Below are 57,479 nucleotides of genomic sequence, written 5' to 3'. Positions count from 1 at the left end.
CTGGCCTGGGTGCTGCTGGTGATTATCGGCCTGTTCACGGCGCTTGCCTTCGCGACCTCGAAATATTGGGTGCATTATGAAAATGAACGCGACTGAGGCCGCGCTGGCCGAGACGGAACTGGAGGCCGAGCGCGATGAGGCCGCACGGGTCGCGCATGAATACCGGCTGGCGAAGAACAGGCGGGAGCGGCGGGCGCGGCTGTTCAAGCACATCTTCCTGATCGTGTTTTCCTTCATCATGCTCTATCCGCTGCTGTGGCTGCTGGCGTCCTCGCTGAAGCCGGAAAACGAGATTTTCGGCAGTCTGGGCCTGTGGCCTTCAAGCTTCCAGTGGAGCAATTACACTGAAGGCTGGGAAGCGCTGCCGGTTTCCTTCACGGTCTTCTACCGGAACTCGACCATCGTCACGGTCTTGTGCGTGATCGGCAATCTGTTTTCCTGTTCGTTTGCGGCCTATGCCTTCGCGCGGCTGGAATTTACCGGAAAACGGCTGTTTTTCGGGCTGATGATGATGACGCTGATGATCCCCTATCACGTCGTCCTGATCCCGCAATATGTGATGTTTCTGAAGCTTGGCTGGGTGGATACCTATCTGCCGCTGATCGTGCCGCGCTTTCTCGCCTCCGACGGGTTCTTCATTTTCCTGATGGTACAGTTCTTCCGCCAGATCCCGCGGGAGCTTGACGAGGCGGCCCAGATCGACGGCTGTTCGAGCTTCAAGATCTACTGGGCGGTGATCCTGCCGCTGTCACTGCCGGCGCTGGCGACCTCGGCCATCTTTTCTATGATCTGGGTCTGGGAGGATTTTCTGGCGCCGTTGATCTACCTGAACGACATCAAGAACTACACCGTGCCGCTGGCGCTCAGGCTGTTCATCGACACGGAGGGCGAATCCGCCTTCGGGCAGATGTTCGCCATGTCGGTGCTCTCGCTGGTGCCGGTGGTGATCTTCTTCGTCGCCTTCCAGAAACTTATCGTTCGCGGCATCGCGACATCGGGCATGAAATAAGCAGGAGCTGAAAGATGGCTGAACTCAAACTCAGAAAAGTCGGCAAATCCTACGGTTCGCTGTCGGTGATGCACGACCTCAATCTGGAAATCCACGATGGCGAGTTTCTCGTGCTCGTCGGTCCGTCCGGCTGCGGAAAATCGACACTCTTGCGCATGATTGCCGGTCTGGAAGAAATCACTGACGGGACCATCGCCATAAACGGCAAAGTGGTGAACGATCTGCCGGCCTCCAAACGCGAGCTTTCCATGGTGTTCCAGTCCTATGCGCTCTATCCGCATATGACAGTTCGGAAAAACCTCGCCTTCGGCCTGCAGAACCTCAAAATGAGCCGGAACGAAATCGACCGGCGGGTGGATGAAGCAGCGCGCATTCTGCAGATCGAGCCGCTGCTGGCCCGCAAACCCCGCCAGCTTTCCGGCGGCCAGAAACAGCGTGTCGCCATCGGCCGTTCGATCGTGCGCGAGCCGCAGCTTTTCCTGTTCGATGAACCGTTGTCGAACCTCGATGCCGAACTGCGCGTGCAGATGCGAGTGGAGCTGGCAAGCCTCTATGAACGCCTGAAGACCACGATGATCTATGTGACCCACGATCAGGTGGAGGCGATGACGCTGGCCACCCGCATCGTCGTGCTGCGCGCCGGGCAGATCGAACAGATCGGGACGCCGGAGGAGCTTTATACCCGGCCCGCAAACCTTTTCGTCGCCGGCTTTATCGGCTCGCCGAAGATCAACATGTTCGAGGCGACGGTCACCGGATCGGGGGCGGGGCGCAAGCTTGATCTCGGTGACTTCGGAACCCATCCGCTGCCGCCGGGCCTGCCTGAAAGCCATGAACGCCTGACGGTCTGTGTGCGTCCGGAGGCCATCAAGCCGGATGCCGGCTCGATCCAGACAGAGGGACGGGTCCGGCTGGTCGAGTATCTCGGCAGCGAGACCATCGTTCATGTGGACCTTCCTTCCGGCAAACCACTGATTTTCCAGACCCATCAGATGGAAAAGCACAGGGTCGGGGAAACCGTGCGTATTGGTTTCGAACCGGCTGACCAGCACCTTTTCGATGCCGAAGGGCAGCGTGTCGAACTGGGGGAAGCAGTCCCGGCGTGACCGTCGCGATCGAGCAGTACGGTCGAGGGGCGTGATTGGTGGGGACTGAGGACGTGGTAGGCGGTGACTGAGCGTTAGGCTCGTTGTCTCTTTAGGGCGGGGGCCGGTTGTCGGCTGATGCGGGCAGGTGGAGCATTTGAATGAAAAACGACAAACCGAAAACGGAGAATGTGGCTGCCGTCCTCAAGGTCTTTGCGGTTCTGGAAACGCTGGCGGAAAACCGCAGCGCGGCGCTCGCCGAGATCGCGCAGAGCGCCATGACATCGAAAAGCACCACACACCGGCTCCTGCACACAATGATGGAGCTTGGCTATGTGGCGCAGGATGAGAAAAGCGAGCGCTATGAGCTGACGCCGCGCCTGTTCAGCCTCGCCGCGCAGACGATGAAGAGCCAGGCGGATGTTCTGCGTGTTGCCGACAAGGCCATGGGACGGCTGTCGCGCGCCACCGGCGAATCGATCAATCTCGGCATTTTCGACGGGCGCGAACAGCGCGTGGTCTATATTCATCAATATGATTCAAGCTACAGCCTGTCGATGAATTCGACGCTGGGGACGCGTAATCCGCTGCACTCCACCGCGCTGGGCAAGGCGCTTCTGGCCTTTCGCGATGACGAGGAAATCGAGGGGCGGCTTGCCGTTATGGACATGGAGGTCTCCGCACCCAATACCGTGACCGACAAGGCGGTTTTGCGCCAGCAGCTCCAGGCGGTGCGGGAGAATGGTTACGCAGAGGAAATCGAGGAAAGCGAGGCCGGTGTGCGCTGCATCGCCGCGCCGGTGCTCAACCATGTCGGAAAGTCGATTGCGGCGATCAGCATCGCCTTTCCGCTGTTTCGGTTCGACGAGGCCCGCAAGGAAGATTATGTCGCGCTTCTGAAATCGGCAACGCGCAATGTCTCGCAGGCGCTCGGTTATGCCGATTAGGGAGAGTGCCGGAAATATGCGCTGAGACAGTACATCGCTGTCGCCTGTTCGCGGCCCGGGTCGCCGTGTCTTCAGGCGGCGGCTCAGATTATTGACAACCCCCGCAAGCAATCACGGTTTTGCCTCCCTCCCCGCCGTCATTCCGGCCTTGAGCCGGTATCCAGTCAGCTCAAGTCCTTGCGCGCAAAGACTCTTTTTGAAAGCGCATAACAAGCGGCCCTGGATACCGGCTCAAGGCCAGTATGACGGAAAAACTTGGGAAGAGCTTGGTCAGCCGTCTGGGCCGCCGTGTCTTCAGGCGGCGGCTTTATCGCTCGTCGCCGAAATATTGCTGGCTGAGTTCGGTCAGATAGCCATTTTCCTTCAGCGCAAGCAGCCGCACGGTGACGGGATAGATCAGCGTGTCCTGTCCGTAGGGAAGGGCAAAACCGAACTTGTCGGGCGCGAATAGCCGGCCGACGACATCGAGACCGAGGCTCGGATTCTGCGCCTTGAAGTATTCGAGAACCGGCGCATCGGCGACCAGCGCGTCGACTTCGGCATTGCGCAGCCCTTCGACCGCGGTTTCTATGCCGCTATAGGTGACGAAATCGTAGCCCTCGCGTCGCACGAGATTTTCGGCGGAGGAGCCGCGGAACACACCGACGGTGTGGCCGGGAAGATCGTCCGGCCCGGTGACGCTGCCGGTGATGGCAATGCTGGTCATGACACTGGTGACCGAGGATGTGACATAGGCGACGACTGCAATGCCGATCACCAGCCAGAAGGCGGCGAACACCCGTCCGATCCAGCCGAACAGTTTGGACCGGCTTGGAAGCGAACCTTTGGTCACCACCAGCATCACGGCATAGAAACTTTCGGACACGCCGTCGCGCCAGCGGCGGGGGAAGTTCTTGTCGAAATGGCGGTCGAAGAAGGTGAGGCCGATTGTGCCCAGCACGATAAACACCAGCAGCCAGCCATAGTATCGCAGGTATCCGGCCTCGGCGAGCCCGTTCCAGATATTGACCAGCGACGACGACGACCGGTCGTCAATCATGATCCTGAGGCCGGAATCGAACCAGGGTTGGGTGAAATCGACAACTTCGGCGCGGTCTTCGGTAATCGAGATGGCGCCGACCGCGATATCCAGTTCTTCGGCTTCAACGGCGGCGAGAAGGTCGGCAATGGTTTCGTATTCGGTATAGCTGGCGGTCACGTTGAGACCGGCCTCGATCTCTTTCCAGAGTTCGGTTGCCATGCCGGTGAAATCGCCGTCGGCGTTGCGCATGACGAAGGGTGGTGTGACGCGGTAGCCGACCCGGATTTCCTGTGGCGGCTCGCTTTCCTGTTCCTGTGCCCATGCCGTCGTTTCGCCCGGCATAGACACCATTGCCGTCAGGAAAAAGCCGATCAGAAGGCTGAAGACTGCCCGGAAAAACCGCGCCGTGACTGCACTTGTCATTGGTTTCGATCCTTTCCTGTGTCGCGGTATCGGCGGCGATTGCCTAGCCGTTAAAGTTCAGAACAAGAAATGCGATGAAAAGCAGAAAATGCACGGCGCCCTGTAGCAGATTGGTGCGGCCGCTGGAAAAAGTCACGATACTGACGGCGAGAATGAGCACCAGCAGCAGCATATCGGTTGGGTCGAGGCCGAGCTCGAGGTCGAGCCCGAGCAGGCTGGCGATCACGAGCATGATCGGCACGGTAAGGCCGATCGTGGCAAGAACCGAACCGAGAAAGATGTTCACCGACGACTGCAGCTTTTGGTCAAGGGCGGCACGCACGCCGCCGATGCCTTCAGGGGTGGTCACCAGGATTGCCATCAAAATGCCGCCGATCGTGGTGGGGGCACCGAGTGTTTCGATCACATAATCGACCGGTCTGGCAAACTGCTCGACCAGAAACACCACGGGAACGATGTAACAGAACAGCAGGATGACATGGAGAACAAGCGGTGTATCCGGCGCAGCATGATGTTCTTCGGCCTGTGCTTCCTCCTCCAGCGGCTGCGAAAAATAGCCGCGATGCCGGCCGGTCTGGATCAGCAGGAATGTGAGATAGAGCCCGCCTGCCATCGCGCCGACCATTGTTTTCTGCAGTCCGGTCAGGGTCGGGCCCTGCGTCGACAGGGTCACGTCCGGCAGGATCAGGCTGAACACGGCCAGCGGAATGATCACGCTCAGATAGGCGTTGGCGCCCTGGAGGTTGAAGGTCAGTTCGCGATGGCGAAATGCGCCGAGCAGCAGGGAGATGCCGACCATGCCGCCCATGATGATCATGACCACGGAAAACAGCGTATCGCGCACAAGGGCGGGGTTGTTGTCGCCGTGGAGCATCACGGCGGTAATGCTCATCACTTCGATGCCGGTGATGGAGAGTGTCAGGACCAATGTGCCGAATGGCTCTCCCAGGCGCTCCGACAGCGCCTCGGCATGGCGGACGACACCGATGGCTGTCGCCAGGATGACGAAGAAAAGCCAGGCCATCGTCAGCACCAGCAGCACCGGTTGATCAAGACGCGCAAAGAGCTTGTCTTCGAACAGCAGCACCAGCAGGCATGTCAGCAGTGTGAGACCGTAAAACCGTTCACGCCGGACCAGCGTGCGAAAGGACGGAAAGGCAATCGGGTCTCGAGCGGATTCCGGCTTAGGCAAATGCAAATCTCCTCTTGTGGGCCAGCACAGAGAAGATCAGCATGCGCCTGCCCCCTCATTCGATTGCCATGATATCGCCGTTATTTCAACTCCGTCATGCCGTTGGTCTGCATTGCGGCAGGCAAGGGGGCAGGGATTGTCACAGATCATTGGACCGTTAGGCCCTAACAGGCTGCTGACAAAGCTGCCCCTCACTCCGGGGCATCCTTGGGCTTGACCCGAGGATCCAGGGCCGCACGATGTATGCTTGCTTTAAACCCTTTCTTATCAAAAGGGTTGAGCGGAGTGGATGCTCGGATCACGTCCGAGCATGACACCTGTGGGGACGGCTGACGGCGGCAACAATGTGCACGTCTTCGGGTTTGTCCACAAACTGATTGGGCCGTTAGGCCTAGTATTCCTTCTCGTAGAAAATCCCGCCGCTGGTCTCGCCACGCGAACCCGCCGATCCCTTGACGATGAAGTTGCGGCCGATATCGATATTGACGCTGGCCTTGGTGCCGCTGTCCCGGCTCTGCTCGATTTCAACATAGGTGTTGCTGTTCAGGTATTTGCCGACGCTGACGGCGGTGTTTCCGTCGGAATCCGTCGATACATCGAGATTGTCGATGCCGAGCACATCCCGGATCGATCCGAACAGCGACTGATCGGTGCCGCCGGTCAGCTGGATCACGGCATCGGCAAGCTGGGCAATCTGCAGCGCCGACAGCCCTGAAGACGACTGGTTGAACAGAAGCTGCGCCAGGATCTCGTCATTCGGCAGGGCGGGAACGGAACTGAGGCTGACCTGCGGGTCGGTTGCCACCCCTTGAAGCGCGATGGTGATGGCGGTCGAACCGGCCGAGGTTTGTGCCTGCAGGTCGATCAGCGGCACCAGTGCGCCGCCGAAGGTGATCCGTCCACGGTCAAAATCGAAACGGCGGTTGAGGATGGAAAGACGACCGCGGATCAGATCGAAGCCGCCGGTAATGATCGGGTTTGCGGTCGTGCCGGAAACGCTGATCGAGCCGCCCAGCTCGGCATCGACGCCGCGGCCCCTGACGAAAATCGCGTTGGGGGCGGAGATGGTGATGTCGAGGTTGAAGGACGAGCGCGCATCGGTCGTCTGCTGCGGCGAAAGCTCTTGCGCCTGCCGTCTCACAGCCTCGGAGGCGTATTCATGCACGATGTCGATTTCCGAAATCGATGCCGGCAGCCGGTCGGGAATGACGATGGCGGTCCTGCCGAGATTGAGCCGTCCGGAAACCGTCGGCTGTCCGAGCAGCGGTCCTTCAAGCGTAACAGTGCCGTTGACCGTGGTCGTCAGCAGCCGTCCGTCATTGATCACGGCATCGTTGGCATCCAGCCGCAGGGAGGCCTGAAGGTCGCCGGCAAGCGAAATACTGCCGCTTGTGGTCATCGTGCCGCCGGCGGCAAGCCGTCCGGTGATGTTATCGACGACCATGCGATCACCGGAAAGCGAGATCCGGCCGCGTATATCATTGACCCGCAGATTGCGCCTGAGGTCGGTCACGGAGGTGATGTTGACGTCCATGCCGCCGGAATAGGACGGCGCTTTTACGCTTCCGCCGATGCTCATGTTCACGTCGGCATTGCCCGAGACCGCAAATCCGGCATTGGCCGCGGCAACGGAGGCAAGCGCAAGCGGCAGGCGACCGGTGACGGTGATATCGAGCGGCATGTTGGCGCCCAGACCGACGGAGCCGTTGGCCCTGGCCGTCAGCCCCTGCGCATTGGTCACCGTCGTGTCGGTGGTGACCCGGTTGTTTTCGTAGCGGCCGCTGGTCGACAGGCTGAAGGGCTGGCCGCCGATTGCGCTGGCTTGCGCCAGATTGGCATTGTTCCAGCTCAGGTCGTAGCTGGCCGCCGGGTTCGACAGGGCGCCGCTTGCCGTGATCGTGCCGGAAACCGTGCCCTGCAGGCCGAGATTCGGCACGAACGCGTTGGCAATCGACGCGCCGACATTGGCGATGTTGACGGTCATGTCCATGCTTTCGCCAACGCTGCCGCGCGCGCTGACCGTGCCGCCGCCAATGCCGATCCGGAGGTTTTTGATATCGGCGGTGCCGTCCGCGATCGTGATCCGCCCCGGTTCGGCAAGCTTGAGCGCAAGCGACATCGGCGACCCCTCAAGCCTGAGGATTTCGATATCCATCGTTTCTGCACGCGTGACGCGGATTTCGGTGCTGACGGGCTGTCCGTCATAATCGGCGGAAAGGTCGAAAGTGGTCTTAGCCCCCTCATTGCTGGCTGAAAGGACGATATTGGAGACCTGCTGTCCGCTGGCGGAAACCGAACCGACCGTGATCTTGCCGTTGGCCTTCAGTTCCGAAAGGTCGGCGACGGTCATGTCGGCATCGATGTTTTCCGCCGTGATCGTGGAAAAGGAAAGCCTGTTCCCCGCAGCGTCGAGCGAAAGACCGAGCGCGTTGCCGGCATTGTCGAGCGCGATCCGGCCCGAAATGCCGCCCGATGCGTCCTGTCCGGCAAGACCGGCCAGAAGTTTCAGGTCGGGAAAGTTGAAATTGATGCCGCCGGCGGGCAGAAAGCTTTCATTGAGCGTCAGATCGCCGGAAAGCGTATTGCCGCCGACCGCGCCTTCAAGCCCGGAAATGTTGATCCTGCCATCCGTGGATGTGACATCGGCGGCAAGTGTCAGCGGAGCATCGGCATAGGTGCCTTTCACCGAAACGGAGCCGCTGGGGGCCGCCGGATCGGCCTTGCCCTTCAGCGAAAGCGAGAAATCCTTCAGTGCCTCGCCGGAAATCACCAGATTGTCGGCCGTTGCGGTGGCCTCGATATCAGGTGCGGACAGGGCGCCGGTCGCCGAGGCTGAAATTTCCGCGGCTCCGCCGACCTGCGGAGCAAATGTGCCGAGTTCGGTCAGTGCCGCCTTCAGCGAGGCATCGATTGCGCCGTCTGACAGCGAAACGTCGCCCGTGGCGTCAACGAGGCTGTTCTTGATGTGGAGATCGGAAAGCGTGTAGCTGGCATCGGCAAGATCGGCTGAAAAACCGGTCTCGATTTCCGTCATGCCTTCGATCATTCCGGCGGCCGGTGCGGGCAGGGCATCGGCCAGAACGAAAAGCCGGGCATTGCCGGAGGCATTCTGTGCGTCCATGTCGTAGGCCACGGATGCGGTGCCGCCGATGCTGCCGCTTTCAAGCTCGGCGGATGCGATTTCAATGTGTGAGCCGGAAAGGGAAACCGGGGCCGAGAGCGATATCGGCGCCTTGACGAGCTGGTTCAGGTTCTCGTTTTCGAAGGACAGGGTTTCGACCGTCAGCGCGGTATCGAGCATGCCGCTGCGGTTTGCAAGGTTGAGCCCCGTGCCGCTGGCGACAAGGGCAAGCCCGCCAACGCTGATATCCGGCATCGAAAGCCTGTCAAGCGTGACGGATGTCTGCAGATCGGCATTTTCGGCGGCCCCCGTCAGCGCGATGGACGCATTCGAGATGGCAAGGTCCAGCATGTTCTCGCCCATCGGCCAGGAAAACGGCACGGGGCCGTCAGTGCCGTTCAGCGTGGCCTTCAGGTCGTTATTGCCCGCCGGGTCATAGGCGCCGGATGCCGCAAGGGTGAAGCTGCCGGTGGTGATATTGCCCTTCGAAATGGCGATACGGCCGGAAGGCGACAACGACACCGCGATGTCGAGGTTCGTGGTGCCTTCGACAAGGCTGGCAAAGGCCTCGGGCGTCAACGGCGCAAACTGTCCGGTGCCGGAAACGGTGATCAGCCGTTCATTGGCGCTGTCGAGCTGGTGGTGAATATCGATTTCGCCAAGCGGCGCTCCGGAGAGTTCAGCCGTAACCTTGCCCTGCCAGTCCGACAGCGGTCCATCGCCGCCGAGCGCGATGTTGAGCGCGGGCGCGCCGGGCAGCTGCATCAAAGTGGCGATAACTCCGCCCTGCGGCTCGTTGACCTCGGCATCCAGATCGAGGCGGTTGTCCGCCGGGGCATATTCGACATCGGCCTTGACATAGGTGCTGGGGCGGGCGCGATGCCTGGCATCGAGCGATGCTGAAATCGTATCGGTTGCCGCGGTGAGCTTTCCGGCCGCCGAAAGCGGATAGTCTTCGCCAAGCACCGGTGCGGCAATGTCGATCTGCGGAAAGTCGAAGCTGGCGATCTTGATGCCGATCGGCAGCGAGAAACCGCCGCCTGCATCACTGCTTTTCTCCGCCTTCTCTTCACCGGCAGCGGGGAGGCGGTCCAGTGCGACATTCTGGGCGGAAAGGGTTTCGGCGACAAAATTGCCGCGGAGAAGGGCAAGCGGAGACCAGTCCAGCACGACATCGTCGACCGAGACATAAGGGCCGTCGATATCGGAGACCGTGACCGATTCAACCGTGAAATGACCGGTGAGCGGCGCACTGACCCGGCCCACATGAACCGCGAAATCGGGCGAGGCAATCCGCTGGGTGACCTGCTGCACGGCGAAATTGGCGCCAAAGCCGGTGAAGCCGACGAAAATGATGACAGCGAGCGCGATGAGTACGACGCCGGCGACAAGTCCCGCGATCACCTTGATCAATATGCGAAGCAGTGCGGCCATTTTCTTCCTGTGCTTTACGGTGCCCCGATACAGGCTCCTTGCCTGATCGGGCCAGTTATATGCCATGGAACGTGTGAATACAGCGTCAATCCGGGCGTGGCGAACGTCATTTTCGGGGATGTCCCCGGTCCGCCGGTCAGAAACTCTGTCCGATCCCGGCATATATACCGAATTTGTCGCCGTCCGGATAGCGATCAAGCGGCAGGGCGACATCGAGCCGGATCGGACCGAAGCCGGTCAGATAACGCACCCCGATGCCGGCGCCGGCACGGATATTGCTGAAATCCGGGAAATTGTCGGCCGAAACATCGGCAGCGTCGATGAAGGGCACGATCTGGATGTTTTCGGTGACGCCGATGCGGGCTTCAAGCGACGCCTCGACATAGGACCGGCCGCCGGTTTCCTCGCCATCCGCATTGCGCGGCGAGATGGATTTATAGGCATAACCGCGCACGCTTCCGCCGCCGCCGGAATAAAAGCGCTGGTTGGCGGGAATGTCTTTCAGGCTTCCGCCGCCGACGATTGTTCCGGCGCCCACCCGTGCGGCAAGCGTGAAGCGGTCATCTGCGCCCGCCGAAAAATAGGTCGAGCCGACGGCATCGAAGGATGAATAGACCGTGCTGTTGAGAAAGTCATAGGCCGGTTCGGCGGTTGTGACGAGATAGATGCCCTCGGTCGGATTGAGCGCATCGTCGCGGGTATCGCGATCAAAGCCGACGGGCAGCGAGAACGTCAGGTAGTCATCGGTGCCGAACGCATCTTCGATATGGGAATATTCCGTCGTCGCGCCGAGCGTGATCGTATTGAATTCATTCTGCTCGTAGCTGTAGGAGACGCTGCCGGCAAGGGTCTTGGCGGTGTAGGGATCCGGGTTTTCGGTTCCCGCCACGAGGCTTGCCGTGAACATGCCCGAGGGGTGGAACAGGCCGGGCTTGGTAAAGGTGATGCCGCCCGCATAGTCGAGCGAGCCAAGGTCACCGGTGGCGCCGATGCGGGAAACGCCGGCTTCAAGGCGAAGCCCTTCCGCCTTGCCGAACAGGTTTCTGTGGCCCCAATAGCCTTCCAGTCCGAGGCCGTCGATCGACGATACGGTTCCGCCAAAGCCGAAATAACGGAACTTGCCGTCCTTCACCGCAATGGTCGCGGGGAGCTGGCCGTTTTCATCCAGCGTATCGGCCGTGTTGATCACCACGGAATTGAAGGTCTTCAGCGTGCGCAGGCGGTTGGCGGCATCGGAAAGCGTTTCCGGTGAATACGGCTCGCCGGCCTTCAGCCGGGAATAGGTTCGGATGAAATCGGGATCCACCGCATCCGATCCGGTAATCGCGATCGGGCCGAGATTGGCTTTCGGGCCGGCCTCGGCATCGATGATCACATCGATGGTATTGTTCCTATGGTTGGCGATCACCTCGCGCCGGGTAATCGTCGCGAACGGGTGACCGTCATCTTTCAGGTCGGAGACGATTTGCCGGGCAGCGGTCAGCACAGTTGTCGAATAGGCGGGGCTACCGGCAACGAGACCGAGTTTTGTGGCATTGAAGCCCGGCGGCGCATCCACGATATCAATCTTTGCGAAGGTGAATTGCGGTCCGGCCTCGATATTGACCGTCACGGGCACCGGATTTACCCGGTCGAAATTCGGCAGGCCGACGATATCCTCAATCGACTGACCTTCGATACTGATATTCACCAGGCCGCCGTAACGGGCCTTTTCGTAAAGCGAACCGACGAGAATCTGCAGGTCGTCGCGGGCTTTGACCAGAAGGCCGAGATCGCCATCGACCGGTTTCTTCTCATCCGAGACGAGCTGGGAGCGGTTGCGCAGGAATTTTTCCAGCTCGCTATCGCCGCCCGTAACGCTGAAAGACACATTATAGCGAACCGGGTCCTCGACATTGTCGATCTCTTCTTCGCGTTCGCCCCACAAATGGACGCCGAACAGGGAAAAGGCCTGCGCTTCGCCGGCACCGGTGGACAGCGCCGCGAACAGGGCCGCAGATAACAGAATCCCGGCCTTGAGAGACGCAAGCGTGCTGTATTGTCGCCGGTTGAAACGGGTTACCATAATGTACTCAAACCAAGTCGCTGATCCGTAAATTGAATAGACGCGACAATATATTAGCACGGAAGCGATCTATGCATTCCGTGAAAATCCAAAACCCGGCAACAGCGTTAACCGAACCTTTCGGAAGCGCTGAATTGTCGGGTTTTTGTTGCAGCCATTGCCGTGTTGTTCCTGTCGAACGCCATGGGCACAGCCAACAGACAGCCGCCGCCGGAGACCGACGGCGGCATCATTGTTTTAGCGCCGCGGGCAATCGTCGACATATTCGCGGCCGTAGCGGTCGCGGTAATAACATTTGCCAGGCTGGTTTTCGACGGCCCGGCCGACGAGTGCGCCGGCACCGGCGCCGATTGCGCCACCGAGAAGCGCGCCGCCGAGGCCGCCGTCGTCAATGGCCGTGCCGATCAGTGCGCCGCTGCCTGCGCCGATTGCAGCGCCTTCCTGTGTGGGTGTGCAGGCCGTGGCCGCAAGCGAAGAAATACCGATCAGAAGTCCTGCGAATAGTTTTTTCATGATTCCCTCATCACCGATTTGGTCGCGGTACGACCGGACGCTCCCCGGGGTCCCGTGCCTGCCGCCGCTTTTCTTGCCACGGCCGATTTTCGGCCGCTTCTACAAATACATATCCGAATAGCGCTGACGCGGGAAGTGAAAAAGCACCCAAAGCATCAGCCGGTCAATTCGACTATGGCAGACAACGATATGCTGTCAGTCAATTATTTCTCGTCCTGCAGGCGTGTTTCAAGGGGCAGTTTTCAGGGTCCGTGGATAATCTCTGTGAATTGATACCGATCAAGTTTTACCATGGGCGGTTGCGTGTAGAAGCAGTTTGGAATAATTCAAACATGGGCCTTTTGCCGCATGTGCCCGTTTTTTGAGGCTTTGCGGCTTGACGTTGTGCAAACTTCGTCAAATCCTGAAGGAAAACAAAACGGCCTTGCGGTGGAGCACTTGAGTGATGGATTTCGAAGCATTTTTCAAAAGCGAACTTGCGGGACTGCATGATGAGGGCCGTTACCGTGTCTTCGCAGAGCTGAAGCGGCATCGCGGTGAATTCCCCCGTGCCTCGCGGTTCAGGGACGGCACGGCATCCCCCGTCACGGTCTGGTGTTCCAACGACTATCTCGGCATGGGGCAGTGTCCCACCGTGATCGCCGCCATGCAGGAGGCGATCGAGGCTTGCGGGGCAGGGGCCGGCGGCACCCGCAATATTTCCGGCACCAATTATTATCACGTTCAGCTTGAGGAAGAACTGGCCGATCTGCATGCCAAGGAAGCGGCCCTGATCTTCACATCGGGCTATGTGTCCAACTGGGCAACGCTTGGCACGCTCGGCCAGAAAATTCCGGGCCTGATCATCTTTTCCGATGCGCTGAACCATGCTTCGATGATCGAGGGAATTCGCCACGGCAAGAGCGCGCGGGTGATTTTCAAGCACAATGATCTCAACGATCTCGAAGCCAAGCTGAAGGCGGCCGATCCCGACGCACCGAAGCTGATCGCCTTCGAATCGGTCTATTCGATGGACGGCGATATCGCGCCGATCAAGGAAATCTGTGATCTTGCCGACAAATACGGCGCAATGACCTATCTCGACGAGGTTCATGCCGTCGGCATGTACGGTCCGCGCGGCGGCGGCGTTGCCGAACGCGACGGGCTGATGGATCGTCTGACCATCATCGAGGGCACGCTCGGCAAGGCCTTCGGCGTCATGGGCGGCTATATCGCCGGCTCCAAGGCCGTTGTCGATTTCGTTCGTTCCTTTGCCTCCGGCTTTATCTTCACCACCGCGCTGCCGCCGTCGCTGGCTGCCGGTGCCGTTGCCTCCATCCGCCATCTGAAGGTCAGCCAGATCGAACGTGAGCGCCACCGCGAGCGGGTTGCCACGCTGCGCCGCAAGCTCGATGCGCAGGGCATTCCGCATATGGACAATTCGAGCCATATCGTGCCGGTCATGGTCGGGGATGCATCGAAGTGCAAATGGATTTCGGACATTTTGCTCGATGATTTCGGCATCTACGTCCAGCCGATCAATTATCCGACCGTGCCGCGCAAGACCGAGCGGCTGCGTTTCACGCCGACGCCGCTGCACAGCGATGAGGATATGGATCATCTGGTCGAAGCGCTGCATTCGCTATGGTCGCAGTGTGCGCTGGCGCGTGCTGTCGCGTAACGGCCGTTACCTGGAATTCACTTGACTCAACGTTCGCCTTTCCGGATCAAGCAACCAGTGTTGGTTTTGGTCTGGAGGGCTTTCCATGGAACTTTCGCAACGCGTTGACGCGGCAGTGGACCGGGCGCTTTCTCAGGCGCGGATCGTCGGAACCGTTGTCATTGTCTGGCGCAATGGCGTGCCGGTCTATGAACGCGCCGCCGGTTTTGCAGACCGCGAAGCGGGCCGGGCGGTTGCGCTGGATACGGTCTTCCGTTTTGCTTCCGTGACCAAGCCGTTCGTGGCAGCGACGGCACTTGCGATGATCGATCACGACCGGCTGTCGCTTGCCGGCAGGGTTTCCGATTATCTGGACTGGTTTCATCCGCCGGGGCCGGACGGGCGGATGGCCGATATCACCATTCGCCAGCTGCTGACCCATACCGCCGGGCTGACCTACAAGCTCGACACAGGCGATCTGCCCGAGCATGAAGCCGTCACTGCCGGGCTTGAAAATACCGAGATGACGCTTGAGGAGAATTTCTCGAAGCTGAACACCGTGCCGCTTTCCTACAAGCCGGGAACGGCTTGGGAATATTCGATTGCGATCGATATTCTGGGGGCCGTTGTGGCACAGGTTCACGGCGGCACGGTGGAAGAGGCAATCCGGGCCTATATCCTTGAACCGCTGGGCATCAGGGATACCGGCTTTGTCGTTGACGATCCCGCGCGGCTTGCCGTGCCTTACGTCAACGACACGCCCGAGCCGCGCCCGATGGGGGAGCCCGAGCGTGTTGCCGGCCCCTATGACAATGTCTATTGCTTCTCGCCCGCGCGCATTTTCAACCGTCATGCTTTTCAGAGCGGTGGCGGCGGCATGGCGGGAACCGCCGGCGATGTGATCCGGCTTCTCGAAATGATCCGCAAGGGCGGCGATGGCGTTTTGAAGCCCGAGACAGTCGCAGCGGCCATTGCCAACCAGATCGGCCGGCTCAATGTCCGCCCGGGCGTCAAGTTCGGCTTTTTGGGCGCTGTCACGGAAGATGCCGCTCTCGACAATTCACCGCTGCCGGATGGCACAGTGTCGTGGGGCGGGGTTTACGGCAATCGCTGGTGCTATGACCCTGCAAGCGGCACGGTCGCTGTCGCCATGACCAATACCGCGCCGGAAGGATGCGACGGCGCTTATCCGTTCGAAATCTGGCAGGCGATTTTCGACAGGTAATCCGGATCAACCTCCCGCGCGTAGATTAGGTTCTACAGGGAGAGATGGATGTCGAAGATGGAAATGACCAGCTTGGCAGAGGGCTATCATGCGCTCGTCATCGGTGCATCGGGCGGCATTGGCCGGGCCTTTTGTGAAACGATTGCGGATGACCGGCGCTGCGGCGGCCTCGACAGGCTTTCGCGGCGCGATGACGGTTTTGAGATCACTGACGAAACGGCCGTTGCCGCAGCAGCCGCAAAACTTGCCGATACGCGATTTGACCTCATCCTGTGCGCCACCGGTGCACTCCACATTGATGGTGTTGGACCTGAAAAGACCATCCGGGCTGTGGATGCTGGCGCGATGTCGAACCAGTTCGCCGTCAATGCCATCGGCCCGGCGCTGGTCATGAAGCATTTCCTGCCGCTGATCGCGCGTGACCGTCGAACGATTTTTGCCTGCCTTTCGGCGCGTGTCGGTTCAATCGGCGACAATCACATCGGCGGCTGGATGTCCTATCGGGCCTCGAAGGCCGCGCTCAATCAGATTATCCGCACCGCATCGATCGAAGCCCGGCGCAAACTGCCGCGGCTTTCGCTTGCAGCACTTCACCCCGGCACGGTGGCAACGCCGCTTTCCGAACCCTTTGCAGCCGGCAACCGGCGGGTTGAAGCCGGCGAAGCAGCAGGCAACATGCTTTCGGCGTTAAACGGGATTGCAGAAGGCGAGACCGGTCTTTTCCTGGCCTATGACGGCAGCCGGATAGAGTGGTAGATTTCAGCCGGTCACCAGCATTGCGGCTTGGCGTCGCGCTTCTTGGTCGGCCGCAAAAATATCGTCAATGCCGGTAGCGGCGGGCAGATGGCTGAGGTCGTCCATGACCTTTTCGGTGATCTCGGCCATTTCCAGAAAACCGCAGCGCCCGGCGATAAACGCCTCCAGCGCCACTTCCTTGGCGCCGTTCAGCACCGCGCCCTGAAGCCGGCCCCGGTCCATGGCGACCCGCGCCAGCCTGAGGGCCGGAAAACGCATCTCGTCGGGGGCTTCGAAGTCGAGCCGGGACAGTTTGGCGAAATCGAGCCGTTCCACCGAAAGTGCGGGGCGGCCGGGATAGGCCAGCGCGTAACCGATGGCGGTGCGCATGTCGGGTGTGCCAAGCTGGGCCAGCACCGAACCGTCGGCATAGCCGACCATGGAATGAATGATCGATTGCGGATGGACGATCACCTCCACCTGATCGGGGCGCAACGCGAATAGATGCATGGCCTCGATCATTTCCAGCGCCTTGTTGAACATCGAGGCGCTGTCGATCGAGATCTTCAGGCCCATCGACCAGTTGGGATGGGCGCGCGCGGTGGCGGCATCCACATGGCGCATCTCTTCAAGGCTTTTCGTCCTGAACGGCCCGCCGGAGGCGGTGATGATCACGCGCTCCAGCGCGCGACGCTGATTTTCCTCAAACACCTGAAAGACGGCCGAATGTTCACTGTCGACCGGGATCATCGTGCCGCCGCCGGCAGCAATCGCATCCATGAAAAGCGGGCCCGCCGATACCAGACATTCCTTGTTGGCAAGCGCGATATCCGCGCCTGCCCATGCTGCTTCAAGGGTGGGTTTCAGTCCCGCCGTGCCGACGATTGCGGCCATCACCATGTCGTTGTTCATCTGCGCGGCTTCGGACAGCCCGCTTTCCCCGGCGGCAGGCATGACGGGCGAGCCGGACAGCGCCTCTTTGAGCGCGGCATAGCGCGTTTCATCGGCAGTGACGGCCATTTTCGCGCCGTGGTCGATGGCCTTGCGCGCAAGTGCGTCGACATTGGCATTGCCGGTGAGGGCTGTAATCTCGAAGGCGTCCCGTCCCCCGAGCTGTTCGATCACATCAAGTGTATTGACCCCGATTGACCCTGTGGCGCCGAAGATGGCGATGCGTCGCGTATTCATGATGCCGATGCCGTTATCCGTCCGTTTTCTGTCACAGGCTCTAGCGGACTTTTTCGCCCGGCGACAGGGGAAACGCAAAGAATTAACGGAGCCTTGATCGGGCGAACCCGTCCGCAAGGCACTGGAAAAGGTGGACCTGAGCGACTATCAAGTGGTACGGAACGGGCGCGCGGCGTCTCTTCATGTGCCGACAACAAGAAGGAGCGCGAAATGGCTGATAACATAAAGCGCATCGGGGTCGTGGGAGCCGGCGCCATGGGCTGCGGAGTGGCTCATGTCTGTGCGATTGCCGGCTATGACGTGCACCTGATCGATCAGGAACGCGAGCAGATCGAGGGTGCGCTTGCCACCATCAACGGCAATTTGGCGCGCCAGGTCAATTCGGGAAAGCTTTCCGATGAAGACCGCAAGAAAGCGCTGTCGCTGATCAGCGGATCGACGGATCTGCAGGACCTTGCCTCCGTCGACATGGCAATCGAGTCGATTACCGAAAACGAGGCCGCCAAGCGTGAGCTTTACGCAAAGATCTGCCCGATCCTGAAGCCGGAAGCCTTGCTGGCGACCAATACATCGGCGTTTTCCATCACCCGGCTTGCTGCCGCCACCGACCGGCCGGAACGGTTCATGGGCGTGCATTTCATGAACCCGGTGCCGGTGATGGAGCTGGTGGAACTGGTACGCGGGATCGCGACCGAGGAAGTGACGTTCGAAACCGCCAAGGAATTCGTCCGCTCGCTCGGCAAGACCCCCACCGTGTCGGAAGATTTTCCCGCCTTCATCGTCAACCGCATTCTGCTGCCGATGATCAACGAGGCGATCTATGTGCTCTACGAGGGCGTTGGTTCCGTCGATGCCATCGATGTCGCCATGAAGCTCGGCGCGCGCCACCCGATGGGGCCGCTGGAGCTTGCCGATTTCATCGGCCTCGACACCTGCCTTGCGGGCATGCAGATGCTGCATGAGGGGCTGGCCGACAACAAATACCGTCCATGCCCACTGCTGGTGAAATATGTCGATGCCGGCTGGCTGGGGCGCAAATCCGGCCGTGGTTTTTATGATTATCGCGGCGAGGAGCCGGTGCCGACGCGCTGAGCGGGCCCCTCATTCATCTCGGGAAGGCTTGCGCAGCAATCCTTTTCGCCGGAAAGCTCCTCGAGAATGGGGCAATCCGGCCGATGGTCGCCGTGGCAGTTTTCGGCCAGATGCTGGAGCGTTGCCTTGAGGCCGGCGAGTTTTTCGAGCTTGGCATCGATCTCGGTGATCTTTGAAAGCGCCAGCGCCTTCACTTCCGCGCTTTCGCGGGCATCGTCGTCATAAAGCGACAGAAGCATCCGGCATTCCTCAACGGAAAAACCGAGATCGCGCGAACGGTGGATGAAATTCAGCCGGTGGACATGATTGTCGGAATAATCCCGGTATCCGTTGGATGCACGATCGGCCACCACGAGGCCGATTTCCTCGTAATAGCGGATCGTCTTGGGCGGCAGGCCCGATTGCTGGGCGGCTTGGCCGATATTCATCAACGCTCTCCTGGCGCATGATCTGGAGCGTCGATCTGTTTCAGTCGGATCGGCGCTCCAATGTGTGATTGCATTAATCTGATGCCGGTTTCAGGATTCTTCAAGCCTTGTCGTGTTGCACTGCATCGGTGCGCCGTGGCAAAAACAGCCTCCCACAACAAGCGGAGAACACACCATGGACGTCACCGGAGGCTGCTTTTGCGGCAATGTGCGCTTTGAGGCGAGCGTCGACCCTGAAGCCGTCGTTGTCTGCCACTGCAACCAGTGCCAGCGGCTGTCGGGATCGCCCTATCGTATTTCCGTTCTGGTGTCGCGCGAGGATGTGGAGATCCTGAGTGGCGTGTTGCGCGAATACTGGAAGATGGCTGAAAACGGCAACAAGCGGGCCCAGGCCTTTTGCGAGACCTGCGGCGGGCCGGTGCTTTCCCACGGCGAGGGGGAGGCCGCCGGCGACTGGGCGCTGCGCTGGGGATTAATCGACCAACGCAGCGATCTGCCGCCCAAACGGCAGATCTGGTGCGAAGAAGCAGCGTCGTTCGTCAACGATCTTGCCGCAATTCCCGGAGAGGCGCGGGAATAGAGGCTCAGCTCTTTTCCAGCGCGGTGCGCACCATGGCGGACAGGTCCTCGTCGCCGTGACCGGCTTCAAGGCAGTGCGTGTAACTCTTCACGGCGGCGTCGATTGCGGGCGTCTCGATGCCGAAACTGTCGGCGACGCGTGCAAACAGCGTCGCATCCTTGAGCGCGCCCCTGACGGGAAACCCGACTGATTTGTCTTCACCGAGAATGCGCGGAATGCGGCCTCTCAGCGCCGGTGATGCGCCGGGGCTGGTCAGCAGGATTTCCAGCATGGTTTCGACCGGAAGTCCGGCTTCGCGCCCGGTCAGAAGCGCTTCCTTCAGAACTTCCCAATAGCCGCACAGCATCATGTTGTTGACGACCTTGGCGGCCGCCCCCATGCCCAGAGACCCCGCATGGTGAACCCTGTCCGACAGCGCCATGGCGACGGGATGGAAACGGGCGAAATCGGCGTTGGCGCCACCGATATAAAGGCCCGCCTTGCCATCCGCGATCAGTTCCGGGCCGCCGGAAACCGGGGCGTCGATGGCGCTGCCGCCCTTGGCCTTGATCGGCTCGGAAAAGCGGCGGAGCGTCTTCGGGCTGACGGTGGACATCTCGGCGACCAGCTTGCCGGGCAGGGACGTGGTCATCATTGCGGTGAGCACCTCTTCCACCGCATCATCATCGATCAGCGATGTGATGATGATATCGGCCTTGCCGGCAAGGGCTGCCGGGTTGCGGGCCTTCTGGGCGCCGGTCTGGCTCAGCAGTTCATCGGGAACGCCGCTGCGCGACCACAACACCAGTTCAAAACCGGCAGAGGCCAGTCGGCGTGCCATGGCCGACCCCATGCGTCCGGCACCACAGATGCCGACTGTTTCCTTCTCGCTCATGACGTCTCCCTAGGCAGCCTTTGCCTGATGATATTCCTTGATGGCGATCATCTTGATCTCCGGTGCGCGCTCGCTCTCGTAGTTGAGCGAAAACCCGTCCTGCGCCAGGAACACCGGATCGCCGTCGAGGTCGCGGGCGATATCGCCGCGGTGCGATGAGATGAATTTTTCAAGCTCTGCCGGTTTTTCCGCCGAAATCCAGCGGCAGATCGAAAAACGTGCCATCTCGAAGGAGACCGGCAGGCCGTATTCCGCCTTCAGCCGCTCCTTCAGCACATCGAGCTGCAGCGCGCCGACGACGCCGACGATGGCTGGGGAGCCGTCTTCCGGGGTGAACAGCTGCACCACGCCTTCCTCGGCCATCTGCTGCAGGGCTTCCTTCAGCTTCTTGGCCTTCATGGCGTCTTCCAGGCGCACGCGGCGCAGGATTTCCGGCGCGAAGTTCGGCACGCCCTGAAACACCAGCGCTTCGCCATCGGTCAGCGTGTCGCCGATGCGCAGCGCGCCGTGGTTCGGAATACCGACGACGTCGCCGGCATAGGCCGTATCGGCAAGCTGGCGCTGCGAGGCGAAGAAGAATTGCGGCGCCGTCAGCCCCATCTGCTTGCCGGTGCGGGCAAGGCGGGCCTTCATGCCGCGTTTCAGCTCACCCGAGCAGACCCGCGCGAAAGCGATGCGGTCGCGGTGGTTCGGGTCCATATTTGCCTGGATCTTGAAAACGAAGGCGCTCATCTTCGGGTCGGTGGCTTCCACGGTGCGGGTATCGGCCACCTGCGCGCGCGGTGGCGGGCCGTACTCGGACAAGGCATGGATCAGGTCGCGCACGCCGTTGTTTCGAAGCGCGGAGCCGAAATAGACCGGCGTCATATGGCCTTCGAGAAAGGCTTCCTTCGAGAACACCGGATAGCCGTCAATGGCCAGTTCCGCCATCTCCGCCCAGTCCTGCCGTTCATGTTCCGGCAGTTTTTCGGAAACCACTTCCGGGCCGTTCACCTTTGTCAGCTCACGCTCGCTGTCGCCATAGCGCACGGCGCTTTCACGCAGGTGGTAGGTGCCGGCAAAACTCTTGCCCTGGCCGATGGGCCATGTCATCGGAACCGGGTCGAGTGCCAGCTTCTCGGCCACCTCGTCGATGATTTCGAACGTGTCGCGGGCCTCGCGGTCCATCTTGTTGACGAAGGTGATGATCGGGATGTCGCGCATGCGGCAGACTTCGAACAGCTTCAGCGTGCGCGGCTCGATCCCCTTGGCCGCGTCGATGACCATGATGGCCGCATCCACCGCCGTCAGCGTGCGATAGGTATCGTCGGCAAAGTCCTCATGGCCGGGCGTGTCGAGCAGGTTGAAGACGGTGTCTTCATACTCGAAGGTCATCACCGAAGTGACCACCGAAATGCCGCGTTCGCGCTCGATCTTCATCCAGTCGGAGCGCGTCTGGATACGGTCCTTCTTGGCCTTCACCTCACCAGCCAGCTGAATGGCGCCGCCGAAAAGCAGCAGCTTTTCCGTCAGCGTGGTTTTACCGGCATCCGGGTGGGAAATAATGGCGAAGGTGCGACGGCGGGCAACGGCCTCGGCAATGGTCTCGGGCATTGATTGTTAAATCCTGTTGATTGACGCCTATCTAGCGATTTGGGCGGCAAGATGCAATTGACCCGTTGCCGCTCTGTGGCAATGGTGCTGGCGAGATTGATGGTGGCCTTGCAGGGCTTCATGACCAATGTCGGTTTTGTGCTGCAGCCCTTCCACTCACTCCGGCGTCATCCTCGGGCTTGACCCGAGGATCCACGCACGCGCACCCACGCCGGAAGGCCGCTGGATGCTCGGGTCAAGCCCGAGCATGACGCATGAGGGGGATGGGGCTTGCGAAAGGCCGGAACCGCAACAGATACGGAAAACAAGATGACACTGAAACTGAAGCGCCTTGAACATGCCGACGGCATCGAACCGCCCGCCTATGAGACCACCGGTTCGGCCGGCATGGATATTCGCGCCGCTGTTGCCGCCGGTGAGCCGCTCACGCTTGCGCCCGGCGAACGCGCGCTGGTGCCGACCGGCTTCATCTTCGAAATCCCGGAAGGGTATGAAGCGCAGATCCGCCCGCGCTCGGGCCTTGCCTTCAAACACGGCATCACCTGCCTCAACACGCCCGGCACCATCGACAGCGATTATCGCGGCGAAGTGAAGGTGCTGCTCGTCAATCTCGGTGACAAGGACTTTTCCATCGAGCGCGACATGCGCATCGCCCAGGTCATCATCGCACCGGTCACGCAGATGCCGGTGACGGTCGTCGACGACCTGACGGATACGGTGCGTGGTGCAGGCGGCTTCGGCTCGACGGGCGTGTGATACGGTGCCGACCGGTCGTGACCTGATATTCCGGCAAGGCTATTTCGGTGAACCGGACGCCTTTGAGGCGCTGGCGGTGCTGTTGCAGGACATATTCAGCATCGATATCAGGCCGATGCAGTGGCTTGGCGGGGTCGACCCGACCTGCATGCCGTTCGGATACTTCGATGCTGAAGGCCGGTGCGTCGCCAATTTTTCGGTATTTTCCATGCCGCTTGCCGTGAATGGCCGGACGATGAGGGTTGCAGCCTATCAGTCCGGGGCCGTAAGTCCGGCCTATCGCGGTCGCGGCCTTTACCGCGACTTGATGCAACGTGCCTTCACCTATGCGCGCCAGACCGGTCATGAAGCCGATATTCTGCTGACGGGCAAGCCGCAGCTTTATGTGCCCTACGGTTTGAGATCAGTACGTATGTTCGGGTTTCGAGGCGCAATGCCACGGTCATCGGCGGATGGCTCTGCCTGTCAGACCTTGTCTCTTGAAAGGCCCGCAGATCTGCAACGTGTTTCAGCCATACTCGATATACGTCAGCCCGTTTCCGGGCGCTTTGCCGTGACAGGACTGAAAGCGCTTTTTCTGCTGAATGCCTGGTGGCAGCGCGATGAAATAAAGCTGAGCTATCTTTCCCGGCAGAAGGCAATTGTCGCCTGGAGACAGGAAGCGGAGAAGCTAATCGTTTTCGATGTCGTTTCGGCAGAAATTCCGCCGCTGGGCGAAATCTGCGCGGCCCTTGGCGCAGGCTGTTCCTGTGTGGAAACGCGGTTCAGCCCGGACCGGTTTCAATGGGCGGAGGCCGAAGCGATTGCCGACCCGCATGTCTATCTGATGGCGTCGACCTCACTGGCCGAGCAGTTGGAACGGTCACCCGTCGGTTTTACCCCGCTTGCGGAGTTTTGACGCAACTGGGCTTAACGCCGCGCCTCGAATACCATCCGTACGGCAAGGCCGGTGAGGACCGTTCCCATCAGATAGCGCTGGATGCGCGACCAGAGCGGCCGGTTTGCCAGAAACACGGCAATGGCGCCGGCGCCAAGCACGATGAGCGTGTTGACGGCCAGACTGACGGCGATCTGTGCAAAGCCCAGAACCAGCGTCTGCGACAGGATGTGCCCGCGTTCTGGGTCGATGAATTGCGGCAGAAGCGACAGATATAGAACGGCTGCTTTCGGATTGAGAAGGTTGGTTGCCAGCCCCATGACGAAGAGCTTGCGAATGCTGTCCGGTGGCAGTTTGCGCACGGCGAAGGCCGACTGGCCGCCGGGCCTGACCGCATTCCAGGCGAGGTAAAGCAGGTAGCAGGCGCCCAGAATCCGGATCGTGTCATAGGCAAAGGGCACCGCCAGCAACAAAACCGTCAGACCGAACGCCGCCGACAGCATGTAGATCACAAAGCCCAGCCCGACACCGGCAAGCGAGACCAGTCCGGCCGTGGCGCCCTGACAGATCGAGCGCGAGATCAGATAGATCATGTTGGGACCCGGCGTCATCACCATGGCAAGGGCGATAAGCATAAAGGCCAGAAGATGATGCGGTTCGGGCATGGCTGTTTCCTTGTTGCGCTTCAGGTTTTAGCCGGTTGCGGGGCGGTGGCAAGCCCGGCGGCGCGGGATAGGGGGACTTCATTTCCAATTCCGTTTTACCAGTCGATGCGCTAGTCTTTTGCGGGCAGGACAGGTGGCTTGCGGCCGCGCATTTTCCGGAGGCTTGCTCATGGATATGACGGAAGCATTTCAGCGGATCGGTCTGGCGCTGGCGATCGGTCTTCTGGCCGGTATCGAACGCGGCTGGCAGGAACGGGACATGGCCGACGGCGAGCGCGTGGCCGGTATCCGCACATTCGCGCTTGTCGGGCTTCTGGGCGGGCTTGCCGGATATATCGGGACAAATATGGGAACGGCCCTGCCGGCAACGCTTGCCGTGGCGCTGGTGGTTGCCTTTGTCGTTTTCGAATACCGCGCCGCAGCACCCCGCGGCGATTTCAGCGTTACCGGCATTGTCGCAGCGCTTGTCGTCTTTGCGCTCGGCGTTGTCTCGGCAACGGGCGATATGCGGCTGGCGGCCGCAGGCGGGGTGGTAACCACCGTGCTTCTGGCCGCCCGCCACAGCCTACACGGTTTTTTGCGGACCATGACATGGGTGGAGCTGCGCTCCGCGCTGGTGCTTTTGACCATGAGTTTCGTGGCGCTGCCGCTTTTGCCGAACCGGGCGATTGATCCGTGGGGCGGGTTCAATCCGTTTTCCGTCTGGCTGATGACGATCATGATCGCGGCGCTTTCCTATGCCGGCTATGTGGCCATGCGGGTGGCGGGGCCGGAGCGCGGTATTCTGTTTGCCGGCGCCACCGGCGGCATCGTGTCATCGACGGCAACGACGCTCTCCTTTGCCCGCATTTCCGTGGCCCAGCCGCCGCTTTCGCGCCAGCTTGCAGGCGCGGCATCGATTGCCGGCGGACTTTCGCTGGTGCGCTGTTTCGTGATCGCCGTAGCGGTGGCGCCGGTTCTGATGAAGCCGCTTGCCTTCGCGCTGGCACCGGGGCTTGCCGCTTTCGTTGTCGCCAGCTTCATTCTGAATGGCAGACGGAAGGCGGCGGACACCAGGGCCGACCTGCACCTCTCCAACCCGTTCGAATTTTGGTCGGTGCTGCGCTTCGGGGCCTTGCTGGGGGTGGTCAGTTTCAGCGCCAAACTGCTGGTGCAGCTTCTCGGGCCTTCCAGTATCGTCATCATCGCGCTGGTCTCCGGCATCCCCGATCTCGATGCGATCACGCTTTCAACCGCGCATCTGGCTGGTGGTTCCGTGCCTGTTGAAACGGCGGCCATCGCGGTTCTTCTGGCGGCGGTCTCCAATCTGGTGACCAAGGTCGTGCTGGCCTATGGCAGCGGTTCGCGCGCCTATGGCAGGCTGCTGGCGCTTGTGACGCTGGCCGTGATTGTCATCGGTGGCGTGTGCTTCTGGGCTTTTCTGGCGTTTTCGACGTGACAAACGGCAATTCTGCCGTGCTGTGACGGGCTGTTGAAATCCTGTTCCATCAAACGGTCTGTAATTGGAATGACGTTCTGTAAGATGGCGCCGGGTTACAGTTTCGTACCTCGAATTTCGTCCCACCGGATCCTACCTAGAAAGTAACACATTCAGGGAGCTATCAATATGGAACAGAACGGCAAGCCCGGACGCGGGAAAGTATATTCCTCCATCCTTGAAACCATCGGCGATACGCCGATTGTCCGCCTCGACAAGCTGGCGAAGGAAAAGGGCGTGAAGGCCAATCTTCTGGCCAAGCTCGAATTCTTCAACCCGATCGCATCGGTCAAGGACCGTATCGGCTTTGCGATGATCGAGGCGCTGGAAAAGGCCGGCAAGATCACGCCCGGCAAGTCTGTTCTGGTTGAGCCGACCTCCGGCAATACCGGTATTGCGCTGGCGTTTGCCGCGGCCGCCAAGGGTTACCGCCTGATCCTCACCATGCCGGAATCGATGTCCATCGAGCGCCGCAAGATGGTGGCGCTGCTGGGCGCCGAACTGGTGCTGACAGAGCCGCCCAAGGGCATGAAGGGCGCTGTCGCCAAGGCCGAGGAACTGGCTGCCGAAATCGAAAACGCGGTTATTCCGCAGCAGTTCGAAAACCCGGCAAACCCGGAAATTCATCGCAACACCACGGCGGAAGAAATCTGGAACGATACCAAGGGCGACGTCGACTTCTTCGTCTCCGGTATCGGCACGGGCGGCACGATCACCGGTGTCGGCCAGGTGCTGAAGCAGAAGAAGCCGGAGGTGAAGGTGATCGCGGTTGAGCCCGCCGCCTCGCCGGTTCTGTCAGGCGGTTCGCCCGCTCCGCACAAGATACAGGGCATCGGCGCCGGTTTCGTGCCGGGCGTTCTCGACACCTCGGTCTATGATGAAGTGGTTCAGGTGGAAAATGACGATGCCTTTGCGCTGGCGCGCGAAGTGGCGCGTCTGGAAGGCGTGCCGGTTGGCATTTCCTCGGGCGCTGCATTGAAGGCTGCCATCGAAGTCGGCTCGCGCCCGGAAAACGAAGGCAAGAACATCGTCATCATCATCCCGTCCTTCGCCGAACGCTATCTTTCGACGGCGCTGTTTGAAGGCTTGGGGCAGTAAGCTTTCGACCTGACGGATTTATCTTTACGAGCGCGGGGCAATGTTCCCGCGCTCTGTTTATTTATAGATCGTCCCACATATTCTGCGTCATGCCCGGGCTTGACCCGGGCATCCAGTCTGGTTGCGGCAGAAAACGGTTGTGCTTTATGGCTCCGGTCATCAGACCGGTGACCGGTCTCGTGTGTGGAGAGGCACATGGATCCTCGGGTCAAGCCCGAGAATGACCCCAGAGTGGGGAAGCGGTGCTCATCAATTGGCGTGGGGCCTCTCCCCCCGTGTTTCTGCTACATATCATGCAGCACATAGGCTGCCTTTACCGCCGCAGAGGCGCGGTTTTCGACGCCGAGCTTGACGTAGATCTGTTCCAGATGCTTGTTCACCGTGCGGGTGGAAAGGCCGAGAATATCGCCGATGTCGCGGTTGGTCTTGCCTTTGGCGATCCACAGCAACACTTCGGATTCGCGCACCGTCAGCGGGAAGTTTTTCCGCAGCGCCGCGTCATCGCTTACCGGATTGGCACCGGTCACGCGGAAGAGGTATTCGTCGGCGCCGGTCTTTTCCAGAAAAGCCAGCTGATAGAGAAGCCGGCCGTTCAGCGTGATCGGGAGCATGGGCTGATCCGGCGTTGTGCCTGAAGCCCCACCCGATTGCAGCCAGCTGCCGGTCTCACTGGCAATCAGGTCAAGATCGGGCTCGCCGCCGGTTGCCGCGCCGATAAGCCGGCTTGCCTGCGGTGTCATCCACCGAAACGACCCGTCGGGCCCGGTTGCCAGAAGGTGACGGCCGGTGGCGTCAAGCGCCACACGGGCGCTTTGGGTGGAGCGGGCGTTTGCCAGATGAACGCGGATGCGTGCGCGCAGCTCGTCGATATTGATCGGCTTGGTCAGGTAGTCGACGCCGCCCGATTCCAGCGCATGGACGATATGTTCGGTTTCCGAAAGCCCGGTCATGAAGATGACGGGGGTTTCCGTCGCCGGTCCGCTCTTCAGCCGCCGGCAGGCTTCGAAACCGTCCATTTTCGGCATCACCGCATCCATCAGCACGAGGTCGGGCAAAACCCGCTCGACAATCTTCAGCGCGCTTTCGCCGGAGGTCGCAATCAGCACGGAATAGCCGGTCTCCTCCAGCGCTTCGGTGAGGAAGCTCAGCGTCTCCGGACTGTCATCGACCAGAAGTACGATTTCCTCAGCCATCGGATTTCAGTTCCTCTCCGGTATTGCCGGTTTCAGCCGTTTTCAGGAAGCGGACAAAACCGTCCACGTCGAAACCGGCGATGAACGGCTCGGCCTTCTGCACAAAGGGTCGGTAAGCCTCACTGGCCGAAAGTTCGCCGAGCATGTCCCTGATACCGCGTAGATAGCCGATTTCAGCAAGGCGCATCAATTCATCGCGCACGGTTTCGGGCGGAAAGAGCAGTTTTTCCGGTGTTTTTGTCACAGGCGCCGGTGCGGCTTCCGGTCTGTCGTGCCAGTTCAGGCCAAGCTGGACGGCCAGAACATCTTTTAGCCGGTTCAGGCTGACCGGCTTGGCGAGCGTATCATTGTGGCTGTCATCGCCCCGGCCGATAATCGCATCGTCGCCGACATTGGCCGACAGCATGACAATCGGTGCGGTAACGCCGGCATCGCGCAGACCGGTGGCAAGCTGCCAGCCGTTCATGCCCGGCATACGGATGTCGAGCAGGAAAATATCGGGGCGCTTGCCGGCAATCTGTTTGAGGCAGGTTTCCCCGTCTTCCGCCAGCATCACGGTGAAGCCGAGGGGCTCGAGGATGTCACGCATCATCGCGCGGTGGTCGGCATTGTCGTCGACGACCATGATCGTGCGGCGCGGGCCGTCATAGCTGCCGCCGGCCTGGTCCGCGCTGCCGCGCGGCGGGGCGGGGCGTTCGATGGAGGCAAGCATCAGCCTGACGGTGAAGGTGGTGCCTTTGCCCTCCGCACTTTCGACGTCGATGGCGCCGCCAAGCGTGTTGACCAGAAGCCGGGTGATGGTGAGACCGAGGCCGAGGCCCGGCTTTTCCGCCTTGCCGCCGCCGCGCTCGAACGGTTCGTAGATGCGTTCGATATCCGTTTCGGCAATGCCGCCGCCGGTATCCGCGACAATGAAGGTGGCGACCTGATTGCGGTAATGCGCCTTGAAACGAACCGCGCCGCTGTCGGTGAATTTCACCGCATTGGAGAGCAGATTGACGAGAATCTGGCGCAGCCGCTTTTCATCGGTGCGTACATAGGCCGGCATGGTCCGGTCGCGTTCGTGGTGGAAGACGAGGCCCTTGGCGCGCGCCTGGGTTTCGAACATGTCGGTGATCTGGTCGAGAAATTCCGTCAGGTCGATTTCGTTGGAGAACACCTGAAGCCGGCCGGATTCGATGCGGGAAATGTCGAGCAGGCCGTCGATCAGGCCCGAGAGATAATCGGCCGATCGGCGGATGGATTTGATGGCCGGTCTGCGGGCTTCGGGAATGGTCACGTCGCGTTCGAGCAGTTGTGCATAGCCGGAAACGGCGTTGAGCGGCGTGCGCAGCTCGTGCGAAAGGCCGACGACATAACGGCTCTTGGCGCGGTTGGCCGCTTCCGCCGTTTCCTTGGCGGCCTGAAGGGCGGCGTCGGTTTTCTCGTGGGCGGCGATTTCTTTCAGGAGCAGGGTCGTCTGGCGCGAGGATTCTTCCTCCGCCACCATGCGGCTGTCATGGGCGAGCACGAAGAACCATGCGACAACGCCGGCAATCAGGGCGAAGACGAAGAAGACGATCAGCGCCGTGTCATAAACCACCGATGCCGTTTCCGGGGCGGCCTCGGCCATCTGGTGCGAAATCATGAACAGGATGGCGCCGATTGCGGCCGCCGACAGCACGAAGGCAATGCTGTAGCGCCCGAGGCGGGTGGCAAGCTGGGCGACAATGCGGGCGGGAAGCAGTTTTCCGGCCACCGTCGCCACCTGTGTGTTGAGCCGCGCTTTCGGTTTGCAAAGGTCGTGGCAACGGCTGTCTAGCGAACAGCAGAGCGAACAGATCGGCCCTGCATAGGCCGGACACCACGCCATGTCTTCCGGCTCGAACGGGTGCTCGCAGATCGAACAGGTGATGGTGGTGAGCGACTGCCAGCCCTTCCTCGGCTTGCGCGCCAGGTAATAGCGGCCGCCCGTGCTCCAGGCGATCAGCGGTGAGGCGATGAGCGCCACGAAACAGGCAATGAAGGGCGCAAAAGAGACCGCGAGCGCGCCGAATGCGCCGAAATGCGCGGCAAGCGCGATGGCGGCGGCAAGGAACATGGCGCCCGGACCGACCGGGTTGATGTCGTAGAGATGGGCGCGTTTGAACTCGATGCCGGGCGGCGACAGCTTCAGCGGCTTGTTGATGAACAGATCGGCGGAAATCGTCGACAGCCAGGACATGGCGATGATGGCAAAAACGCTGAGCGAGGCTTCCAGCAGGCGGTAGATGCCGAGCTGCATCAAAAGCAGGGCGATGGCCACGTTGAACACCAGCCAGACGACGCGGCCGGGATGGCTGTGGGTCAGCCGCGAAAAGAAATTCGACCATGCGAGCGAACCGGCATAGGCGTTCATCACATTGATCTTGAGCTGCGAAATGACGACGAAAGCGGCCATCAGCAAAAGGGCGGCGGTCTGGTTGGGCAGCATGTAGCCGAAGGCTGTCAGATACATGTGTGATGGGTCGGCGGCACTGTCGGCCGGCACGCCGGAGGAGAGCGCCAGAACGGCCAGAAACGACCCGGCCATCAGCTTGGGCACGCCGACGACCACCCAGCCGGGGCCCGCCAGAAACACGGCCAGCCGGTGGCGGAAACTGCGTTTGCCCGTTGCAGGCAGAAACCGCAAAAAGTCGACCTGTTCGCCGATCTGCGGCATCAGCGCGAAGATGACGCCGGCTGCTGCCGCAAAGCCGGTCAGCGTAAAGGCCGCCGCTGTTCCCGGCTCCGCAGAGGCCGCATTGAGCCCGCCAAAGGCCCGCCAGAGTTCGAATTTCTCGAAATCCATGAAGGCGATGAAGATGAAGGGCAGGATGTTGAGAATGATCCAGAACGGCTGGGTGAGAAGCTGGAACCGTGAAATCATCTGCACGCCATAGGTCACCAGCGGTATGACCAGCACCGCCGAGATGACATAGCTGATCCACAGCGGAATGCCGAAGGCCAGTTCCAGTGCGGCCGACATGATCGAGGCTTCGATGGCAAACAGGATGAAGGTGAAGCTTGCATAGATCAGCGATGTGACGGTCGAGCCGATATAGCCGAACGAGGCGCCGCGGGTCAGAAGATCGATGTCGACGCCGTGGCGGATCGCATATTTCGCGATCGGTAGGCCCGCCAGCAGCATCACGGCTGCCGCGACGATGGCTGCGAAAAAGGCATTGGTCGTGCCGTAGGAAAGCGTGATCGTGCCGCCGATGGCCTCCAGCGCCAGAAACGAAATCGCGCCGATGGCCGTCTGCGAAATCCGGCTGGAGGAAAAACGCCGCGCGCTCTTGGCGGTAAAGCGCAGCGCGTAGTCTTCCAGCGTCTGGTTGGCGACCCAGCGGTTATATTCGCGCCGGACGGGGATAATGCGTTGGCGTGGCGTCATGAACTCTGGCTTTGCATCGGAAAAGTCGGTGTTTGCCTGAATGTTTCGACAAGGACGGCCCTTGGCAAGGGAAAACCGTGGTGAAACGCACATGCCTGCCGCACTTTTTCCTTGTTTTCGACGATGTTATGGTAATCGGATGGGAACAGGCCGTGATCCGGCGGCCATGCAGACAGGAGTGGACGATGGCAAAAGCGCAGACAGAAAGCACCGACGAAGGGCAGACTTTCGGAACCGATGGTATTGCGCCGATGGAACGACCCTCGGCTGCGACCCGCTTTTTCATGGGCATCGTCAACTGGGCGGAAAAGCTCAATCTGAAACATGCCATTCACGGCAATCCGCCGGTTTATGACAATGCCACCTTCCCCTGGGCAAAAGAGGTCGAGGCGGCAGCACCCGCCATTCGCGCCGAACTGGACAAGGTCCTTCTGCGCCAGAGCGAGTTGCCGAGCTTTCAGGATATCTCGACCGATGTGAAGACGATTTCCGACGACAACCACTGGAAGACCTTCTTCCTGCTCGGTTACGGGCTGAAATCGGAACAGAATATCGCCGCCTGCCCGGAAACCTGGAAAGCCATGCAGAAGATACCGGGGCTGACGACGGTGATGTTTTCCATCTTCGAGCCCGGCAAGCATCTTCCCGCCCATCGCGGCCCTTATAACGGCGTGCTGCGCCTTCACCTCGGCATGATCGTGCCGGAGGCCGAGCCGGACGAACTGGCGATCCGCGTCAAGGACCAGATCTGCCACTGGGAAGAAGGCAAGGTGCTGATTTTCGATGATGCCTATGAGCACGAGGCGTGGAATCATACCGACAAGACCCGCGTGGTGCTGTTCGTCGATTTCGTCAAGCCGACGCGTTTTCCGGCGAAATTCGTCAACTGGCTGCTGATGCATATGGCGATCTTCACGCCGTTCATCCGCGAAGGCCTCGACAACCACAAGGACTGGGAAAAGAAGTTCTACGCCGAGGCCGAGGCGCTTCGAAACCGGCCGTAATGCGCTTCTGACAGACGGTCTTCCACCCCACATACGTCAAATGACGTATGTGGGGTTTTCTTTGCCTCAACGATAGTTGGCGCAGGCGTTCGTTTTCGGGCGCCGCGATTTCCAGACGCCATTCAGGCGATAATCCGTTGAGGGGAAATAAGATGAAATTCAAAAAGGGACTGACCGGCGCGGCGCTTATGGCGGCGCTGACGGTATCGACCGCAACCGCTGCTCTCGCGCAGGAAGACACGATCAAGGTCGGCATCCTGCACTCGCTGTCCGGCACGATGGCGATTTCGGAGACGACGCTGAAAGACGCCATGCTGATGCTCATCGAAGAGCAAAACGAAAAGGGCGGTCTTCTCGGCAAGCAGCTTGAGCCTGTCGTCGTCGACCCGGCCTCCGACTGGCCGCTTTTTGCCGAAAAGGCGCGTGAGCTGATCGAAGGCGATGGCGTATCGGCTGTCTTCGGCTGCTGGACCTCCGTTTCGCGCAAATCGGTTCTGCCGGTGTTCGAGGAACTCGACAACATCCTGTTCTATCCCGTCCAGTATGAGGGCGAGGAAAGCCAGCGCAACGTGTTCTACACCGGTGCCGCACCGAACCAGCAGGCCATTCCCGCCGTCGATTACCTGATGGAGAACGAAGGCGTCGAGCGCTGGGTTCTGGCCGGTACCGACTATGTCTATCCGCGCACGACCAACAAGATCCTCGAAGCCTATCTGAAGGATCACGGCGTTGCCGATGAAGACATCATGATCAACTATACGCCGTTCGGTTTCTCCGACTGGCAGACGATCGTCTCCGACGTCAAGAATTTCGGCTCCGAAGGCAAGAAGACCGCCGTCGTCTCCACCATCAACGGTGATGCCAACGTGCCGTTCTACAAGGAACTGGCCAATCAGGGCATTTCCGCTTCCGATATTCCGGTCGTTGCCTTCTCCGTTGGCGAAGAAGAGCTTGCCGGTCTCGATACCGGTCCGCTGGTCGGCCATCTGGCGGCCTGGAACTACTTCGAATCGGTCGATACCGATGCGAACTATGACTTCATCGACGCATGGCATGCCTATACCGGCGACGATGCCCGCGTGACCAACGACCCGATGGAAGCCCATTACATCGGCTTCAACATGTGGGTGAAGGCCGTTGAAAAGGCCGGCACCACCGATCCGGATGCCGTGATCGACGCCATGGTCGGCATTTCCGTTCCCAACCTTTCGGGCGGCTACTCCGCGATGATGCCGAACCACCACATCACTAAGCCGGTTCTGATCGGTGAAATCCAGGATGATGGTCAGTTCGACATCGTTTACGAAACGCCCGGCCTGGTCGCAGGCGATGCGTGGTCCGATTACCTGCCCGACTCCAAGAACCTGATTGCCGACTGGCGCGCTCCGATGTCGTGCGGCAACTTCAACACCGAGACCGGTCAGTGCGGCGGTATGGCTGCCGAGTAATCCGACGACGTCATTGTCAGGCGCGGTTCTGCCGCGCCTGATGAACAGGGGGGTGGCCGTTACGGGCCACCAAAATCGGGGGCGCACATGTCATCTCTTTCTCGCATGCGCTATTTAAGAGCCTTTATTCTTTCACTTATTGTTTTTCTGACATGTGCGCCGCTTTCCCTGAAAGCCGCCGACGACCTGCAGGGCATGATTGACGGCTTTGCAACGGCGCGGAATTTTTCCGAAACGGAAGAGCAGGTCAACAAACTCGCAGCCACCGGCGATGTTGCCGTGGTGCCGGCGCTGAAATCGCTTGCCGCCGGCGATCTCTATTACCGCGAGGATGACGGCAAGGTTTTCATGACGGCCGATGCCAGTTCGCGGCGCAATCTTCTGCTGATCGACCCGCTGACCGGCGAACAGGTGGGGGAAGCCTCCAAGCGCGATCTGGAAAAGGTCGGGGTCAACAATAATCTCCGCCGCGCAATCGATGCCGCCCTTGCCGGTCTGACGCTTGGAAGCCCCGACCGCAATATCCGGCTTTCAGCTGCACACGAACTCATGAACGCCCCGAGCGAGGACAATCTCGCCCTCATCGAGCAGGCGCTGGAGCGGGAAGAAGACGGCGAGGTCAAATCGGCGCTTTCCCAGGCGCGTGCCGTCTCCATTCTCAATTCCAATGCCGGGATAGAAGCGAAAACCGAGGCGATTGACGATATCGCCGCAATCGGCGGGCGCGAGGCGATTTCCATTCTGCTTTCCGCGCGCGGCAGTCTCGAACCCGAACTTCAGGCCGATATCGATGCCGCGCAGGCAAAGATCGAAAAGCGGCTGGCCTTCTGGGATGCCGGCCAGAATGTCTGGTACGGCCTTTCGCTCGGCTCCGTCCTGCTGCTTGCCGCCATCGGTCTTGCTATCACCTTCGGGGTGATGGGGGTCATCAACATGGCCCATGGCGAGATGGTAATGATCGGCGCCTACTGCACCTTCATGGTGCAGGAGGTGATCCGTAATTCCTATCCGGATCTCTTCGGTTGGTCGCTGGCCATCGCCCTTCCGGTCGCCTTTATCGTCACCGGCGCTGTCGGTCTTGTCATCGAACGCGGCGTCATCCGCTTTCTCTACGGCCGTCCGCTGGAAACGCTGCTGGCCACCTGGGGCGTGTCGCTGATCCTTCAACAAACGATCCGCACCATTTTCGGCCCCACCAACCGCGAGGTCGGCAATCCGGCGTGGATGTCGGGGTCGTTCGACCTCGGCGGGCTGGTGATCACGTGGTCGCGTTTGTGGATCATCGTCTTTGCGCTTGCGGTTTTCGCCGGGCTTCTCGTGCTGATGAAACGCTCCGCCTTCGGCCTGCAGATGCGCGCCGTCACGCAGAACCGGCGCATGGCCGCGTCCATGGGCATCCGCACGCCATGGGTCGATGCCTTCACCTTTGCACTCGGTTCGGGCGTTGCCGGTCTGGCAGGTGTCGCGCTTTCGCAGATCGACAATGTCTCGCCCAATCTCGGCCAGTCCTACATTATCGACAGTTTCATGGTCGTGGTCTTCGGCGGTGTCGGCAATCTGTGGGGCACCTTCGTCGGCGCGTTTTCGCTCGGCATCCTCAACAAGTTTCTCGAGCCCTATGCCGGCGCCGTTCTCGGCAAGATCCTGGTGCTCGTCTTCATCATCCTGTTCATCCAGAAACGGCCGCGCGGTCTGTTCGCACTCAAGGGAAGGGCGGTTGAATCATGATTACGGCCTATCTCCTGCGCTCTCTCGACCGCAAGGTTCTCATCGCCATCGCCGTGCTGTTCGCAGCAGCACTTCTGGTGCCCTTTCTCAATCTCTTTGTGCCGGCAGGAAGCCCGTTTCACCTGCCGACCTATATGGTCTCGCTGTTCGGCAAATATCTCTGCTATGCGCTGCTGGCGCTCTCGCTCGATCTCGTCTGGGGCTTTTGCGGCATTCTCTCGCTCGGTCACGGCGCGTTCTTCGCGCTCGGTGGCTATGCGATGGGCATGTATCTGATGCGCCAGATCGGTTCACGCGGCGTCTATGGCGACCCGGTCCTGCCGGACTTCATGGTGTTCCTCAATTATCAGCACCTGCCGTGGTTCTGGCATGGCTTCGACATGTTCTGGTTCGCCATGCTGATGGTGCTGGTCGTGCCGGGCCTGCTGGCCTTCGTCTTCGGCTGGTTTGCCTTCCGCTCGCGCGTCAACGGCGTTTATCTTTCGATCATCACCCAGGCGATGACCTATGCGCTACTGCTCGCCTTCTTCCGCAACGATATGGGCTTCGGCGGCAATAACGGCCTGACCGATTTCAAGGATATTCTCGGCTTTTCCGTGCAGGCGGGGACAACCCGCGCTGCCCTGTTTGCGGCTTCCGCACTGTTTCTCGCCCTCGGGCTTTTCATCGCCTCGGCCATTGTCCGCTCCAAGGCCGGCAAGGTGCTGGTCGGCGTGCGCGATGCCGAAAGCCGGGTACGCTTCCTGGGCTACCGGGTGGAAAACTACAAGCTTTTCACCTTTGTTGTCTCGGCGATGATGGCGGGCGTGGCTGGCGCGCTCTACGTGCCGCAGGTCGGGATCATCAATCCGGGCGAATTCGCCCCTGCAAACTCCATCGAAGTCGTCATCTGGACGGCGGTCGGCGGACGCGCGACGCTGGTCGGCCCGATCATCGGCGCCATTCTTGTGAACGGCGGCAAGACGATATTCACCGGGCTTTTCCCCGCCTTCTGGCTGTTCGCGCTCGGCGGCCTGTTCGTCGCCGTCACGCTGCTCCTGCCGAAGGGCATTGTCGGAACGCTGGCCGGACGGTTCTCGCGGAAAAACACATCCGGCGGCGATGACGCGCTGTCGCGCAATGAACGCGCTGAGGAGGCTGAAGCCGGTATCGATACGGCGGCAACAGAAGGGGAGGCGGCACGATGAGCCCGCAGGAAAAACGCGCCAAGAGCCTTCTCTATCTCGACAATGTCTCGGTCTCGTTTGACGGGTTCAAGGCGCTCAACAGCCTGTCCTTCGTCATCGAGCCGGGAGAACTGCGCGCCGTCATCGGCCCGAACGGCGCGGGCAAGACCACGATGATGGACATCATCACCGGCAAAACCCGGCCGGATGAGGGCGAGGTGTTCTTCTCCGACACGATCGATCTCACTCGCCGCGACGAGGCCGATATCGCCCAGCTCGGCATTGGCCGCAAATTCCAGAAGCCAACCGTGTTCGAAAGCCATACGGTCTGGGACAATCTGGAACTGGCGCTCAACCGCAGGCGCGGGGTGTTTTCGACGCTGTTTTATCACCTGACCGGTGAAGACCGGACCCGCATCGAGGAAATCCTCGAAACCATCCGCATGACCGCCCGCAGGGACGAGCTTGCCGCCAACCTGTCGCACGGCCAGAAGCAGTGGCTGGAAATCGGCATGCTGCTGGCGCAGGAACCGAAACTGCTTCTGGTCGATGAACCCGTTGCCGGCATGACGGATGCCGAAACCGTCGAGACCGCGCGGCTTTTGCGCGAAATCGCCAAAACCCGCGCCGTCGTCGTCGTTGAACACGATATGGGCTTCGTCCGCGACCTCGGCGTCAAGGTCACCTGCCTCGCCGAAGGCTCCGTGCTTGCCGAAGGATCGATCGATTTTGTGTCGAATGACCCCAAGGTCATCGAGAATTATCTGGGGCGGTGAGGGAAAACCATGCTGACCATTGAAAACGTCAATCTGCATTATGGCGCGGCGCAGGCGTTGCGTGATGTCTCGCTTGAGGCTGAAATGGGCAAGATTACCTGTGTTCTCGGGCGCAATGGCGTGGGCAAGTCGTCGCTGCTCAGGGCGGTGACCGGGCAGCATCCGATTTCCGGCGGCACCATTGCCTTTCAGGGCGAGAAGCTTGACGGGCTGGCGCCCTATGCCCGGGCAAAACGCGGTGTTGGCTATGTGCCGCAGGGGCGCGAAATCTTTCCGCTTTTGACGGTGAAGGAAAATCTGGAGACCGGTTTTGCGCCGCTGAAGGCCGGCGACCGCAGCATTCCCGACGATATTTTCAGCCTGTTTCCGGTGCTGCAGACCATGCTGTCGCGCCGCGGCGGCGATTTGTCCGGCGGCCAGCAGCAGCAACTGGCCATCGGCCGGGCCATGGTGACGCGCCCGCAGATTCTGGTGCTGGACGAACCGACCGAGGGCATTCAGCCGTCGATTATCAAGGATATCGGCCGCGCCATCCGTTACCTGCGCGATTCCACCGGCATGGCCATTCTTCTGGTCGAGCAGTATCTCGATTTCTGCCGCGAACTGGCCGACAAGGTCTATATCATGGACCGTGGCGTCATCGTTCATGAAGGTCCGGCCGAAACGCTCGATACCGAGGACGCGCGCCGGCATCTGACGGTGTGATGCTTCCGCACGCAGACTGCGAAGTTTTTGTGCGTCGGGCAGCACTGCCGTTTTCGCCTGACATTGTTGTGAATGCCGTCTTGCCTTTCGGCGTCGCAGAACGGACATTAAAACGAACCGGCATTGTCCGTGCGGCATGAAACTTGCTTTGACCCTTTTGACAGAATGATTAAAGAAAAAGGGAACGCCATGAGCGGCGCAGAAAAAGACGGCAGGGTCAAAGCCGGAGCGAGGGCGGAGTGGTGCTGTTAATGCCAGGCAGAACCGCGCGGCCACAGCGTACATTCGGACGGGGACAGGTGACAGCCAAGGCACTGGCCGGCCGGACCCGTCTCGATGAGTTCTATCAGGAGGGCGCGGCCAAGATCCGCATTCCCGAGAGCTTCGACGGCGCGATGGAAGCCGTTCTGATCAACACGTCCGGCGGGCTGACCGGCGGCGACCGGCTGCAATGGGTGATGGACGCCGAGGCCGGAACGGCGCTGACCGTGACCACGCAGGCCTGCGAGAAAATCTACAAGTCGGATGAAGGTCCGGCGATGATCGATACCGAATTGCGGGTTGGTGACAATGCCCGGCTCGACTGGCTGCCGCAGGAAACCATCCTGTTCGACAATGCCTCGCTTAATCGCAGGCTGGATGTCGATCTGGCGGAAAATGCCGAATTTCTGGCCATCGAGGCGGTGCTTCTGGGCCGCAAGGCGATGGGCGAGGCGGTGCAATACGGCCAGTTCCGCGACCGCTGGCGGGTGCGCCGGGAAGGCACGCTGATCCATGCCGAAGATGTGCGCATGACCGGCGATATCGAAAACCTTGTGGCGCAGACGGCGGTGCTCGGTGGCGATGTTGCGTTTGCGACCCTGCTTTACTGCGGCCCGCGCGCAGAAGCGCTGATGCCAAAGGTGCGGGCAGCGCTTGGCGAAGCGGCGGGCGGCGCCAGCGAGTGGAGCGGCAAGCTGGTCGCCCGGATTGTCGCGCCCGACGGCTATCATTTGCGAAAAAGCCTGATTCCGGCACTAAAGGTCTTGCGGGACGGCCAAAATCTGCCGAAAGTCTGGCATCTTTGAAATACCGAGCGATAAGCAAGAAACGAGAGTGACGCATGAACCTGACGCCGCGTGAAAAGGACAAACTCATGGTTTCCATGGCCGCCATGGTGGCGCGCCGCAGGCTGGAGCGGGGCGTCAAGCTCAACTGGCCGGAAGCCATCGCGCTGATTACCGATTATGTGGTGGAAGGCGCGCGCGACGGCCGCCCCGTGGCCGAACTGATGGAGGCCGGCGCCCATGTGCTGACCCGCGATCAGGTGATGGAAGGCGTGCCGGAAATGATTCACGACGTGCAGGTGGAAGCAACCTTCCCCGACGGCACCAAGCTGGTGACCGTACACGAGCCGATCAGGTGAGGAGAGCGAAGATGATACCCGGTGAAATGATCCCCGCCGAAGGCGAAATCGAAATCAATGCCGGTCTTGAGACCGTGACGCTGACCGTTTCCAATACCGGCGACCGTCCGGTGCAGGTGGGCAGCCACTACCATTTCTTCGAGACCAATCCCGGCCTGTCCTTCGAGCGTGAAAAGGCGCGCGGCATGCGGCTTGATATTCCCGCCGGCACGGCGGTACGTTTCGAGCCCGGCCAGACCCGCGATGTCACGCTGGTGCCGTTTGCTGGCAACCGCAATGTCTACGGTTTCCGCCAGGAAGTCATGGGCAAGCTCTAGAGCCTGAAATTGCCGGTCCCGCGCGGCTTTCGGCGCGGATCAAGTCAAATTGTGTTCATGGGGAGTGATCCATGCCCTTTAAAATGTCCCGCCAGTCCTATGCCTCGATGTTCGGCCCGACCACCGGCGACAAGATGCGTCTTGCCGATACCGAACTGTTTGTCGAGGTGGAGAAGGACTTCACCCATTACGGTGACGAGATCAAGTTCGGCGGCGGCAAGGTGATCCGCGACGGCATGGGCCAGAGCCAGGCAACGCGCGCCGAAGGCGCGGTCGACACGGTGATCACCAATGCGCTGATCATCGACCATTGGGGCATCGTCAAGGCCGATATCGGGCTGAAGGACGGGCGCATCGCCGGCATCGGCAAGGCCGGCAATCCGGACACGCAGGCCGGCGTCGATATCATCGTCGGTCCCGGAACCGAGTCGATTTCCGCCGAAGGCAAGATCGTCACTGCCGGTGGCATGGATGCTCATATCCACTTCATCTGCCCGCAGCAGATCGAGGAAGCGCTGATGGCGGGGCTGACCTGCATGCTCGGCGGCGGCACGGGGCCTGCCTACGGTACCTTTGCCACCACCTGCACGCCCGGTCCCTGGCATATCGGCCGGATGATCGAGGCTGCCGATGCCTTCCCGATGAACCTGGCCTTCGCCGGCAAGGGCAATGCCTCGCTGCCCGGCGCGCTGGAAGAACAGGTGCTCGGCGGCGCTTGTGCGCTGAAACTGCATGAGGACTGGGGCACGACGCCGGCTGCCATCGACAACTGCCTGTCGGTTGCCGATAAATACGACGTTCAGGTGATGATCCACACAGATACGCTGAACGAGAGCGGTTTCGTGGAAGACACGGTCGCCGCCTTCAAGGGCCGCACCATCCATGCCTTCCACACCGAAGGGGCAGGCGGCGGTCACGCGCCGGACATCATCAAGATCTGCGGCCAGTCGAATGTCATTCCGTCATCGACCAATCCGACCCGGCCCTATACCGTCAACACCATTGCCGAACATCTCGACATGCTGATGGTCTGCCATCACCTGTCGCCGTCCATTCCCGAGGATATCGCCTTTGCCGAAAGCCGTATCCGCAAGGAAACGATCGCGGCGGAAGACATTCTGCATGACATCGGCGCGTTCTCGATCATTTCCTCGGACAGCCAGGCCATGGGCCGCGTCGGCGAAGTGATCATCCGCACATGGCAGACCGCCGACAAGATGAAGCGCCAGCGCGGCCGCCTGCCGGAAGAAAATGGCGAAAACGATAATTACCGGGTGAAGCGCTACATCGCCAAATACACGATCAACCCGGCCATTGCCCACGGTCTCAGCCACGAGATCGGCTCGGTCGAGGTCGGCAAGCGCGCCGATCTGGTGATGTGGGATCCCGCACTTTTCGGCGTCAAACCGGAAATGATCATCATGGGCGGCACCATTGCGGCGGCCCAGATGGGCGACCCGAACGCCTCCATCCCGACCCCGCAGCCGATGCATTACCGTCCGATGTTTGGCTCATTTGGCAAGTCGCGCACCAATTCCTCCGTCACCTTCGTCTCCGAAGCCTCGCTGGATACCGGCATTGCCCACAAGCTTGGCGTTGCCAAGCAGCTTCTGCCGGTGAAGAACACGCGCGGCGGCATTTCCAAGGCGTCGATGGTGCACAACAGCGCCACGCCGGAAATCTCTGTCGATCCGGAAACCTATGAAGTGCGCGCCGATGGCGAGGTGCTGACATGCGAACCGGCAGAGGTGTTGCCGATGGCGCAGCGGTATTTCCTGTTCTGACCACAAATTCCGGTGAAGTCGGGATAACAAGCTTTCATGAATCGGAAGGCTTTTCCGGCTTCACCTTTTGGTGGGCCTTGGCCACTATGGCGCCTGGTTTTGATAGCTGGGGCGACGGTCATGACAGTGAGAGTCTTGCGGGCAGAGGATGCGCCCGCGCTCGTTTCCTTCCTTTCCGACTATGCCGAAAGCAGCATGTTCCTGCTTTCCAACATGGCGCGTGCCGGTATCGGTAATCCGGATGTGCCCTATGGCGGTGAATACTGGGCTGCATTTGATGACGGGGAGAAAATCGCCGGTGTCGCTGCCCATTATTGGAACGGCAATATTATGGTGCAGGCGCCGCAAGCCGATTATTGTCAGCGTCTCGCCAGCCACCTGCGCATGAATATCAAGCGACCGGTTGCCGGCGTTCTCGGGCCTGACGAACAGGTTCGGGCGCTGCTTGAGGCGTTTCGGCTCGAGGCGGCGGAATATACGCTCAATGTTGCCGAAAACCTGTTTTCTCTGTCACGCGAAACCTATCTGCCTGCTGGCCCCTCCGACCCGCATCTGACAATGGTGCATTGGGCCGATGTCGATGCCGAAATTCTGCGGTCGTGGCTGCTGGCCTATCGCAAGGAAGCGCTTGGAGAGGACCCGACAGAGGTGGTGGAAGCCGCCGTTTCGGACGATCTCGCCAACGCCCGCGACTTCGACCGGTTCGTTCTTCTTCTCGACGGCGTTCCCGTCTGTCTGGCCGGGTTCAATGCGCGCTATGAGGATATGGTTCAGGTCGGGCCGGTATGGACGCCGCCGGAGGGCCGCCGACGCGGATATGCTCGTTATCTTCTTGGCCGGATGCTTGAACGGGCTTTTGAAGAGGGCGTAGGCAGGTCTATCCTGTTCACGGGAACCTTTCATGCCGCGCGTGCCTATCGGGCGCTGGGTTTTGCGCTGGTGGGCGACTATCGGCTGGCCATTTTGAGCGCGCCTGTGTCTGTTGGTTAAACATATTCATTCCGTTGTGCCGTCTACCATCTTTGGTGCGCTCGTTTGCCGCAGACCTCTACCTTGAAATCGCTATTCGTAATCGCGACATGCCATACGAACGGGAGATAGGGTGAGCTATGCACTGAGCGCATAAGAGCTATTACATTAGAATTATTCTAGTGTTTTCACTTTATTCCTGATTGAAAATTGTTAGAATTCGCCAACAGTTTTTCGAAGAAATCCTCCCGGATTTGAACCAAGGAGATGTAGAGATGAACGGTCGCACAGTTCCGAACGTTACCTTTCACACGCGTGTTCGCGATGAAAGCATTGAAGGCCCGAACCCCTTCCGTTGGGAAGACAAGACCTCGGATGATTATTTCAAGGGCAAGCGCGTTGTTCTGTTCTCGCTGCCGGGCGCTTTCACGCCGACCTGCTCGACCTATCAGCTCCCCGATTTTGAAAAACTGTTCCCCGAGTTTCAGGCTCAGGGCATTGATGACATCTACTGCATGTCGGTCAATGATGCGTTTGTCATGAACGCGTGGGCCAAGGGCCAGAACCTGCAGCACGTCAAGGTCATTCCGGACGGCTCGGGTGAGTTCACCCGCAAGATGGGCATGCTGGTCAACAAGGATAATCTCGGCTTCGGCATGCGCTCCTGGCGCTATGCCGCCATCATCAACGATGGCGTTGTCGAAAAGTGGTTCGAGGAAGAAGGCTTCTCCGACCTGTGCGAAACGGACCCCTACGGTGTTTCCGCGCCGCAGAACATCCTGGAAAGCCTCAAGGGCGAAGCCAAGGCTGCCTGAGGTTCTTGCCTGTAATTGATCAGAAGACTGCCGGTGGCGATGACTTTTGAGTTGTCGCCACTTTTTTTGTATCGGCAAAAAATACCGGATATTTTCTATCCGGTGATGTTTCCTGGAAAAAGCATGTTGTTTCCCGAGGGGGAATAGCGCCCGCGCGCAGTAATTTCTAAAGCCTGGACGGGGGTGTGTCGTGCCAGTTGTGACGGATACCGGCGCGCCAGGGCTCGCCGTAAAAATCGTCAAGCGTCTGTAGTATCTGATTTACCAGATCAGACCGTATGCTGTAGTAGATAGTCTGTGCTTCGCGCCTTGTGTTCACGATCTTTTCTTGACGGAGCCTTGAAAGATGCTGTGAAATAGCGGACTGACTCAATCCGATCTTCCGAACGAGTAGCCCGACAGGCATTTCATGCTCTGCCAGAAGACACAGGATCTGAAGTCTTTTCGGATTGGCCATGGCAGAAAGCAGATTGGCCGGGGCGGGTAGGGGTTCCAAAACAGTTTCCATTTTTCACCCTCATCGGCTATGTCGTGACGGAGACGATTGCTTACAGCCTGCCGTGGAGTTCAGGAGGGCCCTATCTGAGGAAAATACAAGTAGTTTCATCGATCGGTGTGCTGCCGTGAGGGGTAGGGCAAAATCCAGAACGATATTTCGCAAAGCGTTCTTCATAGAAGATTTTCTCCCGAAATCATCTATATTTTCTACCTTTGAAGTCCGGGTAGAGATAATTGATATTGTCCAAATTCAGGTAAGCTGGAACCATCATTTACTTAAGGCAAACAGGAGAAAATCGCTCCGGATACCATGGATGTACTGATCTGTTGATCAGAATAACTGTGGTTATCGCTGTGAGCAGAATGACTCTGTATGCGATAAACACCGCGCTCAAAACCAGTGCGTTGAGCACCAGGAGGGCGCCAATACATATAAACACCGGCACCCAGTCGTTTTGACAATAACGTGACCGGATCGCCAAATGTGAGCCCTGATCGAGGGAAAATCGCGGTTAGGGCAGATAGTGTTCTGGCCTGATACTGTTCCTTTCGGCCGACTTTTTGGAGAATGACACCTCTGATTGTGTTTCGCATTTTGTTGCTCGAACCATAGCAAAAAAATTCCAAATGTAAAGATGTATATTTCAACAAGGTAGTGATTTTCGCCCAATGGATACGCGAAGCTTTCACAAGCGTCTAAAAGAAGCTGCTGACGAGATTGGTGGGCTGAACCGTCTCTCAACTGAAATCGGCGTTTCCCGCCGGACAGTCGGCGGCTGGGTCAGCGGAGAGACGGAGCCGAAGGTGAGCGCGTGTATTGCGATATCGGATCTCACCGGCGTTTCTGTCGAGTGGCTTTTACGCGGCAAGGGGCAGAAATTTGAACATGAGAACGACAAGAAGTCCTATAAAATAAACAAGCCAGTTCAGTGGCTTATAGATGAAACGGCGTTTGTTTTGTTGAGTATGCGTCTGCTTGGGGTCGTCGATCACGAGATCGATTCCAACACCAGGATTGTGTTGGAGGAGATATTCAGAGGCTATGGATTTTTGGCCGAAAATTGTGATCTGGGAGATCTCGATGAAGTCGAGCTGCATATCCGCATCGTTGAGCATCGACTGAAGAAGCGGCTGCGCAACGGGCTTTAGTGCGAAAGCGGTTTTCAGATGCTTGGGACGGGCCCTGCCGGGGTGATTCAGGTATGGCTATATAATGCCATATCTGGCAACAAAGTGAAACACAACACTCTTTAAGGTTGCTTTCATCGCGGGTGGTGTGCTGAAAAATATCGGTTAAGTTGCTGAAATATTTATATTAAAAGTAAGTATGTACTATCGCTGTTATTGCTGACCTCTCATGGTTGCATGACAAAGTCAACAATTGTTGTTGGCTGATTGGTGAAAATTGAAGGGACTGTCAGCGTTGACCCCTTTACGGGCGCCGATAACAGGAGCGCCGGGAAGGTGCCTCGTGGCTTTCCGCGCTATTCAAAAACAATCCGCGGAAAATAGAACGACACCACCCAGTTGGGAGCGTCGACGATCTCGCTGATCTTCAGGTCGCCGCAGACCGAGCAGAGCATGTAGGCGTCGACGGGATCGAGGTTGCGGGTTTTTGCCAGAAGCTCGATCATGTTGGACACGGCAGCGCGTGCAGCTTCCATCAGGTCAGGGCCGATGCCGGTGGTCACCTCGTAGCCCGCACCGTCGAGGTGGCGCGCGATCGGGCCGGGCGTGGTGAAATACGGCGTCTTCGGCGCGGCCTCACGCACCACCTCGACCGTGACGGAGACATCCATGGCGCTTTCGATTGCGGTGCCGCAGACCTCACCATCGCCCTGGGCGGCGTGAGTGTCACCGATGGACAGCAGCGCCCCCTCGACCTCGACCGGAAGATAGAGCGTGGTGCCGGCGGCAATGTCACGGATATCCATATTGCCGCCGACCCGGCGCGGCGGGATGACCGAATGATGGCCGGGGTCGGTCATGGCCACGCCGATGGTCCCGATGAAGGGGCGCAGCGGAATGCGCGCCAGAGGGCTGAAAACGGCGGGTGTGGCAATGTCGGTTTCATAGTCCCAGAGCTTCAGTCTCGGCTCGGAAAACTGGTCGGCAAGCAGGCCAAAGCCGGGAATGATCGCCGTCCAGCCGAAACCGGAGGGGGCGAATTCGTTGATGGTGACCTTCAGCGCATCGCCGGGCTTTGCGCCTTCCACATAAAGCGGTCCCGTCAGCGGGTTGGCCTTGCCGGGCTCCGCCGTCAGGATATCGGCTGCTGTGCTCGCCGGACCATAATGCCCGTTGCCGGCATCCCGGCAGGAAAATGCGATGGTTTCGCCGGAGCGGGCGACGAGAACAGGTTCGATCGACCGGTCCCAGCCGAGATGGCCCTGGTGGTCATGGATCGTATGTGCGCATTTCATGCTTGTTCCCCTTTCGGGACGGTTTATGGCTCGATACCGGAGCGCACCGCGTTGAGGCGTGCGCGCTCAAGCATGTAAGCCTCAGCCTCCACCATATGTTCCGCCATGATGGTACGAGCCCTTTCGCTGTCTTTCGCACGGATCGCCTTGATCAGCTCGATCTGATAGAAAATGCCGGTTTCGCGCAGGCCCGGATTGGGCTCCTCATAGATCGCGCGGCAGGCGGGCAGATCGCGCAGGAGGTTCAGGAGCAGGCCGCAGGTAAAGCCCAGAACCGGGTTTTGCGCGTGGCGGGCCAGTTCGGCGTGAAAGTCCAGTTCGGCAAGCCGCTGGACATATTCTTCCTCGGCCGTCTCGGCCTGGCCTTCATAAAGCCTGATCTTGTCCTGTAGGGTCTTGATGGCAGCGGCGGGAAAATGACGCGCCGCATCGGCGGCAAGCTGCGGTTCCAGCGTCTTGCGCAAGGCATAGATATCGGCAATCGAGGGCGGCGCCTGCAAAAACAGGCTGGTCACCGTCTGGATCGCTTCGGCAGGCTGCACGGCGCGGATGAAAATGCCGCCGCCCGGTCCTGTCTTTGAGGCGATCAGCCCCTGGAATTCGAGGATTTTCAGGGCCTCACGCACCGTGCCGCGGGACGCACGCAAGGCATCCGGCCCGAGCCATTCGGCGGGCATGCGATCGCCGGGTTTTAGGTCCGCATCGATCATGCGTTCGCGCAGCATGTCGGCGATCATGTCGGGGCGTTTGCGCTTTTTCTCCGCAAAGGGCGGGCCGAAGGCCTGCCGGCTTTCAAGACTTGTGTTGCTCATGCCGTTCTTTTCGTCATCGGGTGGAAACAGGCGGCTTTGTGGCCTGCTTTCCCCATCGCCTCGTCAATCGGCGGAACGGAGCGCTGACATTGCTCCGTTCCGTTCTGACATCGGGCGAAAAACGCGCAGCCCGGCGGCGGATTATAGGGATCGGGCAGTTCGGCTTCGCGATCTCCGCCGGAAACAGCCTTTCTGCCGGGGGCCGGGGCGGAATTCAACAACAGATGGGTATAGGGATGGAGCGCGCCGGAAAACACCTGATCGCGTGTGCCGAGCTCGACAATGCGCCCGAAATACATCACCGCCACCCGGTCGGAAATCGACTCGACCACCGAAAGATCGTGGGAGATGAACAGATAGGTGAGGCCGAAACGGGCCTTGAGGTCGTCGAGAATATTCAGCACCTGCGCCTGCACCGAGACATCGAGCGCGGAAACCGGCTCGTCGAGCACGATCACTTCCGGGTTTGCGGCAAGCGCGCGGGCAATGCCAATGCGCTGGGCCTGACCGCCGGAAAATTCGTGCGGATAGCGGTCGAGGAACTCCGGCGCCAGATTGACCGCGTTCATCAGTTCTTCAAGCCGTTTTGCCCGCTCGGCCTTGTTCAGCTTCAGCAGGTGGATGAGCGGGGCTTCCAGAATGGTGCGGATTTTTTTCCTGGGATTGAGCGAGGAGACCGGGTCCTGAAACACATATTGCACCTGGCGGGCCAGTTGCCGCGGGTTCTTGCGCGCTTCTTCCGCAAGGTCCTTGCCCTCGAATGTGATCGTGCCGCCCGTCGGCACATCAAGGCCGGAGAGGATGCGGGCGAGCGTCGACTTGCCGCAGCCCGATTCGCCGACAATGCCGAGCGTTTCGCCCTTCTTCACATCGATGGTGACGTCCTGCACCGCATGGACGGCGGGAAGCGGCCTGCCGAACAGCGTCTTGCCGCCGCCAAATGTCCGCGCGGCGCGATCGACGGCGATCAATACATCCTCAGCCATCGGCGTTCTCCCTGTTCAGCGGATGCAGGCAGCGCACACCGCGCTCCTCGCCAAGTTCGGTCATGGCGATATCGCCGCTGCGACAGTCGTCCTGAACGAAGGGACAGCGGTCGGCAAAGGCGCAGCCTTCCGGCAGATTGTTGACCACCGGCGGACGGCCCTCGATGGCGTCCAGGCGGCGGTCCGGTTCGCCGAGCACGGGCACGCACTCGATCAGCTTGGCCGTATAGGGATGGGCGGGGCGTTCGAGGATTTCCTCGGTCGTCCCGGTTTCCACGATCCGTCCGGCATACATCACAGCCACCCGGTCGCAGATGGCCGACACCACGCCGAAATCATGGGTGATGAACAGGATCGCGGTGTTTCTCTCCTTGCGCAGCCCGTTCATCAGTTCGAGGATCTGCGCCTGCACGGTCACGTCAAGCGCGGTTGTCGGCTCGTCGGCGATGATCACCTTGGCATCGTTGGCCAGTGCCATGGCAATCGAGATGCGCTGCCGCATGCCGCCGGAAAGCTCGTGCGGAAAGGCCTTCAGCCGCTCTGCCGCATTGGGAATGCGCACCGATTCCAGAAGGTCCGCCGCCTTTTCGCGCGCCTTCTGTTTCGAGAGCGGCTGGTGGGATTGAATGGCCTCGATTAGCTGATCGCCGACGGTAAAAAGCGGGTGCAGGGTGGACAGCGGGTCCTGAAACACGTGGGAGACATCGCCGCCGCGCAATTGCCGGATGCGTTCATCGCTTGCGGCAAACAGGTCCTCATTGTCGAGCCATGCCGCACCGCCGGCAATGCGTCCGGGCGGGGTCGGCACCAGCCCCATCAGCGACATGGCGGTCACCGATTTTCCGGAGCCGGATTCGCCGACAAGGCCGACGCATTCGCCCTGCCGCATGTGGAGATCGACCCCGCCGACCGCCCTGTAGATGCTGCCGCCGACATGGAATTCGGTGCGCATGGCCTGAATGTCCAGCACCGTTTCCGGCCTCTGGCCCCGGTCCGGCACGCTCTCGCGCTTTACCGCCGTGCGGGCGCCGGGACGTGCCAGCGCGCCGGATTTCAGCCGGGGGTCGAGCACATCGCGAATGCCGTCACCGAGAAGATTGATGCTCATGACAAGGGCGAAGATCATCAGGCCCGGCACCATGGAGACATAGGCATCGGTGAACAGCACCTTGCGGCCATCGCCGAGCATCGAACCAAGATCGGCTTGCGGCGGCTGGGCGCCGAGACCGAGGAAGGAAAGGCCGGCCGTTTCCAGGATCATCCATCCGATCGTGGTCGACATGGTGATGATGATCACCGGCAGCACATTCGGCAGCACCTCGCCGAACAGAATGGCAAAATGCGATTTGCCGGAAAGCCGTGCGGCATCGACAAACTCACGGCGTGAAAGCCCGAGCGTCATGCCGCGAATGTTCCGCGCAAAGAAGGGGATATTGACGATGGCGATGGCATAAAGTGCGTTCAAGAGGCCGGGGCCAAGCACGGCGACGATGGCCAGCGCCAGCAGGATATAGGGGAAGGCCATCACCATATCGATGCCGCGCATCAGGATGTTGTCGGTGCGCCCGCCCGCATACCCCGCCACAAGCCCGATCAGCGAGCCGAAAAAGGCGGCGATCAGCGTTGCCGAAACGCCGACGGCGAGGCTGACGCGGGTGCCCCAGATGAGGCGCGACAGCAGGTCGCGGCCAAGCGAATCGGTGCCGAGCAGATGGCCTTCGGTGAGCGGCGGCGACAGGCGCACGGACGGGTCCGTCACATTCGGCGGCTGCAGCGGCAGCAAGGGGGCCGCCAGCGCGATGACGATGATGACGGCAAGAATGATCAGCCCGCCGGTCGCCAGCGTGTTGTTGAACAGAAGCTTGAGCGCGCTCGGGCGGCCGCTTTTCTTTGCCGGCCTGGCCGGGGCGGTGCTTGCGGTGGCATCGGTCATCAGCGCAACCTCGGATCAAGCATGGTCTGGACGACGTCGGCGACCAGATTGAACAGCACATAGGCAGCTGCGACGATCAGAACCCCGCCCTGAACCGTCAGCAGGTCACGGGTGGAAATGGCGGTCACCAGCATCGAGCCGATGCCCGGCCACTGAAACACGGTTTCGATATAAACCGCGCCGCCGAGCACGAAACCGGCCTGAATGCCGAGCACGGGAATGACGGAGACGAGTGCGGCCTTGAAGGCATGGCGCATGATCACGCGGCGCTCCTTCAGGCCCTTGGCGCGGGCGGTGCGGATGTAATCCTGCCGCAGCACTTCCAGCATGGAGGTGCGCGTCAGCCGCGCGACCACGCCGGTGGCGACCACGGAAAGGGTGAAGGCTGGCAGGATCAAGTGCTTGAGCAGGTCAAGCGGACCGCCGCCGCCATAGATCGCATACATGCCGCTGGCCGGCAGCCATTGCAGCTTGACGGCAAACAGCAGGATCAGCAGCAGGCCAAGCCAGAAGGAAGGCACCGAAATGCCGATCAGCACAAAGAAGGTCACCAGCTTGTCGGTGGCGCCATACTGGCGCACCGCCGAAACGATGCCGGCCAGAAGGCCGAGGATGGAACAGAGCACCAGCGAGGTGCCGGCAAGGATCAGCGTGTTGCCGAAACGCTCAGTAATGATGTCGATGACCGGCCGGTTCTGGGTATAGGACCGGCCGAAATCGCCGTGGAGAATATTGCCGAGCCAGATGAAATATTGCTGCACCAGCGGTTTGTCGAGACCAAGCGCCTTGTTGATGCGTTCGACATTTTCCGGCGTGGCATAGGAGCCGAGGATTGCCGTTGCCGGATCGCCGGGGATCATCGCCATGATGGCGAAGACAATCACGGTCAGGCCCAGAAGGACCGGAATGACGGTCAGGAGCCGCCTGAGGATGTATTGTGCCATGGCGTGTTCTCCGTGGTGGCCATGTGATCAAGGGCAAACGGCGATTGCCGCAAAGCCCCCCAACCTTCTCGCCCCGGAGGGGAGAGATGTCGCGAAAGCGACGGTGAGGGGGGAGACTATCCCCTCGAACGTCCTCACGTTTTGATATGCTGCGCCACCCTCACTGCCCCTTTCGGGGCATCTCTCCCGCCAGCGGGAGAGAATATGGGGAGCAAGCCGTGCGGCCCCGCCACCGGGGCATCCCGCTCTCTGTCGTCACCCTCGGGCTTGACCCGAGGGGCTAAGCACGTACCAGCACGACCGGCGTTTCGGGGCAGAAAGGGTCAGAAAGAACTGTCTTGCTGACTGACCACGGACTCCGCTCGCGTGGAGAGGGGATTAGATCCTCGGGTCAAGCCCGAGGATGACGCAGAATGATGCGGGGCGGTCGAAAAAGGAAGCATGCACAGATGCCCAAACGACCACCCCGGCATCGTTCAATTCGGCTTCGCCACCTTCTGCAGCAGCAGGAAGAACGACGGCTGCAGCTTGAAGTTTTCGACGCTCGCCTTGGTCACGGCGTTCTGCTTCCAGTTGGCGACGAACACCCAAGGAGCGTCGTCATGGACGATGCCCTGCATCTGTTTGTAGAGTTCGGCGCGTTCGTCCTGATCCGTGGAGGTGCGGGCCTGCTCAAGCAGCTTGTCGACTTCCGGGTTGGAATAATAGCCGGAGTTGAAACCGCCCTTGTCGGGGAAGGCTTCGGAGCGCAGCGCCAGGAAGGGCAGGGTGTCCGGGTCGTTGGTCATCCATGCCATTTCCGCCATGTCGGCTTCGCCCGCAAGACCGGGGTTCACCTTGCCGAGGAAGGTGTTCCATTCATAGGTTTCGATCTTGACCGGCATGCCCACGGCTTCGAGATCAGCCTGGATCTGGGTGGCCATGGCCTGCGGCTCCAGCATGCCCGAACCGCCTTCGGTGACGTAGAAGGTCAGCTCCGAACCGTCATAACCGGCTTCCTCGAGAAGCGATTTGGCCTTTTCCGGGTCGTAAGGGTAGGGCGAAAGGCTGTCGTCATAGGCCCAGGCAAAAGCCGGCGGCGTCGGGCCTGCGGCGACTTCGGCCGTGCCCTGCAGGATGTCGTTGACGATCGCTTCCTTGTTGATCGCGTAATTGACGGCCTGGCGAACCTTCTTGTCGGTGAAGGCGCCGTCCTTCAGGTTGAGGATCAGGAACCAGAGATGGGGGCCGGCCTGTTCGTAGACCGTGTAATTGTCATTGCCGGTAAACTGCGAGAGCGAATCCGGGGGAACCTCCACCATCACATCAAGGCCGCCGGACATCATTTCGGCAACGCGGGTGTTGGCATCGGTGACGGGACGGAAGACCACGGCTTCAAGCGGCGGCGCGCCGTCCCAGTAATCGGCGTTTTTGGAGACAACGACCTTGGCGTTCGGATCCCACTCCTCGAACTTGAAGGCGCCGGTGCCGGAGGGATGGCGCCCGAAATCGGCGCCATATTCCTTCACCGCTTCCGGTGAAACGATCAGGCCGATCGGATAGGCGAGGTTGGAGAGGAACGGCGCATAGGGTTCAGACAGCGTGAATTTCACCGTCAGGTCATCGACGACTTGGATATTGTCCACCGCGGAGAAATTGAAGGACAGCGGAAACGGACCGGTGTCGTAATAGGGGTGGTTTTCGTCCAGCATGCGCTCGAAGTTGAACTTCACCGCTTCGGCGTTGAAGGGCGAGCCGTCGTGAAAGGTGACGCCCTCGCGCAGCTTGAACGTATAGGTCTTGCCGTCTTCGGAAATGTCCCAGCTTGTGGCAAGCGCCGGTTCGACCTCAAGCGTGCCGTCCTTGTAGCGCACCAGACCGTCATACATGTTCACCAGAATGCGGAAATCATTGACGGCGGTATCGACGGCGGGATCGAGCGATTTGGGCTCGGCAATCTGGCCGACGATCAGAACATTGGGCGGTGTTTGGGCAACGACCGGGGCCGCGAAAGCCAGCGATGCGGCGGCAAGGGCCGCGGCGAGAAGGCGTTTCATCTGTCGGTTCTCCTCTGTTGTTATTTGGTTAATTAATCATGAAGATTTTGTAATTGACAAGGATTGATCATAATAAATTGCAACCCGCACAACCGATTTCTGGAAATATATATTTCAGATCAGTTGCTTACGGGGTGTGAGGCAACCAAGCCGATTTTGATGAGAGCAGAGAATCGGCGAATTGTTCGCCTTAAAATTGTCCATAATCAGGATTTTCTACCGTCCGTCATAACGTCGTGCCCGCAATCGCGAGCATGGGGTTGTTTAGAGAAACGGAAGGCAGATGAACATGACCACGACAGATCTCAACCGTCGCCGGGTATTGCTCGGCGGCGCCATGGCCGCGGCCTTTACCGGACTAGCGCCGGTGATCGCCAATGCCAATATCGTGACATCCGACTATGCCGACAAAACGCTGACGATCGGCCTGTTCTCCGGGGACATTTCCACACTGGCGAGCAAAAAGGCCGTTCACCCGATGGTGCAGCAGTTCGCCAGGCTGGAGGAAGGAGAGGCCACCGCTGTCGGCGGCCTGCTGCTGGGCGCTGGCGCCGCCAAGCCCGAGCGCCCGAAAGAGTTTGCCCATACACTGGCCGAACTGAAGAAGATGGACCCCGGAACCAAGTTCGATCTGCTGTATGTCAAAAGCGAAATCGACGGTCATGAAGCCCTGCTGAAAATTCAAAAACAGCGCGTCAAGGAAGGCAAGACCGGAATGGATACGACGATTGCGACCATTCTCGTGCCCTTCATTGAATCGCACCTTGTCATGCTGCAGGCCGTGCGCAACAGCATGGCGACCTGATACCGAAGACCCGCGCGCATCATATGGGGCCTGATCGCTGGTCCCTGGTATCAGTATTGACGACTTCTGGGAGCGGAGCCGTGTCCGCCCTGCCGCCTGCATGTCACCGGAAGAGGAACCGTGACAACCAACGCATGGACGGCGGGGCGGGCATCTGTTTTTCAGCACTTTGTTTGCGGCTGACCGGAAATTATCATAATAAATTCCCGAAAGAGGAAGCCGTCATGCGGCGCAAAAGGGAGGCCGACTGCCATGAGCTGCAAACCGAAAATCAATTCCGACCGGCTCAGGGCACTCCTTGACGGCATCAACCGCTTCGGTGCGGGCGGGCCGGGCGAAGGCTACAACCGGCCCGGTTTTTCCGATGCCGATATGGCGGTCCGCGACTGGTTTGCAGGCGAGATGGAAAAGGACGGCCTTGCGGTGACCCGGGACGGCGCCAACTCGGTTTTCGGGCGGTTCGGCGATACCGGCGCACCGTCGGTGATGGTCGGATCGCATCTCGACACCGTTGTCGATGGCGGTGCATTCGACGGTTCACTCGGCGTTGCCGTTGCGCTTGAATGCGTGCGGGCGATGAAGGAGGCGGGCATTCAGCCCGCCGTGCCGGTCGAGGTCGTGGCAACGTCGGAGGAGGAGGGCCGGTTTGGCGGCATGCTCGGGTCTCAGGCCATGGCCGGGCTGGTGACGCCGGAATGGCTGGCGAATGCCACGGATGCTGACGGTGTGCTGCTGGCCGATGCCATGCGCGCGCAGGGCCTTGATCCGGAGGCCGTTCCGGGCGCTGTCCGACCGAAAGGCTCGGTCCGGGCGTTTCTCGAACTTCACATCGAGCAGGGGCCGGTGCTGGAGCGCGAGGGCATCGCCATCGGACTGCCGGAAGGAGCAACCGGGATCGTCAATTTGCAGGTGACGCTCAAGGGCACGGCCAATCATTCCGGCACCACGCCGATGGACATGCGCGCCGATGCCTTTGCCGGCCTTGCCGAAATCGCCACGCAAATCCCGGGGATGATCGAAAGCGCGCCGTCCGATATCGCGCGCATTACCATCGGAAAAGTGGAGCTTCTCCCCAATCATCCGCATACCGTGCCCGGCGAAGCGGTCTTCTCGGTCATCATCCGGGATGCCTCGGAGGCCGTCATGCGTGGTCTTCAAAGGCTGTTTTATCGTGCGACGGCGGCGGTCGCGGCAAAGCACGGCCTCACCCATGAAATCGAGGAAAAGAGTTTTATCCCGCCTGTCGCCTTTGATGCCGGTCTCGTCGATCTTCTGTCTGAAGCGGCAGAAGGGCTGGGCCTTCTGGCCAAACGGATGATCTCGGGGGCCGGCCATGATGCGCAGACGATGATAACACTCTGCCCCTCGGCGATGATTTTCGTGCCCAGTCGCAACGGGATATCACACGCGCCGGAGGAATATTCCGAATGGTCGGATATAGAAAAGGGTGCGGAGCTGATGCTGGCCGCGCTGTTGCGGCTTACGGCGTGAACCGCCTCAACTGACAGCGTAAAGCCGGAAAGCGGCGAAGATCACCAGTGCTGTTGCCGCCAGAAGAACGCCAGCGATCAGCGCCAGTTCGCTTGCCTGGTTCCCGGCCTGGTCTTTTCGGCTGCTTCTTTCGGGCATGACAGTAATCGCCTTGATGGTGTCCGTGACTGTCAGCATGACCTGCCTGCCTTCCTGCGGCGTTAAGAAACATGGTTATCATGTTCTAAATGCACGAATTGCCGCATTGGTTCCGGTGTTGCTGGCGCTGTTTGCCTTGCGGGCGGGCAGAAGATAGAAGAAAAACGTGATTTGTATTTCAGGATTGAGCGCCGATGGCCCGTGCCTTTCTTTATGTTCTTGATTCCTTCGGCATCGGAGGCGCGCCGGATGCCCGCGCCTATGGCGACCTCGGCGCCGATACGCTCGGCCATATCGCCGAATTCTGCGCCGCAGGGCTTGGCGACCGGGAGGGGCTTCGCGCCGGCCCGTTGAAACTGCCCAACCTTTCAGCGCTTGGTCTTCTGGAAGCCGCCAAGCTTGCCACCCGGCACTATCCCGCAGGCATGGAAGGGGCAGGCCGCCTTTTCGGGCGCTATGGCGCGGCAAGCGAGGTTTCGCGCGGCAAGGACACCCCGTCGGGTCACTGGGAAATTGCGGCAACGCCGGTAATGTTCGACTGGGGTTATTTCCCCGATCAGCCCGACTGTTTTCCGGCCGAGCTTCTGGAGGCGATCTATCGCGAGGCGGATATTCCCGGCAGTCTCGGCAATTGCCACGCGTCGGGCACGGAAATCATCAAGCGCTTCGGCCAGGAACATGTCTGGACCCGCCGCCCGATCTTCTACACCTCGGCTGACAGCGTGTTCCAGATTGCCGCCCACGAATATCATTTCGGTCTCGACCGGCTGATGAAGCTCTGCGCGGTGGTGCGGGAGCTGACCTATGATCTGAATATCGGCCGGGTGATCGCACGTCCCTTCATCGGGGAGACGGCCGAAACCTTCAAGCGCACCGGCAATCGCCGTGATTTCTCGATTGCGCCGCCGGAAGAGACGTTGCTGGACCGGGTGACGGCAGCCGGGAGGAATGTGCTGGCCGTCGGCAAGATTTCCGACATTTTTGCCGGCAAGGGCGTGTCGCGCGTGTTCAAGGCCGATGGCAATGACGCGCTGGTGGATGTCAGTCTGGAGGCGATGGATGCGGCGGGCGAGGGCGATCTGGTGTTTACCAATCTGGTCGATTTCGACATGGTCTACGGCCACCGCCGCGATGTGCCGGGCTATGCTGCAGCGCTTGAAGCGTTCGATGCCCGCGTCGGCGATATCGCGGAGCGGATGAAGCCCGGCGATATTGCCGTGCTGACCGCTGACCACGGCTGCGACCCGACATGGCGGGGATCCGATCACACCCGCGAGCGCGTGCCGGTTCTGGTGTTCGGGCCGGGGCTGCAGCCGGGCTCGCTCGGTGTTCGCGAGACCTATGCCGATATTGGCGAAAGCATCGCCCGTCATCTCGGCCTTGCCCCCGGCAAACACGGAGCATCTTTCCTGTGACAACGCCGAAAGCCGAGCTCCATTGCCATATAGAAGGGGCGACCCCGCCCGCTCTTGCCGCCCGGCTTGCCGATAAATACGGGGTCGACCTTTCGTCCTGGCTGCATGAAGGCCGTTATGTCTGGCACGATTTTTCAAGCTTCATCGCCTGTTATGCGGCAATCGCGAGCGTCTTTCGCTCGGAAGAGGATTTTGCGGCTTTGGCGGAAGCCTATCTCGATGAGCTTGCCGCAGCGGGCGCTATCTATTCGGAACTG

Annotated in this window: 49 protein-coding genes and 1 pseudogene (2 of these 50 cut by a window edge); 30 read left to right on the top strand and 20 right to left on the bottom strand. The window is 60.2% G+C overall.

The window, feature by feature from the left end; translation table 11 throughout:
- From ACHZCU_RS02840 to kdgR, 4 genes are all read left to right on the top strand, one after another.
- A protein-coding gene (locus ACHZCU_RS02840) for a carbohydrate ABC transporter permease (RefSeq protein WP_106311913.1) crosses the window boundary here: on the top strand, positions 1–96 show its 3' portion. 798 nt of this gene lie to the left of the window's left edge; only the last 96 of its 894 coding nucleotides appear in the window; the start codon falls outside the window, past its left edge; its stop codon occupies positions 94–96.
- 142 nt (positions 97–238) lie between these two features.
- Positions 239–1,009 (top strand): carbohydrate ABC transporter permease, encoded by a 771-nt coding sequence (locus ACHZCU_RS02835; protein ID WP_319519731.1) that lies wholly within the window; start codon positions 239–241, stop codon positions 1,007–1,009.
- 14 nt (positions 1,010–1,023) lie between these two features.
- Complete coding sequence (locus ACHZCU_RS02830; RefSeq protein WP_319517561.1) at positions 1,024–2,115, top strand: sn-glycerol-3-phosphate ABC transporter ATP-binding protein UgpC; 1,092 nt, start codon at positions 1,024–1,026, stop codon at positions 2,113–2,115.
- A gap of 140 nt (positions 2,116–2,255) precedes the next feature.
- Positions 2,256–3,041: a DNA-binding transcriptional regulator KdgR gene (kdgR, locus tag ACHZCU_RS02825; RefSeq protein ID WP_319517560.1), complete on the top strand. Its 786-nt coding sequence runs from the start codon at positions 2,256–2,258 to the stop codon at positions 3,039–3,041.
- 307 nt (positions 3,042–3,348) lie between these two features.
- Here kdgR and ACHZCU_RS02820 read toward each other — a convergent pair whose 3' ends face one another.
- From ACHZCU_RS02820 to ACHZCU_RS02800, 5 genes are all read right to left on the bottom strand, one after another.
- The gene (locus tag ACHZCU_RS02820) at positions 3,349–4,485 is read right to left on the bottom strand and encodes a transporter substrate-binding domain-containing protein (RefSeq protein WP_319517559.1); all 1,137 of its coding nucleotides are present in this window, start codon (positions 4,483–4,485) and stop codon (positions 3,349–3,351) included.
- Between the two features lie 43 nt (positions 4,486–4,528).
- Positions 4,529–5,677 (bottom strand): calcium:proton antiporter, encoded by a 1,149-nt coding sequence (locus tag ACHZCU_RS02815; protein WP_319517558.1) that lies wholly within the window; start codon positions 5,675–5,677, stop codon positions 4,529–4,531.
- Between the two features lie 391 nt (positions 5,678–6,068).
- Positions 6,069–10,232, bottom strand: coding sequence for a translocation/assembly module TamB domain-containing protein (locus tag ACHZCU_RS02810; protein ID WP_319517557.1), 4,164 nt, complete (start codon positions 10,230–10,232; stop codon positions 6,069–6,071).
- Between the two features lie 136 nt (positions 10,233–10,368).
- Positions 10,369–12,297 (bottom strand): autotransporter assembly complex family protein, encoded by a 1,929-nt coding sequence (locus ACHZCU_RS02805; protein ID WP_319517556.1) that lies wholly within the window; start codon positions 12,295–12,297, stop codon positions 10,369–10,371.
- Positions 12,298–12,534: 237 nt separating this feature from the next.
- Positions 12,535–12,810 (bottom strand): YMGG-like glycine zipper-containing protein, encoded by a 276-nt coding sequence (locus tag ACHZCU_RS02800; RefSeq protein ID WP_319517555.1) that lies wholly within the window; start codon positions 12,808–12,810, stop codon positions 12,535–12,537.
- 445 nt (positions 12,811–13,255) lie between these two features.
- Between ACHZCU_RS02800 and hemA the strand changes: the two genes are divergently transcribed.
- The 3 genes from hemA to ACHZCU_RS02785 all read left to right on the top strand — a co-directional run bounded on the left by hemA (position 13,256) and on the right by ACHZCU_RS02785 (position 16,430).
- A complete protein-coding gene (gene hemA / locus ACHZCU_RS02795; RefSeq protein WP_106311891.1) occupies positions 13,256–14,470 on the top strand; it encodes a 5-aminolevulinate synthase in 1,215 nt (404 codons plus the stop codon).
- Positions 14,471–14,555: 85 nt separating this feature from the next.
- The gene (locus tag ACHZCU_RS02790; protein WP_319517554.1) at positions 14,556–15,674 is read left to right on the top strand and encodes a serine hydrolase domain-containing protein; all 1,119 of its coding nucleotides are present in this window, start codon (positions 14,556–14,558) and stop codon (positions 15,672–15,674) included.
- A gap of 48 nt (positions 15,675–15,722) precedes the next feature.
- The gene (locus ACHZCU_RS02785; protein ID WP_319517553.1) at positions 15,723–16,430 is read left to right on the top strand and encodes an SDR family NAD(P)-dependent oxidoreductase; all 708 of its coding nucleotides are present in this window, start codon (positions 15,723–15,725) and stop codon (positions 16,428–16,430) included.
- 3 nt (positions 16,431–16,433) lie between these two features.
- Here the strand turns inward: ACHZCU_RS02785 and dxr are convergent, their stop codons facing one another.
- A complete protein-coding gene (dxr, locus tag ACHZCU_RS02780) occupies positions 16,434–17,597 on the bottom strand; it encodes a 1-deoxy-D-xylulose-5-phosphate reductoisomerase (RefSeq protein WP_319517552.1) in 1,164 nt (387 codons plus the stop codon).
- Between the two features lie 210 nt (positions 17,598–17,807).
- On the opposite strand from dxr, the gene ACHZCU_RS02775 reads away from it, so the two are divergent.
- On the top strand, positions 17,808–18,689 hold the full coding sequence (locus ACHZCU_RS02775) for a 3-hydroxybutyryl-CoA dehydrogenase (RefSeq protein ID WP_106311882.1): 882 nt from the start codon (positions 17,808–17,810) through the stop codon (positions 18,687–18,689).
- Here ACHZCU_RS02775 and cueR read toward each other — a convergent pair.
- Entirely contained in the window at positions 18,656–19,117 is a 462-nt protein-coding gene (cueR, locus tag ACHZCU_RS02770; RefSeq protein WP_319517551.1) for a Cu(I)-responsive transcriptional regulator, read from the bottom strand. The genes ACHZCU_RS02775 and cueR overlap by 34 nt on opposite strands.
- Positions 19,118–19,292: 175 nt before the next feature.
- Between cueR and ACHZCU_RS02765 the strand changes: the two genes are divergently transcribed.
- Positions 19,293–19,697, top strand: coding sequence for a GFA family protein (locus ACHZCU_RS02765; protein ID WP_319517550.1), 405 nt, complete (start codon positions 19,293–19,295; stop codon positions 19,695–19,697).
- A gap of 4 nt (positions 19,698–19,701) precedes the next feature.
- On the opposite strand, the gene ACHZCU_RS02760 is transcribed toward ACHZCU_RS02765, so the two are convergent.
- Complete coding sequence (locus tag ACHZCU_RS02760; RefSeq protein ID WP_319517549.1) at positions 19,702–20,571, bottom strand: NAD(P)-dependent oxidoreductase; 870 nt, start codon at positions 20,569–20,571, stop codon at positions 19,702–19,704.
- A gap of 9 nt (positions 20,572–20,580) precedes the next feature.
- Positions 20,581–22,164: a peptide chain release factor 3 gene (locus ACHZCU_RS02755; RefSeq protein WP_319517548.1), complete on the bottom strand. Its 1,584-nt coding sequence runs from the start codon at positions 22,162–22,164 to the stop codon at positions 20,581–20,583.
- Positions 22,165–22,473: 309 nt separating this feature from the next.
- Here ACHZCU_RS02755 and dut point away from each other — a divergent pair, with 309 nt between their 5' ends.
- Together dut and ACHZCU_RS02745 are read left to right on the top strand one after the other, a co-directional pair.
- Complete coding sequence (gene dut / locus ACHZCU_RS02750; RefSeq protein ID WP_106311982.1) at positions 22,474–22,920, top strand: dUTP diphosphatase; 447 nt, start codon at positions 22,474–22,476, stop codon at positions 22,918–22,920.
- 4 nt (positions 22,921–22,924) lie between these two features.
- Positions 22,925–23,818, top strand: coding sequence for a GNAT family N-acetyltransferase (locus ACHZCU_RS02745; RefSeq protein ID WP_319517547.1), 894 nt, complete (start codon positions 22,925–22,927; stop codon positions 23,816–23,818).
- An 11-nt stretch (positions 23,819–23,829) separates the two neighbouring features.
- Here the strand turns inward: ACHZCU_RS02745 and ACHZCU_RS02740 are convergent, their stop codons facing one another.
- Positions 23,830–24,462, bottom strand: coding sequence for a LysE family translocator (locus ACHZCU_RS02740; RefSeq protein WP_319517546.1), 633 nt, complete (start codon positions 24,460–24,462; stop codon positions 23,830–23,832).
- A gap of 169 nt (positions 24,463–24,631) precedes the next feature.
- Here ACHZCU_RS02740 and ACHZCU_RS02735 point away from each other — a divergent pair, with 169 nt between their 5' ends.
- On the top strand, positions 24,632–25,900 hold the full coding sequence (locus ACHZCU_RS02735) for an MgtC/SapB family protein (protein WP_319517545.1): 1,269 nt from the start codon (positions 24,632–24,634) through the stop codon (positions 25,898–25,900).
- Between the two features lie 168 nt (positions 25,901–26,068).
- Positions 26,069–27,037 (top strand): cysteine synthase A, encoded by a 969-nt coding sequence (gene cysK, locus ACHZCU_RS02730; protein ID WP_319517544.1) that lies wholly within the window; start codon positions 26,069–26,071, stop codon positions 27,035–27,037.
- A gap of 284 nt (positions 27,038–27,321) precedes the next feature.
- Here cysK and ACHZCU_RS02725 read toward each other — a convergent pair whose 3' ends face one another.
- Positions 27,322–28,230, bottom strand: a complete 909-nt coding sequence (locus tag ACHZCU_RS02725) for a response regulator transcription factor (protein WP_319517543.1) — start codon at positions 28,228–28,230, stop codon at positions 27,322–27,324.
- The gene (locus ACHZCU_RS02720) at positions 28,223–31,624 is read right to left on the bottom strand and encodes an ATP-binding protein (protein WP_319517542.1); all 3,402 of its coding nucleotides are present in this window, start codon (positions 31,622–31,624) and stop codon (positions 28,223–28,225) included. Before ACHZCU_RS02720 ends, ACHZCU_RS02725 begins: the two co-directional genes overlap by 8 nt.
- Before the next feature lie 185 nt (positions 31,625–31,809).
- Here ACHZCU_RS02720 and ACHZCU_RS02715 point away from each other — a divergent pair, with 185 nt between their 5' ends.
- The 12 genes and pseudogenes from ACHZCU_RS02715 (at position 31,810) to ACHZCU_RS02660 (ending at position 43,741) form a co-directional block, all read left to right on the top strand.
- A complete protein-coding gene (locus tag ACHZCU_RS02715) occupies positions 31,810–32,628 on the top strand; it encodes an aspartyl/asparaginyl beta-hydroxylase domain-containing protein (protein ID WP_106311979.1) in 819 nt (272 codons plus the stop codon).
- A gap of 152 nt (positions 32,629–32,780) precedes the next feature.
- On the top strand, positions 32,781–34,076 hold the full coding sequence (gene urtA / locus ACHZCU_RS02710) for an urea ABC transporter substrate-binding protein (RefSeq protein WP_319517541.1): 1,296 nt from the start codon (positions 32,781–32,783) through the stop codon (positions 34,074–34,076).
- An 87-nt stretch (positions 34,077–34,163) separates the two neighbouring features.
- A complete protein-coding gene (urtB, locus tag ACHZCU_RS02705; RefSeq protein WP_394706004.1) occupies positions 34,164–35,804 on the top strand; it encodes an urea ABC transporter permease subunit UrtB in 1,641 nt (546 codons plus the stop codon).
- A pseudogene (gene urtC, locus ACHZCU_RS02700) lies at positions 35,801–36,871 on the top strand (urea ABC transporter permease subunit UrtC); the annotation flags it as partial. The gene urtB and the pseudogene urtC, both read left to right, overlap by 4 nt.
- A 116-nt stretch (positions 36,872–36,987) precedes the next feature.
- Complete coding sequence (urtD, locus tag ACHZCU_RS02695; protein ID WP_319517540.1) at positions 36,988–37,746, top strand: urea ABC transporter ATP-binding protein UrtD; 759 nt, start codon at positions 36,988–36,990, stop codon at positions 37,744–37,746.
- Positions 37,747–37,755: 9 nt separating this feature from the next.
- On the top strand, positions 37,756–38,451 hold the full coding sequence (gene urtE / locus ACHZCU_RS02690; RefSeq protein WP_319517539.1) for an urea ABC transporter ATP-binding subunit UrtE: 696 nt from the start codon (positions 37,756–37,758) through the stop codon (positions 38,449–38,451).
- Positions 38,452–38,696: 245 nt separating this feature from the next.
- Positions 38,697–39,518, top strand: a complete 822-nt coding sequence (locus ACHZCU_RS02685) for an urease accessory protein UreD (protein ID WP_394706091.1) — start codon at positions 38,697–38,699, stop codon at positions 39,516–39,518.
- A gap of 35 nt (positions 39,519–39,553) precedes the next feature.
- On the top strand, positions 39,554–39,856 hold the full coding sequence (locus ACHZCU_RS02680; protein ID WP_106310400.1) for an urease subunit gamma: 303 nt from the start codon (positions 39,554–39,556) through the stop codon (positions 39,854–39,856).
- A gap of 11 nt (positions 39,857–39,867) precedes the next feature.
- Complete coding sequence (locus tag ACHZCU_RS02675; protein WP_106310403.1) at positions 39,868–40,173, top strand: urease subunit beta; 306 nt, start codon at positions 39,868–39,870, stop codon at positions 40,171–40,173.
- A gap of 71 nt (positions 40,174–40,244) precedes the next feature.
- Positions 40,245–41,957 (top strand): urease subunit alpha, encoded by a 1,713-nt coding sequence (gene ureC, locus ACHZCU_RS02670; RefSeq protein ID WP_319517537.1) that lies wholly within the window; start codon positions 40,245–40,247, stop codon positions 41,955–41,957.
- Between the two features lie 120 nt (positions 41,958–42,077).
- Positions 42,078–42,947: a GNAT family N-acetyltransferase gene (locus ACHZCU_RS02665; protein WP_319517536.1), complete on the top strand. Its 870-nt coding sequence runs from the start codon at positions 42,078–42,080 to the stop codon at positions 42,945–42,947.
- Between the two features lie 254 nt (positions 42,948–43,201).
- On the top strand, positions 43,202–43,741 hold the full coding sequence (locus ACHZCU_RS02660; protein WP_106310412.1) for a peroxiredoxin: 540 nt from the start codon (positions 43,202–43,204) through the stop codon (positions 43,739–43,741).
- A gap of 166 nt (positions 43,742–43,907) precedes the next feature.
- Here the strand turns inward: ACHZCU_RS02660 and ACHZCU_RS02655 are convergent, their stop codons facing one another.
- On the bottom strand, positions 43,908–44,249 hold the full coding sequence (locus ACHZCU_RS02655) for a helix-turn-helix transcriptional regulator (RefSeq protein WP_106310415.1): 342 nt from the start codon (positions 44,247–44,249) through the stop codon (positions 43,908–43,910).
- Between the two features lie 659 nt (positions 44,250–44,908).
- Between ACHZCU_RS02655 and ACHZCU_RS02650 the strand changes: the two genes are divergently transcribed.
- Positions 44,909–45,388, top strand: coding sequence for a helix-turn-helix domain-containing protein (locus tag ACHZCU_RS02650; RefSeq protein WP_106310418.1), 480 nt, complete (start codon positions 44,909–44,911; stop codon positions 45,386–45,388).
- 335 nt (positions 45,389–45,723) lie between these two features.
- Here ACHZCU_RS02650 and ACHZCU_RS02645 read toward each other — a convergent pair whose 3' ends face one another.
- The 6 genes from ACHZCU_RS02645 to ACHZCU_RS02620 all read right to left on the bottom strand — a co-directional run bounded on the left by ACHZCU_RS02645 (position 45,724) and on the right by ACHZCU_RS02620 (position 53,373).
- A complete protein-coding gene (locus tag ACHZCU_RS02645) occupies positions 45,724–46,662 on the bottom strand; it encodes an acetamidase/formamidase family protein (RefSeq protein ID WP_319517535.1) in 939 nt (312 codons plus the stop codon).
- Positions 46,663–46,685: 23 nt separating this feature from the next.
- Complete coding sequence (locus tag ACHZCU_RS02640; RefSeq protein ID WP_319517534.1) at positions 46,686–47,474, bottom strand: FCD domain-containing protein; 789 nt, start codon at positions 47,472–47,474, stop codon at positions 46,686–46,688.
- Positions 47,471–48,460 (bottom strand): oligopeptide/dipeptide ABC transporter ATP-binding protein, encoded by a 990-nt coding sequence (locus ACHZCU_RS02635; protein WP_319517533.1) that lies wholly within the window; start codon positions 48,458–48,460, stop codon positions 47,471–47,473. The genes ACHZCU_RS02640 and ACHZCU_RS02635 overlap by 4 nt, the downstream gene beginning before the upstream one ends.
- Positions 48,453–50,393: a dipeptide/oligopeptide/nickel ABC transporter permease/ATP-binding protein gene (locus ACHZCU_RS02630; RefSeq protein WP_319517532.1), complete on the bottom strand. Its 1,941-nt coding sequence runs from the start codon at positions 50,391–50,393 to the stop codon at positions 48,453–48,455. Before ACHZCU_RS02630 ends, ACHZCU_RS02635 begins: the two co-directional genes overlap by 8 nt.
- Complete coding sequence (locus ACHZCU_RS02625; RefSeq protein WP_319517531.1) at positions 50,393–51,337, bottom strand: ABC transporter permease; 945 nt, start codon at positions 51,335–51,337, stop codon at positions 50,393–50,395. Before ACHZCU_RS02625 ends, ACHZCU_RS02630 begins: the two co-directional genes overlap by 1 nt.
- Positions 51,338–51,813: 476 nt before the next feature.
- Entirely contained in the window at positions 51,814–53,373 is a 1,560-nt protein-coding gene (locus tag ACHZCU_RS02620) for an ABC transporter substrate-binding protein (protein ID WP_319517530.1), read from the bottom strand.
- Positions 53,374–53,662: 289 nt separating this feature from the next.
- On the opposite strand from ACHZCU_RS02620, the gene ACHZCU_RS02615 reads away from it, so the two are divergent.
- Positions 53,663–54,178 (top strand): DUF4142 domain-containing protein, encoded by a 516-nt coding sequence (locus tag ACHZCU_RS02615; RefSeq protein ID WP_319517529.1) that lies wholly within the window; start codon positions 53,663–53,665, stop codon positions 54,176–54,178.
- Between the two features lie 252 nt (positions 54,179–54,430).
- Entirely contained in the window at positions 54,431–55,669 is a 1,239-nt protein-coding gene (locus ACHZCU_RS02610) for a Zn-dependent hydrolase (RefSeq protein WP_319517528.1), read from the top strand.
- Between the two features lie 6 nt (positions 55,670–55,675).
- On the opposite strand, the gene ACHZCU_RS02605 is transcribed toward ACHZCU_RS02610, so the two are convergent.
- Positions 55,676–55,846 (bottom strand): hypothetical protein, encoded by a 171-nt coding sequence (locus ACHZCU_RS02605; protein WP_181190841.1) that lies wholly within the window; start codon positions 55,844–55,846, stop codon positions 55,676–55,678.
- Between the two features lie 155 nt (positions 55,847–56,001).
- Here ACHZCU_RS02605 and ACHZCU_RS02600 point away from each other — a divergent pair, with 155 nt between their 5' ends.
- Both ACHZCU_RS02600 and ACHZCU_RS02595 read left to right on the top strand, forming a co-directional pair.
- Positions 56,002–57,222 carry a phosphopentomutase gene (locus ACHZCU_RS02600; protein WP_319517527.1) on the top strand — a complete coding sequence of 407 codons (1,221 nt, stop codon included), beginning with the start codon at positions 56,002–56,004 and terminating at the stop codon, positions 57,220–57,222.
- On the top strand, positions 57,219–57,479 hold the start of the coding sequence (locus tag ACHZCU_RS02595) for an adenosine deaminase (RefSeq protein WP_319517526.1). The gene runs 708 nt beyond the window's last position; 261 of the gene's 969 nt are visible here — the first part of the coding sequence; the start codon lies at positions 57,219–57,221; its stop codon lies off the right edge, out of view. Before ACHZCU_RS02600 ends, ACHZCU_RS02595 begins: the two co-directional genes overlap by 4 nt.

The organism is uncultured Martelella sp., from assembly GCF_963677965.2.
Classification (GTDB): domain Bacteria; phylum Pseudomonadota; class Alphaproteobacteria; order Rhizobiales; family Rhizobiaceae; genus Martelella; species Martelella mangrovi.
This window is presented reverse-complemented; position numbering and strand designations above follow the sequence as displayed.

Excerpts from the sequence above, each read along its gene's own strand:
- ACHZCU_RS02830 (WP_319517561.1), top strand. The coding sequence starts at position 1,024 with ATGGCTGAACTCAAACTCAGAAAAGTCGGCAAATCCTACGGTTCGCTG.
- ACHZCU_RS02775 (WP_106311882.1), top strand. The coding sequence starts at position 17,808 with ATGGCTGATAACATAAAGCGCATCGGGGTCGTGGGAGCCGGCGCCATG.
- ACHZCU_RS02800 (WP_319517555.1), bottom strand. The coding sequence starts at position 12,810 with ATGAAAAAACTATTCGCAGGACTTCTGATCGGTATTTCTTCGCTTGCG.
- ACHZCU_RS02635 (WP_319517533.1), bottom strand. The coding sequence starts at position 48,460 with ATGGCTGAGGATGTATTGATCGCCGTCGATCGCGCCGCGCGGACATTT.
- ACHZCU_RS02820 (WP_319517559.1), bottom strand. The coding sequence starts at position 4,485 with ATGACAAGTGCAGTCACGGCGCGGTTTTTCCGGGCAGTCTTCAGCCTT.
- hemA (WP_106311891.1), top strand. The coding sequence starts at position 13,256 with ATGGATTTCGAAGCATTTTTCAAAAGCGAACTTGCGGGACTGCATGAT.
- urtB (WP_394706004.1), top strand. The coding sequence starts at position 34,164 with ATGTCATCTCTTTCTCGCATGCGCTATTTAAGAGCCTTTATTCTTTCA.
- ACHZCU_RS02645 (WP_319517535.1), bottom strand. The coding sequence starts at position 46,662 with ATGAAATGCGCACATACGATCCATGACCACCAGGGCCATCTCGGCTGG.
- cueR (WP_319517551.1), bottom strand. The coding sequence starts at position 19,117 with ATGAATATCGGCCAAGCCGCCCAGCAATCGGGCCTGCCGCCCAAGACG.
- ACHZCU_RS02660 (WP_106310412.1), top strand. The coding sequence starts at position 43,202 with ATGAACGGTCGCACAGTTCCGAACGTTACCTTTCACACGCGTGTTCGC.
- cysK (WP_319517544.1), top strand. The coding sequence starts at position 26,069 with ATGGAACAGAACGGCAAGCCCGGACGCGGGAAAGTATATTCCTCCATC.
- urtA (WP_319517541.1), top strand. The coding sequence starts at position 32,781 with ATGAAATTCAAAAAGGGACTGACCGGCGCGGCGCTTATGGCGGCGCTG.
- ureC (WP_319517537.1), top strand. The coding sequence starts at position 40,245 with ATGCCCTTTAAAATGTCCCGCCAGTCCTATGCCTCGATGTTCGGCCCG.
- ACHZCU_RS02665 (WP_319517536.1), top strand. The coding sequence starts at position 42,078 with ATGACAGTGAGAGTCTTGCGGGCAGAGGATGCGCCCGCGCTCGTTTCC.
- ACHZCU_RS02760 (WP_319517549.1), bottom strand. The coding sequence starts at position 20,571 with ATGAGCGAGAAGGAAACAGTCGGCATCTGTGGTGCCGGACGCATGGGG.
- ACHZCU_RS02785 (WP_319517553.1), top strand. The coding sequence starts at position 15,723 with ATGTCGAAGATGGAAATGACCAGCTTGGCAGAGGGCTATCATGCGCTC.
- ACHZCU_RS02810 (WP_319517557.1), bottom strand. The coding sequence starts at position 10,232 with ATGGCCGCACTGCTTCGCATATTGATCAAGGTGATCGCGGGACTTGTC.
- ACHZCU_RS02735 (WP_319517545.1), top strand. The coding sequence starts at position 24,632 with ATGGATATGACGGAAGCATTTCAGCGGATCGGTCTGGCGCTGGCGATC.
- ACHZCU_RS02805 (WP_319517556.1), bottom strand. The coding sequence starts at position 12,297 with ATGGTAACCCGTTTCAACCGGCGACAATACAGCACGCTTGCGTCTCTC.
- ACHZCU_RS02680 (WP_106310400.1), top strand. The coding sequence starts at position 39,554 with ATGAACCTGACGCCGCGTGAAAAGGACAAACTCATGGTTTCCATGGCC.
- ACHZCU_RS02765 (WP_319517550.1), top strand. The coding sequence starts at position 19,293 with ATGGACGTCACCGGAGGCTGCTTTTGCGGCAATGTGCGCTTTGAGGCG.
- dxr (WP_319517552.1), bottom strand. The coding sequence starts at position 17,597 with ATGAATACGCGACGCATCGCCATCTTCGGCGCCACAGGGTCAATCGGG.
- ACHZCU_RS02605 (WP_181190841.1), bottom strand. The coding sequence starts at position 55,846 with ATGCTGACAGTCACGGACACCATCAAGGCGATTACTGTCATGCCCGAA.
- kdgR (WP_319517560.1), top strand. The coding sequence starts at position 2,256 with ATGAAAAACGACAAACCGAAAACGGAGAATGTGGCTGCCGTCCTCAAG.
- ACHZCU_RS02755 (WP_319517548.1), bottom strand. The coding sequence starts at position 22,164 with ATGCCCGAGACCATTGCCGAGGCCGTTGCCCGCCGTCGCACCTTCGCC.
- ACHZCU_RS02725 (WP_319517543.1), bottom strand. The coding sequence starts at position 28,230 with ATGGCTGAGGAAATCGTACTTCTGGTCGATGACAGTCCGGAGACGCTG.
- urtD (WP_319517540.1), top strand. The coding sequence starts at position 36,988 with ATGAGCCCGCAGGAAAAACGCGCCAAGAGCCTTCTCTATCTCGACAAT.
- ACHZCU_RS02600 (WP_319517527.1), top strand. The coding sequence starts at position 56,002 with ATGGCCCGTGCCTTTCTTTATGTTCTTGATTCCTTCGGCATCGGAGGC.
- ACHZCU_RS02630 (WP_319517532.1), bottom strand. The coding sequence starts at position 50,393 with ATGACCGATGCCACCGCAAGCACCGCCCCGGCCAGGCCGGCAAAGAAA.
- dut (WP_106311982.1), top strand. The coding sequence starts at position 22,474 with ATGACACTGAAACTGAAGCGCCTTGAACATGCCGACGGCATCGAACCG.
- urtE (WP_319517539.1), top strand. The coding sequence starts at position 37,756 with ATGCTGACCATTGAAAACGTCAATCTGCATTATGGCGCGGCGCAGGCG.
- ACHZCU_RS02615 (WP_319517529.1), top strand. The coding sequence starts at position 53,663 with ATGACCACGACAGATCTCAACCGTCGCCGGGTATTGCTCGGCGGCGCC.
- ACHZCU_RS02790 (WP_319517554.1), top strand. The coding sequence starts at position 14,556 with ATGGAACTTTCGCAACGCGTTGACGCGGCAGTGGACCGGGCGCTTTCT.
- ACHZCU_RS02620 (WP_319517530.1), bottom strand. The coding sequence starts at position 53,373 with ATGAAACGCCTTCTCGCCGCGGCCCTTGCCGCCGCATCGCTGGCTTTC.
- ACHZCU_RS02720 (WP_319517542.1), bottom strand. The coding sequence starts at position 31,624 with ATGACGCCACGCCAACGCATTATCCCCGTCCGGCGCGAATATAACCGC.
- ACHZCU_RS02675 (WP_106310403.1), top strand. The coding sequence starts at position 39,868 with ATGATACCCGGTGAAATGATCCCCGCCGAAGGCGAAATCGAAATCAAT.
- ACHZCU_RS02625 (WP_319517531.1), bottom strand. The coding sequence starts at position 51,337 with ATGGCACAATACATCCTCAGGCGGCTCCTGACCGTCATTCCGGTCCTT.
- ACHZCU_RS02655 (WP_106310415.1), bottom strand. The coding sequence starts at position 44,249 with ATGGAAACTGTTTTGGAACCCCTACCCGCCCCGGCCAATCTGCTTTCT.
- ACHZCU_RS02650 (WP_106310418.1), top strand. The coding sequence starts at position 44,909 with ATGGATACGCGAAGCTTTCACAAGCGTCTAAAAGAAGCTGCTGACGAG.
- ACHZCU_RS02715 (WP_106311979.1), top strand. The coding sequence starts at position 31,810 with ATGGCAAAAGCGCAGACAGAAAGCACCGACGAAGGGCAGACTTTCGGA.
- ACHZCU_RS02640 (WP_319517534.1), bottom strand. The coding sequence starts at position 47,474 with ATGAGCAACACAAGTCTTGAAAGCCGGCAGGCCTTCGGCCCGCCCTTT.
- ACHZCU_RS02610 (WP_319517528.1), top strand. The coding sequence starts at position 54,431 with ATGAGCTGCAAACCGAAAATCAATTCCGACCGGCTCAGGGCACTCCTT.
- ACHZCU_RS02835 (WP_319519731.1), top strand. The coding sequence starts at position 239 with ATGCTCTATCCGCTGCTGTGGCTGCTGGCGTCCTCGCTGAAGCCGGAA.
- ACHZCU_RS02740 (WP_319517546.1), bottom strand. The coding sequence starts at position 24,462 with ATGCCCGAACCGCATCATCTTCTGGCCTTTATGCTTATCGCCCTTGCC.